The organism is Zhenpiania hominis, from assembly GCF_014333425.1.
Lineage (GTDB): Bacteria > Bacillota > Clostridia > Peptostreptococcales > Anaerovoracaceae > Hominibacterium > Hominibacterium hominis.
The window spans coordinates 57,672-114,777 of sequence record NZ_JACRYT010000007.1 but is presented as its reverse complement, the minus strand read 5'-3'; the positions used below and the strand labels follow the sequence as shown (position 1 = coordinate 114,777).

At 48.0% G+C, this 57,106-nt stretch carries 61 protein-coding genes and 1 riboswitch (2 of these 62 only partly in view); of the genes, 38 read left to right on the top strand and 23 right to left on the bottom strand.

Annotated features, from left to right (window positions below):
* The 3 genes in view from H9L42_RS08625 to H9L42_RS08615 are tightly spaced (at most 55 nt apart) and all read left to right on the top strand, a layout consistent with a single transcriptional unit that may run on beyond the window.
* Nucleotides 1-138: the final stretch of a VanZ family protein gene (locus H9L42_RS08625; RefSeq protein WP_187302990.1), read on the top strand. The gene continues 495 nt to the left of window position 1, outside the view; the window shows 138 of its 633 coding nt (coding positions 496-633); the start codon falls outside the window, past its left edge; the stop codon is at nt 136-138.
* Between the two features lie 6 nt (nt 139-144).
* Complete coding sequence (locus H9L42_RS08620) at nt 145-3,252, top strand: UvrD-helicase domain-containing protein (protein ID WP_187302989.1); 3,108 nt, start codon at nt 145-147, stop codon at nt 3,250-3,252.
* Between the two features lie 55 nt (nt 3,253-3,307).
* Nucleotides 3,308-4,708, top strand: coding sequence for an MFS transporter (locus H9L42_RS08615; protein WP_187302988.1), 1,401 nt, complete (start codon nt 3,308-3,310; stop codon nt 4,706-4,708).
* Here H9L42_RS08615 and H9L42_RS08610 read toward each other — a convergent pair.
* From H9L42_RS08610 to H9L42_RS08550, 13 genes are all read right to left on the bottom strand, one after another.
* The gene (locus tag H9L42_RS08610) at nt 4,705-5,823 is read right to left on the bottom strand and encodes a S8 family peptidase (protein ID WP_187302987.1); all 1,119 of its coding nucleotides are present in this window, start codon (nt 5,821-5,823) and stop codon (nt 4,705-4,707) included. The two genes, H9L42_RS08615 and H9L42_RS08610, sit on opposite strands and share 4 nt — an antisense overlap.
* Before the next feature lie 89 nt (nt 5,824-5,912).
* A complete protein-coding gene (locus tag H9L42_RS08605) occupies nt 5,913-7,103 on the bottom strand; it encodes a BTAD domain-containing putative transcriptional regulator (protein WP_187302986.1) in 1,191 nt (396 codons plus the stop codon).
* 3 nt (nt 7,104-7,106) lie between these two features.
* Entirely contained in the window at nt 7,107-8,171 is a 1,065-nt protein-coding gene (locus tag H9L42_RS08600; RefSeq protein WP_187302985.1) for a type IV pilus twitching motility protein PilT, read from the bottom strand.
* Entirely contained in the window at nt 8,168-8,587 is a 420-nt protein-coding gene (locus H9L42_RS08595; protein ID WP_187302984.1) for a hypothetical protein, read from the bottom strand. The genes H9L42_RS08600 and H9L42_RS08595 overlap by 4 nt, the downstream gene beginning before the upstream one ends.
* On the bottom strand, nt 8,584-8,997 hold the full coding sequence (locus H9L42_RS08590; RefSeq protein ID WP_187302983.1) for a hypothetical protein: 414 nt from the start codon (nt 8,995-8,997) through the stop codon (nt 8,584-8,586). The genes H9L42_RS08595 and H9L42_RS08590 overlap by 4 nt, the downstream gene beginning before the upstream one ends.
* A complete protein-coding gene (locus H9L42_RS08585; RefSeq protein WP_187302982.1) occupies nt 8,994-9,476 on the bottom strand; it encodes a DUF4860 domain-containing protein in 483 nt (160 codons plus the stop codon). Before H9L42_RS08585 ends, H9L42_RS08590 begins: the two co-directional genes overlap by 4 nt.
* A gap of 7 nt (nt 9,477-9,483) precedes the next feature.
* Complete coding sequence (locus tag H9L42_RS08580; protein ID WP_187302981.1) at nt 9,484-9,789, bottom strand: hypothetical protein; 306 nt, start codon at nt 9,787-9,789, stop codon at nt 9,484-9,486.
* 11 nt (nt 9,790-9,800) lie between these two features.
* The gene (locus H9L42_RS08575) at nt 9,801-10,847 is read right to left on the bottom strand and encodes a type II secretion system F family protein (protein WP_187302980.1); all 1,047 of its coding nucleotides are present in this window, start codon (nt 10,845-10,847) and stop codon (nt 9,801-9,803) included.
* 15 nt (nt 10,848-10,862) lie between these two features.
* Nucleotides 10,863-11,771 (bottom strand): transglutaminase-like domain-containing protein, encoded by a 909-nt coding sequence (locus H9L42_RS08570; protein WP_187302979.1) that lies wholly within the window; start codon nt 11,769-11,771, stop codon nt 10,863-10,865.
* Nucleotides 11,772-12,288: 517 nt separating this feature from the next.
* Nucleotides 12,289-14,826 carry an FAD-dependent oxidoreductase gene (locus H9L42_RS08565; protein ID WP_187302978.1) on the bottom strand — a complete coding sequence of 846 codons (2,538 nt, stop codon included), beginning with the start codon at nt 14,824-14,826 and terminating at the stop codon, nt 12,289-12,291.
* Nucleotides 14,827-14,955: 129 nt separating this feature from the next.
* Nucleotides 14,956-15,645 (bottom strand): PepSY domain-containing protein, encoded by a 690-nt coding sequence (locus tag H9L42_RS08560; RefSeq protein ID WP_187302977.1) that lies wholly within the window; start codon nt 15,643-15,645, stop codon nt 14,956-14,958.
* Between the two features lie 17 nt (nt 15,646-15,662).
* A complete protein-coding gene (locus H9L42_RS08555; protein WP_187302976.1) occupies nt 15,663-17,039 on the bottom strand; it encodes a sensor histidine kinase in 1,377 nt (458 codons plus the stop codon).
* Entirely contained in the window at nt 17,036-17,710 is a 675-nt protein-coding gene (locus tag H9L42_RS08550; RefSeq protein ID WP_187302975.1) for a response regulator transcription factor, read from the bottom strand. Before H9L42_RS08550 ends, H9L42_RS08555 begins: the two co-directional genes overlap by 4 nt.
* A 196-nt stretch (nt 17,711-17,906) precedes the next feature.
* Between H9L42_RS08550 and H9L42_RS08545 the strand changes: the two genes are divergently transcribed.
* The 7 genes from H9L42_RS08545 to H9L42_RS08515 all read left to right on the top strand — a co-directional run bounded on the left by H9L42_RS08545 (nt 17,907) and on the right by H9L42_RS08515 (nt 23,776).
* Nucleotides 17,907-19,142, top strand: coding sequence for an MFS transporter (locus H9L42_RS08545; RefSeq protein WP_187302974.1), 1,236 nt, complete (start codon nt 17,907-17,909; stop codon nt 19,140-19,142).
* 173 nt (nt 19,143-19,315) lie between these two features.
* Nucleotides 19,316-19,576: a sporulation protein YabP gene (gene yabP, locus H9L42_RS08540; protein WP_187302973.1), complete on the top strand. Its 261-nt coding sequence runs from the start codon at nt 19,316-19,318 to the stop codon at nt 19,574-19,576.
* On the top strand, nt 19,573-19,944 hold the full coding sequence (gene yabQ / locus H9L42_RS08535; protein ID WP_187302972.1) for a spore cortex biosynthesis protein YabQ: 372 nt from the start codon (nt 19,573-19,575) through the stop codon (nt 19,942-19,944). Before yabP ends, yabQ begins: the two co-directional genes overlap by 4 nt.
* Nucleotides 19,913-20,395, top strand: a complete 483-nt coding sequence (locus H9L42_RS08530) for an FtsB family cell division protein (protein ID WP_187302971.1) — start codon at nt 19,913-19,915, stop codon at nt 20,393-20,395. The genes yabQ and H9L42_RS08530 overlap by 32 nt, the downstream gene beginning before the upstream one ends.
* Nucleotides 20,385-20,918, top strand: a complete 534-nt coding sequence (rnmV, locus tag H9L42_RS08525; protein ID WP_187302970.1) for a ribonuclease M5 — start codon at nt 20,385-20,387, stop codon at nt 20,916-20,918. The genes H9L42_RS08530 and rnmV overlap by 11 nt, the downstream gene beginning before the upstream one ends.
* Complete coding sequence (rsmA, locus tag H9L42_RS08520) at nt 20,919-21,785, top strand: 16S rRNA (adenine(1518)-N(6)/adenine(1519)-N(6))-dimethyltransferase RsmA (protein ID WP_187302969.1); 867 nt, start codon at nt 20,919-20,921, stop codon at nt 21,783-21,785. It begins immediately after the preceding gene.
* Nucleotides 21,786-21,796: 11 nt separating this feature from the next.
* A complete protein-coding gene (locus tag H9L42_RS08515; protein ID WP_187302968.1) occupies nt 21,797-23,776 on the top strand; it encodes an LTA synthase family protein in 1,980 nt (659 codons plus the stop codon).
* Between the two features lie 63 nt (nt 23,777-23,839).
* Here H9L42_RS08515 and H9L42_RS08510 read toward each other — a convergent pair whose 3' ends face one another.
* A complete protein-coding gene (locus H9L42_RS08510; RefSeq protein ID WP_187302967.1) occupies nt 23,840-24,670 on the bottom strand; it encodes a GH25 family lysozyme in 831 nt (276 codons plus the stop codon).
* Nucleotides 24,671-24,764: 94 nt separating this feature from the next.
* On the opposite strand from H9L42_RS08510, the gene H9L42_RS08505 reads away from it, so the two are divergent.
* The 3 genes from H9L42_RS08505 to ybaK are packed head-to-tail and all read left to right on the top strand — an operon-like array spanning nt 24,765 to nt 26,406.
* Nucleotides 24,765-25,298, top strand: coding sequence for a GNAT family N-acetyltransferase (locus tag H9L42_RS08505; RefSeq protein ID WP_187302966.1), 534 nt, complete (start codon nt 24,765-24,767; stop codon nt 25,296-25,298).
* Nucleotides 25,285-25,917, top strand: a complete 633-nt coding sequence (locus tag H9L42_RS08500; protein WP_187302965.1) for a GNAT family N-acetyltransferase — start codon at nt 25,285-25,287, stop codon at nt 25,915-25,917. The genes H9L42_RS08505 and H9L42_RS08500 overlap by 14 nt, the downstream gene beginning before the upstream one ends.
* Before the next feature lie 3 nt (nt 25,918-25,920).
* The gene (gene ybaK / locus H9L42_RS08495; protein ID WP_187302964.1) at nt 25,921-26,406 is read left to right on the top strand and encodes a Cys-tRNA(Pro) deacylase; all 486 of its coding nucleotides are present in this window, start codon (nt 25,921-25,923) and stop codon (nt 26,404-26,406) included.
* A 16-nt stretch (nt 26,407-26,422) separates the two neighbouring features.
* On the opposite strand, the gene H9L42_RS08490 is transcribed toward ybaK, so the two are convergent.
* Nucleotides 26,423-27,544, bottom strand: a complete 1,122-nt coding sequence (locus H9L42_RS08490; RefSeq protein ID WP_187302963.1) for a M20 metallopeptidase family protein — start codon at nt 27,542-27,544, stop codon at nt 26,423-26,425.
* A gap of 552 nt (nt 27,545-28,096) precedes the next feature.
* Nucleotides 28,097-28,272, top strand: a riboswitch (Lysine riboswitch).
* A 194-nt stretch (nt 28,273-28,466) separates the two neighbouring features.
* On the opposite strand from H9L42_RS08490, the gene lysA reads away from it, so the two are divergent.
* The 17 genes from lysA (at nt 28,467) to H9L42_RS08410 (ending at nt 43,198) form a co-directional block, all read left to right on the top strand.
* Nucleotides 28,467-29,750: a diaminopimelate decarboxylase gene (gene lysA, locus H9L42_RS08485; protein ID WP_187302962.1), complete on the top strand. Its 1,284-nt coding sequence runs from the start codon at nt 28,467-28,469 to the stop codon at nt 29,748-29,750.
* A 13-nt stretch (nt 29,751-29,763) separates the two neighbouring features.
* The gene (locus tag H9L42_RS08480) at nt 29,764-30,975 is read left to right on the top strand and encodes an aspartate kinase (protein WP_243235721.1); all 1,212 of its coding nucleotides are present in this window, start codon (nt 29,764-29,766) and stop codon (nt 30,973-30,975) included.
* A 29-nt stretch (nt 30,976-31,004) separates the two neighbouring features.
* On the top strand, nt 31,005-31,823 hold the full coding sequence (dapF, locus tag H9L42_RS08475) for a diaminopimelate epimerase (RefSeq protein WP_187302961.1): 819 nt from the start codon (nt 31,005-31,007) through the stop codon (nt 31,821-31,823).
* A gap of 19 nt (nt 31,824-31,842) precedes the next feature.
* Nucleotides 31,843-32,718, top strand: coding sequence for a 4-hydroxy-tetrahydrodipicolinate synthase (gene dapA / locus H9L42_RS08470; protein ID WP_187302960.1), 876 nt, complete (start codon nt 31,843-31,845; stop codon nt 32,716-32,718).
* Between the two features lie 81 nt (nt 32,719-32,799).
* Complete coding sequence (gene dapB / locus H9L42_RS08465) at nt 32,800-33,519, top strand: 4-hydroxy-tetrahydrodipicolinate reductase (protein ID WP_187302959.1); 720 nt, start codon at nt 32,800-32,802, stop codon at nt 33,517-33,519.
* Between the two features lie 35 nt (nt 33,520-33,554).
* Complete coding sequence (gene dapD / locus H9L42_RS08460) at nt 33,555-34,253, top strand: 2,3,4,5-tetrahydropyridine-2,6-dicarboxylate N-acetyltransferase (protein ID WP_187302958.1); 699 nt, start codon at nt 33,555-33,557, stop codon at nt 34,251-34,253.
* A 5-nt stretch (nt 34,254-34,258) separates the two neighbouring features.
* Nucleotides 34,259-34,354, top strand: coding sequence for a LysR family transcriptional regulator (locus tag H9L42_RS08455; RefSeq protein ID WP_465270657.1), 96 nt, complete (start codon nt 34,259-34,261; stop codon nt 34,352-34,354).
* A 170-nt stretch (nt 34,355-34,524) separates the two neighbouring features.
* Nucleotides 34,525-35,361, top strand: coding sequence for a flavodoxin (locus tag H9L42_RS08450; RefSeq protein ID WP_187302957.1), 837 nt, complete (start codon nt 34,525-34,527; stop codon nt 35,359-35,361).
* A gap of 155 nt (nt 35,362-35,516) precedes the next feature.
* Nucleotides 35,517-36,224, top strand: a complete 708-nt coding sequence (locus H9L42_RS08445; RefSeq protein ID WP_187302956.1) for a flavodoxin — start codon at nt 35,517-35,519, stop codon at nt 36,222-36,224.
* Between the two features lie 17 nt (nt 36,225-36,241).
* Nucleotides 36,242-37,108: an aldo/keto reductase gene (locus H9L42_RS08440; RefSeq protein ID WP_283243230.1), complete on the top strand. Its 867-nt coding sequence runs from the start codon at nt 36,242-36,244 to the stop codon at nt 37,106-37,108.
* Between the two features lie 37 nt (nt 37,109-37,145).
* The gene (locus H9L42_RS08435) at nt 37,146-37,835 is read left to right on the top strand and encodes a flavodoxin (protein ID WP_187302955.1); all 690 of its coding nucleotides are present in this window, start codon (nt 37,146-37,148) and stop codon (nt 37,833-37,835) included.
* Nucleotides 37,836-37,868: 33 nt separating this feature from the next.
* A complete protein-coding gene (locus H9L42_RS08430; protein WP_465270656.1) occupies nt 37,869-38,549 on the top strand; it encodes a DUF4405 domain-containing protein in 681 nt (226 codons plus the stop codon).
* A 140-nt stretch (nt 38,550-38,689) separates the two neighbouring features.
* Entirely contained in the window at nt 38,690-38,977 is a 288-nt protein-coding gene (locus H9L42_RS17275; RefSeq protein WP_346726301.1) for an AlbA family DNA-binding domain-containing protein, read from the top strand.
* 5 nt (nt 38,978-38,982) lie between these two features.
* Nucleotides 38,983-39,618, top strand: coding sequence for an ATP-binding protein (locus H9L42_RS08425; RefSeq protein ID WP_346726300.1), 636 nt, complete (start codon nt 38,983-38,985; stop codon nt 39,616-39,618).
* Complete coding sequence (locus H9L42_RS08420; RefSeq protein WP_187302953.1) at nt 39,615-40,214, top strand: hypothetical protein; 600 nt, start codon at nt 39,615-39,617, stop codon at nt 40,212-40,214. The genes H9L42_RS08425 and H9L42_RS08420 overlap by 4 nt, the downstream gene beginning before the upstream one ends.
* A 175-nt stretch (nt 40,215-40,389) precedes the next feature.
* Entirely contained in the window at nt 40,390-41,601 is a 1,212-nt protein-coding gene (locus H9L42_RS08415) for a multidrug effflux MFS transporter (protein ID WP_243235719.1), read from the top strand.
* A gap of 103 nt (nt 41,602-41,704) precedes the next feature.
* Nucleotides 41,705-43,198, top strand: a complete 1,494-nt coding sequence (locus H9L42_RS08410; RefSeq protein WP_187302952.1) for an ATP-binding protein — start codon at nt 41,705-41,707, stop codon at nt 43,196-43,198.
* A gap of 26 nt (nt 43,199-43,224) precedes the next feature.
* Here the strand turns inward: H9L42_RS08410 and H9L42_RS08405 are convergent, their stop codons facing one another.
* The 6 genes from H9L42_RS08405 to H9L42_RS08380 are packed head-to-tail and all read right to left on the bottom strand — an operon-like array spanning nt 43,225 to nt 48,153.
* Nucleotides 43,225-43,782 (bottom strand): chromate transporter, encoded by a 558-nt coding sequence (locus H9L42_RS08405; RefSeq protein ID WP_187302951.1) that lies wholly within the window; start codon nt 43,780-43,782, stop codon nt 43,225-43,227.
* The gene (locus tag H9L42_RS08400; protein WP_187302950.1) at nt 43,775-44,335 is read right to left on the bottom strand and encodes a chromate transporter; all 561 of its coding nucleotides are present in this window, start codon (nt 44,333-44,335) and stop codon (nt 43,775-43,777) included. Before H9L42_RS08400 ends, H9L42_RS08405 begins: the two co-directional genes overlap by 8 nt.
* An 18-nt stretch (nt 44,336-44,353) precedes the next feature.
* A complete protein-coding gene (locus H9L42_RS08395; RefSeq protein WP_187302949.1) occupies nt 44,354-45,451 on the bottom strand; it encodes a M42 family metallopeptidase in 1,098 nt (365 codons plus the stop codon).
* 27 nt (nt 45,452-45,478) lie between these two features.
* A complete protein-coding gene (locus H9L42_RS08390) occupies nt 45,479-46,162 on the bottom strand; it encodes a hypothetical protein (protein WP_187302948.1) in 684 nt (227 codons plus the stop codon).
* 31 nt (nt 46,163-46,193) lie between these two features.
* The gene (locus H9L42_RS08385; protein WP_187302947.1) at nt 46,194-46,910 is read right to left on the bottom strand and encodes a DUF5058 family protein; all 717 of its coding nucleotides are present in this window, start codon (nt 46,908-46,910) and stop codon (nt 46,194-46,196) included.
* Between the two features lie 43 nt (nt 46,911-46,953).
* Complete coding sequence (locus tag H9L42_RS08380) at nt 46,954-48,153, bottom strand: CaiB/BaiF CoA transferase family protein (protein ID WP_187302946.1); 1,200 nt, start codon at nt 48,151-48,153, stop codon at nt 46,954-46,956.
* 359 nt (nt 48,154-48,512) lie between these two features.
* Here H9L42_RS08380 and H9L42_RS08375 point away from each other — a divergent pair, with 359 nt between their 5' ends.
* From H9L42_RS08375 to H9L42_RS08355, 5 genes are all read left to right on the top strand, one after another.
* Complete coding sequence (locus H9L42_RS08375) at nt 48,513-48,848, top strand: MerR family transcriptional regulator (protein ID WP_187302945.1); 336 nt, start codon at nt 48,513-48,515, stop codon at nt 48,846-48,848.
* A gap of 254 nt (nt 48,849-49,102) precedes the next feature.
* Nucleotides 49,103-49,483, top strand: a complete 381-nt coding sequence (locus tag H9L42_RS08370) for a TnpV protein (protein ID WP_187302944.1) — start codon at nt 49,103-49,105, stop codon at nt 49,481-49,483.
* The gene (locus H9L42_RS08365; RefSeq protein ID WP_187302943.1) at nt 49,480-49,626 is read left to right on the top strand and encodes a hypothetical protein; all 147 of its coding nucleotides are present in this window, start codon (nt 49,480-49,482) and stop codon (nt 49,624-49,626) included. The genes H9L42_RS08370 and H9L42_RS08365 overlap by 4 nt, the downstream gene beginning before the upstream one ends.
* Nucleotides 49,627-50,039: 413 nt before the next feature.
* On the top strand, nt 50,040-50,627 hold the full coding sequence (locus H9L42_RS08360) for a TetR/AcrR family transcriptional regulator (protein WP_187302942.1): 588 nt from the start codon (nt 50,040-50,042) through the stop codon (nt 50,625-50,627).
* Nucleotides 50,624-52,276, top strand: a complete 1,653-nt coding sequence (locus H9L42_RS08355) for a hypothetical protein (RefSeq protein WP_187302941.1) — start codon at nt 50,624-50,626, stop codon at nt 52,274-52,276. Before H9L42_RS08360 ends, H9L42_RS08355 begins: the two co-directional genes overlap by 4 nt.
* A gap of 99 nt (nt 52,277-52,375) precedes the next feature.
* Here H9L42_RS08355 and H9L42_RS08350 read toward each other — a convergent pair whose 3' ends face one another.
* Together H9L42_RS08350 and H9L42_RS08345 are read right to left on the bottom strand one after the other, a co-directional pair.
* Entirely contained in the window at nt 52,376-53,800 is a 1,425-nt protein-coding gene (locus H9L42_RS08350) for a MobA/MobL family protein (RefSeq protein WP_187302940.1), read from the bottom strand.
* A gap of 233 nt (nt 53,801-54,033) precedes the next feature.
* Complete coding sequence (locus tag H9L42_RS08345; RefSeq protein ID WP_002586623.1) at nt 54,034-54,249, bottom strand: helix-turn-helix domain-containing protein; 216 nt, start codon at nt 54,247-54,249, stop codon at nt 54,034-54,036.
* Nucleotides 54,250-54,430: 181 nt separating this feature from the next.
* On the opposite strand from H9L42_RS08345, the gene H9L42_RS08340 reads away from it, so the two are divergent.
* From H9L42_RS08340 to H9L42_RS08330, 3 genes are all read left to right on the top strand, one after another.
* Complete coding sequence (locus H9L42_RS08340; protein WP_118751155.1) at nt 54,431-55,096, top strand: helix-turn-helix domain-containing protein; 666 nt, start codon at nt 54,431-54,433, stop codon at nt 55,094-55,096.
* A gap of 107 nt (nt 55,097-55,203) precedes the next feature.
* The gene (locus H9L42_RS08335; protein WP_187302939.1) at nt 55,204-56,502 is read left to right on the top strand and encodes a tyrosine-type recombinase/integrase; all 1,299 of its coding nucleotides are present in this window, start codon (nt 55,204-55,206) and stop codon (nt 56,500-56,502) included.
* A gap of 138 nt (nt 56,503-56,640) precedes the next feature.
* Nucleotides 56,641-57,106 carry the beginning of a hypothetical protein gene (locus H9L42_RS08330; protein ID WP_187302938.1) on the top strand. The gene runs 494 nt beyond the window's last position, so 466 of the gene's 960 nt are visible here — the first part of the coding sequence; it begins with the start codon at nt 56,641-56,643; its stop codon lies beyond the right edge, outside the window.

The window sequence follows — 57,106 nt, the reverse complement described above, 5'->3', positions numbered from 1 at the left end:
GGAGTGATTGGGCTTCTTTTCTTTCGGAAAATCCGAGGCGCGGGGACTCCCGCGGAAAAAACGGGGACAGAACCAGAGCCGCGTGTGGAAAAACAGCACGGCGGAGGGTATAATAGAAACATCTCAGAAAGCAGGTGAACCCCATTGTATATCGCAGATTTACATATTCATTCCAAATATTCCAGAGCAACGAGCAGAGAGTGCGTACCCGAATATCTTGACCTGTGGGCCAGGAGGAAGGGCATCGATCTCCTGGGCACCGGCGACTTTACTCATCCGGCATGGCGCAGAGAATTGAAAGACAAGCTGGCGCCGGCGGAAGACGGGCTGTATCAGCTGAAAGAAGACTTCAAAATAAGGGATTCCATGACAGCGGATGAAAAGGAACCCCGTTTTGTGGTATCCGGCGAGATCAGCTCCATTTATAAGAAAAACGGGAAGACCCGAAAAGTCCACAATTTGATTCTCCTGCCGGGCCTTGAGGAAGCGGAGCAGCTTTCCCGCAGGTTGGAAGCCATCGGAAATATCCATTCCGACGGAAGGCCGATTCTCGGTCTGGATAGCCGGGATCTTCTGGAAATCACACTGGAAACCTGTCCCAGGGCGATTTTTATTCCCGCCCATATCTGGACCCCTCATTTTTCCCTGTTCGGAGCTTTTTCCGGGTTTGATACCATCGAAGAATGTTTTGAGGATCTGACGGGTCATATCCATGCACTGGAAACCGGTCTTTCCTCCGATCCTCCCATGAACTGGAGGTTGTCCGCCCTGGATTCCTTTCATCTCGTGTCAAATTCCGACGCCCATTCCCCGGCCAAGCTGGGAAGGGAGGCAAACCTTCTGGATATTGAGCTTTCTTATGAGGGGCTGTATCAGGCGTTGCAGGAGGGAGAGGGTCTTGTCGGTACCCTGGAGTTCTTCCCGGAAGAGGGGAAATACCACATGGATGGACACCGCAAATGCGACCTATGTCTCAGCCCTGTTCAGACCAGCCAGTATGGAGGACGATGTCCGGTCTGCGGAAAAAAGATTACCATCGGCGTACTGCACCGGGTGGAACAGCTGGCGGATCGGCAAGAAGGCTATGAAAAGCCGGGAGCCAGACCCTTTGAGAGTCTGGTGCCGCTGCCGGAAGTGATTGCCGCCTCCACGGACAAATCCGCTGCCAGCGTAAAAGTTCAAAGGCAATATGAAGCCATGCTGGCAGAGTTGGGGACGGAATTTTCCATTTTGAGAGATATTCCCCTGGAAGCCATCCGCAGCTGTGCGGGTCCCTGCATTGAAGAGGGAATTCGGAGACTGCGGCAGGGGAAGGTGGAACGGATTCCCGGTTATGATGGAGAATACGGAATCATAAAGATTATCGACAAAGAAGAAATCGCGGAGCTCTGCGGCCAGGTCAGCTTTTTTGAGAGTATCGCCCTTCCGGCGGGGAAGAAAAAGAAAGCACCGGAAAAACGCGGGACGATCCCAAAAGAGAAAGCGAAAGAACCGGCTAAGGAGAGCCGTCAGGCTCCCGATAATCTCAGGCAGCAAGAAGCTGTCACCGCGGAGGAGCGGGTCGTTGCGGTAATCGCGGGACCGGGAACAGGGAAAACTCACACCTTGATTGAAAAAATCGCTTTTCTAATTCAGGAAAAAGGGCTGGCGCCGGCGGAGATTACGGCCCTCACCTTTACGAAAAAAGCGGCGGAAGAACTGAAAGACAGGCTTCAGAAAAAACTGGGAAAACGAAAGGCCTCCGCTGTAAAAACCGGCACGTTTCATTCGATCTGCCTGGAACTTCTGAAACGCTGGAAAGGAGAAATCCGGCTGGCGGACGAGCAGCAGCAGATGGACGCCGCGACGGCGGCGATAAAAGACTGTGGCCTTTCCACCTCGCCTTCCGCGTTTCTGCGCAGGATTTCCGCATGGAAAAGCGGCGTATCGGAACTGGAAGACGAGCCGTTGCGGGAGGCGGCCTGCCAGTACGCAAAACAGCTGCGGGAAGATAACCTTCTGGATTTTGACGACCTTCTGACAGAGACGCTGGTTTATATGGAAGAGCATCCGCAGGAACCCGCCCTGGGAGAGGGAGGATGGCTGCTGGTGGATGAATTTCAGGATGTCAGCCTGCCCCAGTACCGACTCATTCGCCAGTGGGCCGGCCGGGGGAAAGCTCTTTTTGTAATTGGCGATCCGGATCAGTGCATCTACGGTTTCCGCGGCGCGGTGCCGCAGGTTTTCCGCCGACTGAAAGAGGACCATCCGGATCTGCGTGAGATTCGGCTGGAACTGAACTACCGTTCAACGCCTGAAATCCTCGAAAACGCGGTATCGGTTATCAATCGCGCTTCGGGAGCGCCGAGACAATTGAAAGCGCTGCGTGATTCCGGCAAAAAGACGCGCCTTGTTACTGCCGCGAACGATCTGCAGGAGGCGATTTACATTGCCAAAGAAATTAACCAAATGACCGGCGGGATGGACATGATGGACGTCCAGCGGTTCGCGGCGGGAAGGGAAACTCACAGAAGCTTTGGCGACATAGCGGTGCTTTACCGGACCCATCATCAGGCTAGGCTGCTGGAAAGCTGTCTGAGAAAAGAAAGCATCCCCTGTGTTGTTACGGGAAAAGATCCGTTCCTGCAGGAAAAGGCGGTGAAAGAAACGATCCATTTTTTCCGGGCATTGCTTGAAGGGGATCGGGAACAAATGGAAGCTGTCAGCAGCCGCCTGTTCGCGGAAAATCCCCGGCAGACCGGACAATACCTGGCGGAGCGTTTTCTGCCAAGACTTGAGACAGAGCGTCCTTCCGCGCTTTTGCGGGACTGGGCGGAGCAGACAGGGCTGAAGCCCCGCGCTCGGATGGACAGACTGGGGGAAATGGCCGTATTCTATGATCGGATGGATGAGTTCCTTGACAATCTCCTTCTGGGAGAAGAGCAAGATATTCGCCGAAGTACCGCGGGAGAACAGTACCGATCCGGCGCGGTTTCTCTCATGACCTTTCACGGAGCCAAGGGTCTGGAGTTTCCGGTGGTATTCCTGTGCGGCGTAAAAGAAGGGGTGATTCCGTTGGAAAGCGCGGATCCGGAGGAAGAACGGAGGTTGTTTTATGTGGGAATGACCAGGGCAAAGGAAGAACTGATTCTGACGACTGGGAATCCTCCTTCGGAGTTTCTGGAGGACTTACCGTTATTCGGGATTGAGCGGGAGGAAACGCTGAAAAAGAAGGAGAATGAAGGAGTTCAGTTGGATTTCTTCCATTTATAAAATTTTTTCAAAACCCCATTGACTATACGGTAACCCGATGGCGTATCATAGGGCTATGGAAAAGTTAACCTTTCGGAGTAAAATCGGATATGCCTCCGCGGCCTTCGGCGATGCGGCCGCCTATGCCCTGATTAATACGTTTTTAATGTTTTTCCTGACAACTGTGGCAAAAATTCCGCCTGCGGCGGCAGGGGCGATTACCATCGCGGGAGCCCTTTGGAATACGTTGATTAATCCCATTGCCGGATATCTCAGTGATAATGCGGCGACAAAATGGGGACGGCGAAGGCCTTTTATGTTCCTGATGGCTGTTCCTATGGCAGCAGCGCTCTATATGCTCTTTACAGCAGTGGATCTTATTCCGCAGATAAGACCGTTCTATTATGCCGCCATTCTGCTGATTTTCTGGACGGCTTATACCAGTTTTTTTGTTCCTTTTTTGGCCTTGGGCGCGGAATATACTCAGGACTATAACGAGAGAACAGAGCTGCGTTCTTACGCTTCTATTTTTAATATGACGGGGAATCTTGCAGGGATGGTGCTGCCGTCTATTTTCGTTGCTTTTTTATGTGAACGGGGATTTTCTCAATCCGGCGCATGGTCGGTGACTGGCGGGGTAGTGGGAGTCTGCGCGATGCTGTCCATCTGGATCACGGTAAAAGCCGCAAAATCTAAGGACCGTCCGGCTCCGGAAGGGGAGCGGTATGGTCTGCCCCGTTTTAAGCTGCGGCAGATTTTCGGAGAATACGGCCAGGTTCTCAAATTAAAGCCGGTGAAGTATCTTTTATTTACAAGCCTGTTCGCGCTGATCTGCAATTCTTTGTTCGCGGCGGATCTGGTCTATTATTTTACCTATAATCATGGCTTGTCAGCAGGACAGATTTCAGGAATGTTTCTTTACCGGACGATCGTATGCGTACTTTTGATCTTGATTGTAAAGAAGGTCAGCAGGCTGACGGATAAACGGACTACACTGCTGCTGGTTTTTGCGGTGGGTGCCGTATCTGTAACCATTGCCAGGTTTATAGGAGTAGAGGGGAGTCTGCAGCTCCATATTTTTATCTTCTTTGTAGCGATATCCACCTCCCTGTACTGGCAGCTGATGCCGTCGATTATTTATGATGTATGTGAATATGATGAGCTGGAAAGCGGGAAGAAGCGGCAGGGTACGATCGTATCTCTTCAGGGACTGGTGGAAGCTCTGGCAACCGGAATTGGCGTACAGCTTTTGGGAGTTATTCTGCAGATTGGCGGTTTTGACGGCAGCGCGGAGGTGCAGATGGAAAGGGCTCTGCAGTGGGTGGAAAACTCCGTGACCATTGTGCCGGCGTGTTTTCTTGTTCTCGCTTTCTGCGCCCTCTACCGTTATCCTATTACGAAAAAGCGGTTTGAGGAAATTCAAAGACAGCTGGAAGAAAAAAAGAAGAAGGAAGCCGCGGCAGCTCAGGAGGATTAACTAGAGGCTTTGTTCGGCAACGCTTCCGCGGACAGGACGCCGCAACCCTGATCGTTTTCTCCGATCCCTTGCAGAGGCTGTGCGAGACTCATCAGCGCCGACTTGATTTCCAGCGGATGGGCGCCGGGACAGCGCGCGCAGTAATCCAGAGCCAGCCCGGCCACATAAGGACTGGACATAGAAGTCCCTGTCTGAGCGATATAAGACTTGGGATTTTGGGCAGCAAGAGATAGAATATCAACGCCTGGGGCCACAACATCCGGTTTTACCTGACCGGCAGGTGCCGGACCTCTGCTGGAAAAGGTGGGAATACTTCCTTTTTGATCACAGGAGCCGACCGTCAGTACAAGAGGACTGGTACCGGGAGAAGTGATACTTTTCCTTTCCGGACCGCTGTTGCCGGCGGCGGCTACGACGCAAAGCCCGGCGCAGACCAGGGCGTTGGCTCCGATTACGAGGGGATCGATTTGCGCGCGTTCGGACGACGCGACACCCAGAGAAAGATTGACTACACGGATATGATAACGGCGATGATTTTCATAGATCCATTGCATGGCTGCCAAAATATCAGAGGCGTTTCCATTGCCCTCCCCATCGAGAGCCTTGAGTGATACCAGGGCAGCACCCGGAGCGGTGCCGCAATATTTTCCTCCGGATGAATATCCATTCCCAACTGCGATTCCGGCTACATGAGTACCATGCCCGTCATCATCATAAGGCTGTTTCTGGCCATTTACAAAGTCTTCAAAATGAAGAATGCGGTTAAAGGGGCGGATCAGATCATAATGGGGCGCGACGCCCGTATCAATGACCGCGAGGCAGACCCCTTCTCCCCGGCGGCAGGGGACGCAAGCGGGAGAATGGAATGGACGCTGACAGGAAGCGGTCTCTACAGGGAGCTTGGACACCTCAATATCTTCCGACATCATAGCGATCCTCTGATTTGTACGGATTGCGCCTACTTTTTCTTCCGGAATTTCTACACAAAGGGCGTTGAGAAAGGGAAGTTCGTATTTAATAGAACCAAAATTTTCCAGAACGCATTGGCGGACACTGTCAATGCTTTGTCTGGGATATAAAATAAACGGACGAGAGCCGTGCTTTTTTTGTTTCATGTAAAAACCTCCAAACCAGGTACTCGATCTATCTTATGAAAGCGCAGATCGAAAGGTACCAGGTTGGAGGTTCTGATTTCCGGTTTCTTTTAAACAGAGCCCGGAACAATCGGCTTAATGTTGTAACGAATTACAAAGTCCGGAATGGAATTCTGACTATAAAAAGCTTTTTTAACCCGTTCCAGCGCAATCGTACCCGCTTTATGATTGACGGCAGGTAAGAGAATGGCGAATTGGGAAGGGCCATATCTGGAAATGGTATCACCTTTTCTTAAGTTATGTTTTAACGCGTCCAGCAGCAGATTCATCACCTTGTCCAGAAGGAGAAGATCGGTGTGTTCTTTTTCTTCTGTCGGAAGTACAGTAATCAGTCCCAGGAAAATGGTGATATTCAGTCGCTCCAGATTCCGCGTGTTGAGCTTATAAATGTCTTTAAAGATGGAGTAGTCACATACAAAGGCGGTAGACTCGCCGCTTTCGCTTTGCAGATCCTGGCAGATCAAATCCAGGCTGCTGTTAGAATCGTACTCCGCTTTAATCAGATTCTTGTAGAAGGAAAGAATTTCGGTAGACGGAGTTACTCCAAGCTGGGTGTAGTGCAGATTTACCGTATAATTGTAGTGGGACATAGCTTCATTTTTCATACCCAGTTTTAACAGCGCCGTCATAAGATGGAGGTTCAGTTTGGAATCAAGCATATCAATTTCAAGACCGCGCCGCGCGAGAGGCATAATATCGCTGTATCGGTCATCTTTCTTCAGAAGATCAATGTAGTGATACAACACTTTCAAATACAAATTATGATAATACATGCTTTTAGGCACGATCCAGGTTTCCGTATCGTACCCTGTAAGGAGATCTCCCTGGTACATACGGAGAATTTCTTCGAATATCGGAGTGGTCGTTTCATCAATTTCACGAAAATCCAGAGCCTGCTGACAAAGCGGTTCAAAGCGGAAGATATCAATTTCCGCGTCCAGAGCGTCGTTCCATTGATAGGCTCCATTCTTGGTAATAATTGAATTTTCAAGGCCGAAAGCTTTTAAATTCTGGCGGAGTCGGCTGACCAGGGTTTTCAGCGAACTTTCCGGATTAGAGCTTTCCTCACCCGGCCAGATGCTTTCGAAAATATTATAATTGGAAATCGAAGTATCTTTGTTAAGCAAAAGATACTGCAGGAGCGCAAGCTTTTTCTTTGAATTTCCAAGCTTGGGAACAATATCTGTCCCATTGGACAGAATTATAAAGCGACCCAGCATATAAATTTCAATGGTTGCCATAACTTAAACCTCCTGTATTTTTCTGGAAAATCCATCCGGAGAAAAACTGTGGGATATAGCCGTGTGCCTGTCGATAACTCCGGTTTTATACAGATCAATCAGGCTGGAATCCATGCTGATCATACCGTCCTTTCCTCCGGAATGAATGGCGGACTCAATCTGATGGGTTTTGGAATCACGGATCATGGTACGTACGGCCGGCGTTACTTTCATCAGTTCAAAAGCTGGGCGCATGGTTTTATCCTTCGCAACGAGCAGCTGCTGTGAAATCACGGCTTTCAAAACCATGGAAAGCTGCAGACGGATCTGTGTCTGTTTTTGAGCGGGAAAACTGTCGACAATACGGTCGATTGTGTTGGCTGCGCCCAAAGTATGGAGCGTAGAAATAACCAGATGGCCGGTTTCCGCTGCCGTCATGGCCACATCGATCGTTTCCGGATCCCGTAGTTCGCCTAAAAGAATTACATCCGGAGTCTGCCGCAGTGAGGCGCGCAGCGCCGTCAAATAACTGCCTGTATCCAGAGAAATTTCCCGCTGGCTGACAATACATTTTTTGTGTGGATGAAGAAACTCAATCGGCTCTTCCAGCGTAATGATATGTCCGCTTCTCGTAGAATTAATCCGATCTATGAGGCAAGACAGAGTAACGGATTTTCCACTGCCGGAAGGCCCGGTAATCAGCACCAGCCCCTTTGTTTCATCCGCTGTATCCATAACCGGATCCGGAATATGCATTTCCAAAGGATCTGGGAGCTGAAAAGAGATTACTCGTATGACAGCGGCAAGGGAACCTCTTTGCTTGTAGACACTGGCTCTGAATCTGGCAGCCTTGGCGATGGCGAAAGAAAAATCATCATCGCCGGATTTGAGCATTGGTTCCATATCTCGCTCTTGAGCGATCTGATAAATACCGGAAATAAGCTCTTCCGTTTCTTTGGGCATCAGAATTTCTTCCGAGTAATTAACGATCTGGCTATTGATTTTAAAAGCCAGAGGCCGCCCCGCTATAATGAAGAGATCCGAGACCTTTTTCTGAGCGGCTTCTTTTAGTATATCCGTAATGTTCATTTCCCTTCAAAATCTCCTTTAACTGTGGGAATGACCTCCCATTCCAGAATTTCTACCTGAGAGGAAAAGGGCCAGACAGCCTTTACCCGCAGTTCCCTCTTATTGCTAATCGGGACGCAAATCGTGATTTGATCCCCATTTTCAGATATGGTTACATTATAACCTTTTTTTGTGAGAATGTCTTGAATATTTTTTCTATTTTCTATAGCAAAAATTTTGGCAAGAGCTTCATTTGCATCCGCATCCGCCTCATAATACTGTTTTACTGCCAGAGCGCTCTTTTGGCTGAGCTTGTATTCACTGTCTGCCGAAACAAATGTGAGCACCGAAAAGCAGACGAGAGTCAATATAATCAGAATGACAGAGAGGGCGATAGCGCTGATTCCCATAAAGGATTTAAAACTTTTCTGTTTCATTTTTTGACCTCCAGGAACTCCTTAATTTCCATCTGGAAAATAGATTCCATATCATCTGTCTTGTAAAAGCGGATTTTCGCGGTAAGCAGGTGATCGGAAATCGTATAATCGATATGAGCGCAGTAGATCGGTTCTCCGCCTTTCTGCCAATTTTCGTCGTAATAAAGGTAAAAATCCTTATCTGCTCCAAGAAGTGTTTTGGCCTGCTGCATATCAGGAGCGCAGGCTTTGATAGTATCCGCAATGGAGACGACTTTTACGGAAGCGCTGCTGAGGGCGTTTGCCTGCTGATTTTTTTCTCTGGCAAAGAGAAACAGGCTGGTGCAGACCAAAATCGCAACCAGGAAAAAGGATAGCAACAGAGTAATTGCAAAGAGGTACAGGCTGTGTCTGGAACGAATCTGTTTCATGGTCTCACCTCCAGCTGCGATGTGCGAAGGAGCAGATCCACCTGGGAGACCGTCCCCTCAGGAGAGACTGCCGTAACACGCAGAAGATTCGATTTTCGCGGCTCGAACTTTAGTGAACGCAGTGACAGAACCGGTTGTCCAAAGCTTTCTGTTACGGTTGTTCCCTGCTTTACGGTAGCTTCTTTCAACTGTCCGTCCGCAAGAAACATCCAGGTTTCATAGTCCCCATTTTTCAGAACCAATGCCTGGCTTCCGTCTTTCATCGAGGTAAGCTGGACAGAATCCGGCTTGCCGTTCTGCCGGATTTTCTGAGTAAAGTAAAGAGAGGCTGTACGGATCTGAAAAGAGTCTTGATTGCTGGAAACCGTGTTCGCGTAGAAATTTGCGCCTAAAACAATGAATGTGATGGAACAGATGAAAAAAATTCCTGCTAGTGTAACAATAAAAATGAGATCGATTTTGTGCTTTTTATGTTCCATAAGACACCTACTTTTCCTTTTCAAAGACCGAAATTTCGGGCATCATATTAGAGCCGATAAAGCGGTAATGGTAAACATACTGTTTGCGGTTTAACTCCAAAGTGTAATTATCTTCCAGATATTGCAGTGTTTCTGGATAGAATCCTTCCAGCGCATAGCACTGGACCGCATAGTTGCGGATCGTATTTTCTACCAGACTCTGCCTGTCCTGATCGATCTTTCGTGACAGACTGGCTGCGGAAAAAACGGCTGCGGTAATAAGGAGCAGGAGCGCCGCGCAAATAAGAATTTTTTTGTAACGCCGGGTAAACATTCGATTGCCTCCTAGAATGATGTCATCATGCGGATCAGCGGCAGCATAACGGACAGCAGAACCGCTCCGATGAGAATACACATGATAATAACAACTGCCGGTTCCACTAGGGAAATACGCCTTTCCAAACGCAGATCGATATCCTCACTCAACCGCCGGGCCGTCAGATCCATCATTTCGTCTACTCGGCCCGTCTTCGTACCTGCGGCGATCATAGAGGTATATGCAGGCGGAAGAAATCCACTTTCTGCAAGGGCGCGGGCAAAGGTCATCCCTTCTGCCATCCGGCGCTGCAGGTCTTTCAGCTTTTCTTTTGTCCGGGGGGATTCTGTAAGCTCAAGCAGCAGCTCTGCGGCCTGATCCGGATTCATTCCGCTTGATAACAGCAGGGACATAGAATAGGTGAAACCGCCGGATTCGGATTGGGCGGCAATGGATCTGGTAAAGATCGAAGTTTCGTAAAGCCTTGTGAAAAAAACCCTGCCCTTTTCCGTACGTCTGCTTGCCAGATAAAGGAGGAGGGCCAGCGCCAGAATAATCAGAAGGGCAATACATACTGCGGAAACGATGCCTCCAGATTCGGAAATGGCGGCAAAGAGCGCGGGCAGTTCAGCGCCTACCTGCTCAAAGACCTGCGCGAAAACCGGAAGTACTTGGATCATCAGGACTGCCAGAATCAGCAAGGTAGCCATAATCATAACAAGGGGATAGAATACTGCGCTGCGGATGCTGTTTTTCATCTGTTCACGACGCTGATAATAGAGAAACAGCGCTTCCAGAACTTCTTCCAGCTTTCCGGATTCTTCTCCGATACGCAAAATTCGGAGCATGTAGGAAGGGAATTTTTCGGTATGCTTCAGAGCCTCCGTGAGTGTAACACCTTCTTCCAGAGAACGGCTGATTTGGTGATACAGGGGTTTCAGGCGGCGGTTTTCTGTATTTTCTTCCATAATGAGGAATGCGTCGTAAAGGGGTATGCCTTCCTTAAAAAACATCGCAAGCTCTTTGCAGAGTATGGAGAGTTGGATCGCGTCCAGTTTCGTTGGTTCCTGTTTCATTTGAGGCTCCTTTAATCAATAATAATAGAGTGCATTGTATAGGCTGTCATCTGTAATTTCATCTGTCAGACCGCTTGAGGCTGCCGTGGTGGGATCCATCAGTGTCCAGCTTTCCCCGTCAAAACGGATAATACCGTCCACCCATCCTTTGTCTTCCACATATACACTGATCCAAGCGTGATATACGTCTCCGGCATAGCCTATAACCAGTCTGGTTGGAATTCCCTGGATCCGCAACATGGCGCTCATGACAGAGGCGTAGTCAAAGCAGATGCCGGTTTTTTCTTTGAGTACCTGCTCAATGTCAGGGATGTATTCCAGGGGAATGTTTTCCGCAAGCTCGTAATCGTAATCAATGGTGGATGTCACATAATCAAATACCTTTTCCACTTTTTCCAGTTCATCCCCGCTGCCTTCTGTTATTTGATTGCTGAGACGGATTACTGGTGAATTTCTGGTATAGGAAACATATTCATTGGGGTATAAAAAGGGAAGGTTCTCATCCTCAAGTTTGACTTCAATGGTCTCTGAGCAGGCTTGGGAGTACTGGTTTGTGGAAATGTTTTCAAAAATTCCAATCGTGTAGGTTCCGTTGCCCATAGATAGGGGGAAAATGGAAAAGCTTTTTTTCTTTTGTATATTATAGGTGTAAGTTTCTGCGTCTTTTGTCAGCTGAAGTTTTACTTTTCGATTGTTTCCCAGATACCGGATTCCTATATAACCTTGACTGGTATTGGAAATGTCAATTTCAGCAGCCTCATTTTTTATGGTGTTTTTTTCCGGCGTTTCAGAAAAAAGAGGGTAGTCCAAATCACGGTAAGAGGAAATCCCTTTTTCGCCGCTGTTCTGGCACGCGCAAAAAGCAGTCATCAAAAAGATGACTGCGGCAGCAGATAGAAGTTTTGTTAATCCGGTGTGCTTCATTTCCAATACCGCCCTGCAGGTTACATTGTATTTTTCGCCTTTATTATAGCAGAAGCGTCTGCCTTTGGCAATTTGCTTGGTGTTAGATGACCAGCAGAGTACGCGCAGGAATAAAAATCGGATAGATATGCGGTGGAAAATGCCGGCGATGGATGTGGACACCCGAAAATGGGTACAATTGAGCTTGAATTACTCGCTTTGTACACATTTCAATGTTCCATGAAAGCGGCTGTTTGATGGAAGTTGGAGTAATTATAAATGTTGTTGTATATATAATATGAATTTGACGGATTTCAACAAATTTCGACAAGGTGGAGGAAGCGGAAACGGGTACGGGGAAAAGGGAAATGTGTGCAACTATCTCATTAAGATCGTTTTGTACGCATTTTCATTGTTTCCCCGGAGAACCCATGACCCCAGCAACGCCCTCGCCGGATCAGCATGGCGTATCCCGCAAAAAAGCAGACCATGCCGGGTCAAACCCAGACGACGGTCTGCTTTGATATCGTGATAGGGCTTACAGAACGCTCATCAGTTCTTCAAGCGTCTGTTTCTTTTCATAACCGGTTAAAAGCTTCGCGGACTGGCTTACGTCTCCAATCAGGATGCCTCCAGCAAAGCGGTTGTTAACAAAGTAAAGCTTTTTGTAGATTCCTTTTGCAGGATCAGACAATTCAACCGCTTTATAATTAACATCTGCTTTCTTTCCATTGTCGCCGATTGCGAACAGCTCCAGTCCCATACCATTGTAGGAGTTGGAAGGTGTAACCGGATGATAGCTTTTATCATCGCCTGCGGCGTTAGCTCCAGCAACTTTTCCCATCTCGAGTCCTTGGCTCCAGATGCCGACGCTGGTACCGTTGCACATAGCTACGTCACCGCATGCGTAGACATCTTTGGCGCTGGTTTCCATTTTCTCATTGACATTGATCCAGCGATCTCCATCAATTCCCGCCGCGGTTGCGACTGCCGCGTTCGGACGCACGCCTGCGGAGATAATAACCAGCTGGCCGGGAACTTTTGTGCCGTCTGCCAGATCTACCCCGCTTTCCGCGATCTGGTCAATTTTCGCGTTGGTAATAACCTTGATTCCGGAGTTTTCCGCAGCTTCTCTGAGGATCTGTGAAGCGTGGGCATCCAGCTGATTTTTCATCAGGCCGTCGGAAACCTCGATAATTGTCACATTCTTTTTCCCTCTGCGGAATTCCCATGCGGCTTCCAGCCCAAGAACGCCGCCGCCGATAACTGCGATATCTGTTGCAGAATCCAGCTTCTCGCGGATAGCGTTGGCATCCGCCAGCTTGCGGATTACATACACATTCTTACTGTCCGCTCCGTTAATCGGAGGAATATTACATTCCGCCCCTGTAGCCAGAATCAGCTTGTCATAAGGCCGTTCCTCGCCGTTTGAGAGCTTCACTTTTTTCGCGGCTGTATCAATGGATTCCACTTTTGTATCCAGGGTCAGAGTGATTTTATTGTCCTGATACCAATCCAGCTGCTTTGTGAAGAAGTTCAGCGCGTCAAATTCGGACAGGATTCCCTTTGTCAGCATCGGACGGTTGTAGCAGAAGACGCTTTCGTCGGAAATCAACTCTACGGAGCATACCATATTTCTCTTTCTGATTTCCTCACACGCGGAAAGTCCGGCGATGCCGCTTCCAACAACAAGAATGCGATCCGTGGAAACCGAGGAGAAGGATACTTCCTCATAAGGCACCTCCACAAATTGTTCCGGTCCTACGCCGCAGACAGGGCAGCTCTCCGGAGGAGTCGGACCTTCGATGATTTCCCCGCATACGAGACATTTCCAACGTCTCTTGCCGCCGGGAGCCGGTTCCGGTTCCACAATATCCCCTTCCAGAACAGAGCGTCCAAAATTGTACCCAAACTCATAGGCTTCCGCCAACTGAGCCTTGGAAGGCTTGAATCGAACGCGCAGTCCCTGGCCATATACCTTCATTTTCAGCTGGGCAAGTCTTTCGATCATATGAGGAACGCCTTCGCCGCTCCAGCCGTAGGATCCGAAAGCGGAAGCGATTTTTCCACCGTGAGTCACCGGATAAATGGAAGTGGTCAGATCCCAGATAGGCTTCAGCGCTTCTCCCAGAATTGTCGGCGTGCCAAAGAGAATTCCGTCTGCCCAGTAAAGATCTCCCAGAACCTGTGCCTGATCCGAAGTTACCATATCGTACCGTTTTACTTCGATATCGCCGGAAGCGAGAATTCCTTCGGTAATCTTATTCGCAAGAACCTCCGTATAGCCATAAGCCGCAACATAAGGGATGACAACCGTTTTCTTCGTGTTTGGATTCACTTCCGTAGACCAGCCCTTATAGATATTGACGATTTTCCAAGGATCCTCATCCAGGACAGGTCCGTGCCCCGGACAGATCATATCGATTTCCAAATTGCGGATTTTTTCAATCGCCTGCAGCACATAAGGCTTAAACGGCCCCATAATGTTATCAAAATAATAACGGAGCGCGCTCATATAACCATCCTGATCGGTGATCTTGGAACTGAGAATCGGCTCAAAACTGTAATGTGAGCCAAACGAGTCGCAGGTAAAGAGAACCTTATCCTCTTCCACATACGTATACATGGCGTCCGGCCAGTGAAGATTCGGAGCTCCTATGAATCTCAGCGTTTTATCCCCCAGAGAAAGTGTATCCCCCTCTTTGACAATGACGGAGGCGAACTCCACATTGCAGATTTCTTTCATAAAGCTAATGGCGGTAGCGGTACCCACAAGCTTGATCGCGGGATTGATTTCCACCAGCTTTGCCGCGGATCCGGCATGATCCGGTTCCGTATGATCAACAATGATGTAGTCAATATCTTTAATATCAATAAGTGATGTTAATTTATCCAGGTATTCGTCCATACACTTTGCCTTCGCTGTTTCGAAAAGCGCGGTTTTTTCAGAACCCTGCAGGAGATAAGAATTATAAGTCGTGCCAAATTCCGTGTTCATAATGATGTCAAAGACCCGGAGCTGCGGATCCAGGACACCTGTCCAAAAAAGACCTTCCTTTAATTTCAATGTTTTCATAAAATAACCTCCCAACTTAGTATTTCCCATGTAACTATCCTATACCCTTAATCGGAAAAAGGAAACAAAAAGTTGAGAGGTTTATGGAAATTTTACAAAATTTTAATAATTGGGATAACGGAAGAGCGATTAATCATCATAATCGTCATCAATTCGCTCTGAATCGCGTTCCAGAATTTTTCCGGTATAAGCGTTAATGCTGTAATCATATTCACGGTTGCCGGAAATGAATTCGATTTCATAAATTTTAACGCCATCATCGGAATCCAGCTCCTCTTTGGTGAAAGTAGCGCTGGAAACCCCCGCGTCCTTTTTGGCAATGGATTTGGCTTTCGCGACACCAATATACTCAGAGGACGAAGAGGATGGCTGAGTCGCCTGTGTCGGATGAGTCTGCGCAGGAGACGTGGCCTGAGTGGAAGAATCCTGTGCCGGCTGCGATGCTGATGTCTGGGATGAGGAAGACGGAAGGATCGCAGATGACTGAGAAGTAATCGCTTCGCTGCTTTTTTCTTCGATTTCCCCGCTTACCGCGTTGATTTCAAAGTCATAGGCATTCGCCGATGTATAAAAATCAATATCATAGATCGCGGGGCGATCCGTTTCATCCAGCTGTACCTTTGTAAAGGTCGCTTTGGAGGAAGATACGCCTACGCTTTCCAACGCGATGGACTTCGCCTGCTCCGCGTCAATATAGGAGCCACGATCGTCTGCTGTAACGGAACGGACCATCATGCCGGCCGCGAATCCGATCGCGGCGAGAACAATGGCCGCGGCGACAATAAAGATTGTCTTATTTTTTAATACTTTCTCTTTCATAGCTAATTCTCTCCTTATTACACATTTGCGTCTTTGGGAATTGAAAATGTAAATCGACTGCCTGTGCCTGGAACGCTGTCCGCGGTAATGTCTCCATTATGCGCGGAAATAATCCATTTTACCATGGAAAGCCCCAGTCCGGAACTGCTTCCGTCACTTCGGGAAGGGTTCACCTGATAAAAGCGATCCCAGATTTTCGGAAGGGCTTCCGGGGAAATGCCAATGCCGTCGTCAATCACCTGGCCGATAATCCGGCTTTCGGAAGCGCGGAGCACTACCCGGATGGAGCCGCCATCTTTGCCATATTTGATGCTGTTAGAAATCAGATTGATCCAGAGCCGCATAAAGAGGGTCTCATCTACATCGGCGTAAAGATCCGGTGTGATTTCCTGATGAATTGTGATCCCGCGCTTTTCTGCCAGGGCTTCCTGTTCCAGAGCCACCATGCAGGTGATGTCGCTGACATTGATCCGTTCAAAATCCAGTTTTGCCGTTCCTCTATCCGCCCGGGCCAGGGTCAGAAGCTGATTGATCAGAGTGGACATTTTTCTTGACTGATCCAAAATGACACTCAGAGAGGAATGGATCTCCTCCGGAGACGTATCCCTTTTCAGGGAATACTCACACTGAGCCATGATTACCGCGATCGGCGTGCGCAGTTCATGGGACGCGTCGTTTGAAAACTGCTTTTCCGCCTCAAAGGAGTTTTCCAGGCGATCCAGCATGCGGTCGAAGGTTGCCGCCAGATGATAGATCTCATCTTTGGTCTGTCCTCCTGTTTCAAGATGAATCCGCTGAGACAGATCGCTGCTTTCCTGGATATGGACGGCGGTTTCCGTAATCTGCGAAACCGGGCGAAAGGCTCGTTTGGTGATATAGTAGCCTCCTACCGCGGCGACGAGGATCAGCAGCGGCAGGGAGATAAAGAAAAACTTTAGCATGAGGGCGACTGCCGGATCGGAATCAGCCAGATCGGCGGAGGTAATTCCCCGGATCCACACATCCGCGAAGGTGTCATCGCTGATCAGATGATCGTATACATAATACTCCCTCTCGTTGTTCTCCACGATCCGCACCTGATCGGAAATAAAGGGTATTTCCTCAGTGATCCCGGCAGGCAGAGAACCGGTGACGATAAAGTTGTTCTCGCGGTAAACGAGGACGTAGATCCCGTCCCGATAGCTCAGCAGATCGTCGTCAATTTCCAGAGATCCGTTTTCAATCTTTACATCCTGGATGCTGTCATCCACCGCGGCGGTCAGATCTCCCTTGATATTCTCCTGGATCAGCCGGTCACTGGTATAAAACAGCGAGATAAAAATCAGAGATACCAGGAGAACCAGGAAGAAGGCATACCAGATTGTCACCCGGGTTTTGATGGAAAGCTTTTTCATTTTTCTTCCTTCAGCACATATCCCACGCCGCGAACCGTATGAATCAGTTTTGGCTCAAACTTTTCATCGATCTTTTTGCGAAGATAACGGATATAGACATCAATCATATTGGAGGAGCCTTCATAGTCGTAGCTCCAGATATGACGCTCCAGATTATCACGGGAAAGAACCACGTTTTTGTTCATGATCATGTACTCCAGAATCGCGAACTCTTTGGAAGAGAGCGAGATCGGGGTATCACCGCGTTTTACTTCCCGGCTCTGGGCATCCAGCGTCAGATCGGCCAGCGTATAGGTGTTGGTCTTGTTGCCGGACTTTTTCCGGATTAAAACCCGCACCCGCGCGAGGAGCTCCTCAAAGGCAAAGGGTTTTGTCAGATAATCATCGGCTCCAAGATCCAGCCCCTCTACCCGATCCGCGACGCTGTCTCTGGCTGTGAGGAACAAAACCGGCGTATCAATGCGATCCGCCCGCATTTTTTTCAGAACCTCCAGGCCATCCAGTTTGGGCATCATGATATCCAGAATTACGCCGTCGTAATCGGTCATACGAATATGATCGAGGGCGTCCTCACCGTCAAAACAGGCATCTACGGAATAACCATTATCGCGCAGTTGCTGGGCAAGGATTTTGTTCAGATTTTTTTCATCTTCGGCAATTAATAGTCGCATAATATACATTTTCTCCTTTTATACTGAGACTATAGCAAGTGCAAATTAAAGAGAAATTAAAAAACAAGAAAAACGAGTATCTAATTAGAAAGAGCAGATCTTTTGAATTTCTCCTTGACTGTACAGTATCCATACAGATTATACTAGGAAACGATGAATCAAACAATATAGAAAAAACAGGCACTAGAGGTGAATCATGAAAAAAGTAAAGGACGTTATTATGGATCAGCCGAAGCTGGGGATAAACGTGTTCGCCGGTTCTATCATGGTATTGACTGCAGTGGTATGGATGGCGCTGGACATCTATCTGCCGGCCCTGCCAATCTTAAAGGAAGAATTTAAGGTGTCGGCAACCTATCTCAACCTGACATTAACGGCGGGAATTATCGCGACGGCAATAGGTACGCTTATCGGAGGCCCGATGAGTGATAAATACGGAAGAAAGCCGGTGTTTGCGTCAGGCGTGGGCTTGAGCCTTTTGTTTACTTTTCTCTGTACGTTTGCGGGAAGTGTTGACTTTTTAATTGTGGTGAGAGGGCTCGCGAGTCTGGGAAACGGAATTATTCTGACTGTGACCACGGCGATGATCAAAGATACATTTTCAGGCAGAACCTTCAAGAATGTGATGACGGTACTGCAGTCAGCCGCCATTATCGGTCCCATTTTAGCTCCGTCTGTCGGATCTGTCATCATTACCTGGCTCAGCTGGAGGTGGCTCTTTGTGTTTATCGCGGTTGTTTCTGTTGTGCCGGCGGCGCTGATCTTATTTGCCAGGGAAACCTGGCCGGAGGGGAAACGGATCTCGGACAGCGCGCTGAAAGCAGTCAGTGATACCTTACATACAGCCGGAGATAAGCCGTTTGCCCTGTTTGCGGGCGTGATGGCAGTGCTGACGATTCCCATGTGGGCATATATTTCGGTTTGTTCCTATATTTATATTACGGATTTTGGAATATCCAATATGCAGTATGGCATCTTTTATGCGCTGGGAGCCGGGGTTTCCTGCATATCGCCCTTTTTATACATGGTAATCACCAGACACTCGTCCACGGGACGGGCCTGTGAAGTCTGCCTGGGGCTGATATTACTGTCAGGCGTGATGCTGATTGCGGTGGGAGGCAGAGCCCCGGTCTTGTTTTTGCTGTCCACCCTTCCTTTCATTATTGCGGAAGGAATGATCCGGGCATTGGGAATGGTTGTTTTGCTGGAACAGTACTCTCATGTGGCGGGGGCTGCCAGCGCGATGATTAATTTTGTGCTGAACCTTATCGGTACTGTGGGAGCATCCCTTGCAACACTAGACTGGGGCAGTTATATAACAGCTCTGGCCGTAATCTGTCTCGGCTGTATGGCAGCAGCGTTATTGCTGTGGATTATTATTGTAAGGCAGAAAATTATGGAAGAGCGGCTGTTTGGGCCTTCAAGGAGATAGATTTCGAGGTTTCAAGAAAGATAGGTGGGAGATTTATGGAGATTCTGTGATTTAAGAAAAAGATTTTCAGGCTGTAAGGAATTTGTAATAATCCGGCCTTATACTAAATGAAAGTAGGATATTGTTCTAGGAACACTTTCCGGTAATATACTTTTAATAAGGAGGGTGTGCCTATGGAAAACCATATGATCACAATTGATAACAGGGAGAAGATTACGGTAACCGATGTGGCAGATATTGACAATTTTGATGAAGAGGAAATCTGCGCGAATCTGAAATCCGGCGGACTGGTTATTAAAGGAAAGAATCTCCATATTCAGATGCTGGACCTGGCAGAAGGGAAGTCGGTGATTACCGGAGAGATCACCTCTCTGGCCTACACGCAGAAAAAAGACAAAGCTGAAAAGGGACTCCTGAAAAAAATACTCAAATGAGTATCATAGTTACCGATTTGATAAAAGAGCAGGCCGCTACGTGCCTGGTGATGGCTAGCGCGGGGATTGTTTTCTCGACCTTTTATCAGCTCTGCTCTTTTTTTTCCAAGAGGGCGACCGTCAAAAAATGGATCCGGGCAGGGCTGGAGCTTTTTTTCTGGGTGATAGCGGCAGTTATGACGTCCCAATTTTTATATTACTGCGCTTATGGAAGCCTGAGCTTCCATGCGGCGGCGGCATTCGCGGCAGGGGCTTTGTTGTGGAAACGCTTGTTTTGTGATATAATGGCTTCATCCCAGAGCAAGGGACAAAGGACAAGAGGTTTGAAGAAGAAGCATGGCAAAGAAAAGAAGAAGCAGTCAGTTTAAGGACAGCAGCCAGGTAATCGATATTGAGGAGGCCCGCAGAAAACGGCAGGAAAAGCGCCGCCGCCAAAACAAGAGACAAAGCGGGGGCAGCGCAGAGGAAAAGCGGCCGGTGAGGGCTAGCGTAAAACAGAACAGACGAAGAAGAACCTTTATTTATACCGCTATAATTGTCGTTATTATAGCGGTAGTTGGTGTGTCTGTCTATAATATTGTTTCATTAAAGCAGGAACAGAAGCAGACAAGAGCGCAACAGCAACAGCTGGAAGAAAAAAAGGCCAGCTTACAAAAAAAATTGAAAGAGCTGGATGATTCGGAATATGTTGAAGATCAGGCAAGAGCGCAGCTGAGACTGGTAATGCCTGGGGAAAAAATTTATGTATTCCCTTCGCTGGAAAATTCAAAGGATAATACAGAGGAAGATAATTCTCAGAAAGAACAGAATGAAAATTAAGGAAATTATTATTGTGGAAGGGCGGGATGATACTGCTGCGGTAAAACGAGCGGTGGATGCCCAGACAATTGAGACCCATGGATTCGGAATAAAGAAACAGACGTGGGAGCTGATTGAAAAGGCTTACCAGGAACGGGGCATTATTATCTTTACCGATCCGGACTATGCGGGAAAAGAAATCCGAAGACGCCTGACAAAGGCATTTCCCGGAGCGGGACAGGCTTATCTTTCCAAAGGCGACGCGGAAAAAGACGGCGATATCGGAATTGAAAACGCCGCTCCGGACAGTATCCGACAGGCGCTGGAAAAAGCCCATTATACATTGGAAGACAAGCAGGATGCCTTTACGATGTCCGATCTAATCCAATATGGACTCACCGCGGATCCCAAAGCTGCGGAAAGACGGGATCAGCTGGGAAAACGATTAGGAATCGGCTATGGCAATAGCAAAGCCTTTTTAAACAAGCTAAACCGCTTTGGAATTACAAGGGACGAGTTTTTTAAACATCTCAGGGAGATATAAATGAAGCTGTACGCACCATCGACAATTAAGGAAATAAAGAATCAGTATAATTTCCGGCTTTCGAAAAGTCTGGGACAAAATTTTCTCACGGATAAACATATCATTGACCGAATTATAGAAGGATCGCGGATCGGTCCTGAAGATCTGGTTATTGAAATTGGACCGGGAATCGGAGTCCTCACTGCGGAGGCCGCGGAGAATGCGAAGCGTGTAGTAGCGGTTGAAATCGACAATGGGCTGATCCCGATTTTGGAGGATACTCTGAAAGAATATGATAATATAACAATTCTCAATCAGGATGTACTCAAAACAGATTTTTCTACCATAGTATCGGCATATAAAACAGAAGGAAAGACAAAAATTATTGGAAATCTCCCTTACTATATTACAACGCCGATTCTCATGAAGCTGCTGGAAGAACGGGTGCCGGCAGACAGTATTACGGTCATGATGCAGAAAGAAGTAGCGGATCGGATTAAAGCGGACCCGGGCAATAAGAATTATGGAGCGCTTTCGGTTGCTGTGCAGTATTATTGCCGCGTTTCGCAAATCGCGGAGGTTCCAAAGGAGGTGTTTTTTCCACCTCCAAAAGTGGATTCCGCAGTGCTGCGGATGGACATTCGGGAGGAACGACCGGTTGTGTTACAAGATGAAACCTTATTTTTTACATGCATAAGGGCAGGCTTTGGACAGAGACGCAAAACACTGCTTAACTCTCTTACGGGGGCTGCGGGCCTTTCAAAGGACGCAGTAAGAGAGGTTTTGCAGACAGCGGGAATTGATTCAGGAAGGAGAGTAGAGACCCTTAATCTGGATGAATTCGCGACGCTCGCAAATTCTATGGCAGACTATAAATCAAGTCATTAGGAGTAAGGATTATGGATAAGTTTAGACAGTTTTGCAGGAAATATTTGAAAAGTACGCTGCTGATTTCGGCGGTGCTGGCGCTGATCATGAATGTCTTTATTGAGACAATGGCGCGGCATTCGCTGTTTGAAACGTTTCGTTTTTTCGCGGAAAGTCCGTTGGTCTTTCTTTTTAATGTATTTATTATTTTTTCCACCTATTCGATTGTATTGCTTTTTCGGCGTCGGATTTTCTGGTATGTTGTGGTTTCTACGCTCTGGGTGGCACTGGGAGTTATTAATGGTGTAATTCTTTTAAACCGTATGACTCCGTTTACGACAAAGGATATGGCAAATCTAAACGATGGGCTTTCTATCGTGACAAACTATCTTTCCACAGGAGTTCTGATTCTGGCTATTATTGGAACCCTGGTAGTTATCGCGGGGATGGTACTGCTGTTTTTGTTTGCGCCGAAGCTGCAGCAAAAGATTCATTATAAAAGGAGCATCGCTACAGTACTGCTTATTGTGATTGCCTTTTTTGGAGTATGGCAGGCCGCGATCCGAACTAACACGGTTGCCACTTTCTTTGGGAATCTGGCTTACGCGTATCGGGATTACGGCGTACCTTATTGCTTTATCAGCACATGGCTGAATACTGGAATCAAAAAACCGGCTGGTTACTCTGAAGCAGAGGTTCAGAATATTTTCAGCAAGGGAGAGTTGGGCGATGATAAAACCTATCAGACAGAACAAAAGGATGAGGATGAAAAACATCCGAACATTCTGTTCCTGCAGCTGGAATCCTTTATCGATCCGACTTTGGTAGAGGGTTTTTCCTACTCAAAAGATCCAATCCCAAATTACAGAAAGCTGATGAAAGAATATTCTTCCGGATATCTGACGGTGCCATCGGTAGGCGCGGGTACCGCTAATACGGAGTTTGAATCCATGACCGGCATCAGTGTTAAATTTTTCGGACCAGGGGAATATCCGTACAAATCTGTATTACTGGAACGGACCTGTGAGAGCATTCCGTATGATCTGAAGAACCTCGGCTATTCCACCCACGCGATCCATAATCACAGGGGTGCCTTTTATGGCAGGAATAAAGTGTTCCGCAACTTGGGATATGATACCTTTACTTCTCTTGAATATATGAATAACGTAATAAAGACTCCTAGAAACTGGGCAAAGGACGGAATTCTGACCGATGAGATTCTGGACGCACTGAATTCTACGCAAGGAAGGGATTATATCTATACGATTTCCGTTCAGGGACATGGAAAATACCCTTCTGAGCAGGTAATTGAGAACCCGGAGATTGAAGTGACAAAAGCTCCTTCCGAGGAAGAAAAGTGGCAGTATGAATACTACGTAAATCAGGTTTATGAGATGGATCAGTTTGTTAAAGATCTGACCGACAGGCTCTCCGATTTTGATGAGGATGTAGTGTTGGTTATGTACGGCGATCATTTGCCCGCCCTGGATATGACGGAAGAAGACATGAAAGACGGGGATCTTTTTACAACTCAGTATATCATTTGGGATAATTTCGGAATGGAGAAGCAGGATAAAAACCTGGCCTCCTATGAAATCGGGGCAGAGGTTCTGGATCGGTTGGGAATCCATGAAGGGCTCCTGACGATGTATCATCAGAATTACGCCAACAGCAGCACTTACCTGCAGGATCTGGAAACCTTAGCCTATGACATGCTCTACGGCGAAAACTATATTTACGGTGGGGAAAGCCCATTCAAAGAGACAGATATGAAGATGGGCGTTAAGGATATCAAGATAACCGATATCGTTCAGATTGGCGATGATTACTATATCAAGGGTGAGAATTTCACGGAGTACAGCAAGATCTCCCTTGACGGAGAGGTACTTGATACCATTTATCTTGGTCCGACTATTTTGGGACTGCAGGAGGAAGTAAATCCGGAAGATGTCAGCAGGATGAAGATCAGCCAGGTGGAAAAGAATAAGGAAGTGCTGAGTACTACGGAATAAAAGGAAAAAGGACGGCCATAGTTGTTTCGGCTGTCCTTTTTGTTCCGATCTCGTCGGCAGATGCTATTGTCTGATGATCAGCTTTTCCCCGGGATAAATCAAATCCGGATTTTCAATGTGGTTGAGGCGTTCTAATCGTTTGACGGTCGTTCCGTATCGGCGGGCGATATGGGACAAAGTATCTCCTTGCTTCACACGGTAAACAACCGGGCGCTCCTGTGCTTTTTCGCGGGTACCTAAATAAATTCCCTGCTTAAATCGATTTCGATCTACAAGACCCCGCACTCCGCTGACCGCTCCTTTGTCGCTGTATTGAAAACCGGTCCAGCTTTTCCAGCTTCCGACAGAAGACGGACGGCTTACTCCGTACTCCGCAATCCAGAGGGGATATTTGGAAAGCCCGCTTCCCCATAAAACACGGACATCGTATTCGTTGGAATAAAAGGCAGGCCGGTAACCGGTCAGTTTTTCCAGATCCCGCATATAGGCGCGGGCGATGGCATTCGCTTCTCTTTTTGTCAGACCGGAGACCTGTTCAAAGTCCATTGCGGGACGACACTCGATTTCTTTTTCATTAATGAGACTTGCGAAGAAATGGGCCTGCTGGCGCGCCTGGCTGACTGTCCGGGCGGTTACAAAGTGATAGAAGCCGATGTCCAGATCATATCGTTTTGCCTGGCGGTAGTTCCTCTCAAAATACGGATCGATGGAACCGGCTCCCTGACCGGCTTTTATATAGATGATTCTGATTCCCGCGTTCTTTACTTTGGCGTAATCGATTGTACCCTGCCAGTTGCTGACGTCAATGCCCCTTGCTTCTGAAGCGGCGAATGCCGGCTGCGCGAGAGAAAAGCAGAGTATCAGGCAGAGTCCGAACCAGATAAATCTTTTCATTGATACATACCCCTTTCACTGATAATTTATGCGATTCTTTGATAATTGGCTACAATAATGGTATAGTAATAGCAGCAACCAGAGGGAGGAAGTTATGAAAACACTGGAAACGCAACGGCTGCTCCTTTCCGCGTGGAGAAAAAAAGACGCGGCGGATCTTTACGAATACGCGAAGAATCCAAATGTGGGACCACACGCGGGATGGAAGCCTCACGGAGATGTGAAAGAGTCCAGGCAGATTATCAAAACCCTGTTTATTCCAAACGGCGTATGGGCAATCCGGGACAGAGAAAGCGGCAGAGCGATTGGGACGATCAGCCTTGAAGAAGACAAATACCGGCCGGGAATCCGCAGCCGGGAATTGGGATATTCGCTTTCCGAAGAATACTGGGGAAGAGGGCTCATGACGGAAGCGGCAAAGGAAGTAATACGTTATGGGTTTGAGGAGATGGGACTTGAGATGATCAGTATCTGCACCGGACCGGAGAACAAGCGATCTCAGAATGTGATCCGCAAGTGCGGCTTTACCTACGAAGGGACGCTGCGCAGAGCTTATAAGATTTATGACGGTACAATCAGAGATGTTTTGTGCCATTCTTTGATGAGGGAAGAATATGATGGAAATTAAGGGTTTGTACAAATTAAAGAAAACGGATCAGGAAAAGCTGATCCAGACCTATATGGATGCTTTTCAGGATTATCCAAAGATGATGAAGGCCTTTCCGGATAAGGCCGTAAAGACTGCGGCGCTGGAGGCGACATTGCGGTACTATGTAGCCTATGATATGGAATATGGCGGAGCATTCGCTTTGGACCATGAAATCCGAGAAGGGGTATGTCTCGTCCATTCGGAGGAAATGCATTATACCGAAGAACGGCATAAAAAGGCTGGCAGCTATAGCCCTGAGTATCAATCCGCTATGGCGCGCATGACGAAAGAGCAGCAGCGGCGGCGGATCGATCTTTTTGAAGAGCTGGACGAATTGGAGAAGGGGATTGATCTGCCGTCTCCCCATCTGTATGCGGACTTCCTCGGAGTCAGAAGCGACTTTCAGAAACAGGGCCGGGGGAGAAAGCTGATGTCACATGTGTGTGAGTACGCAAAGGAACAAGGGCTGCCGATCATGCTCTTTACGAATACGGAAGAGGATGTGAACTTTTATAAAAGCCTGGGATTTGAAATTGTGGATATTGTCCAGTCGGCCCGGTTTGGATTTGTGAATACATATCTGGTAAAGGAGGCATAAGGCATGGCTCAGAATCGAAAACATAAAACCAATGCGGCGCGAATCATGGAGGCAAAAGGAATTCCCTATGAAATTCACGAATATGACGTGTCCGGCGGGTTTGTGGATGGACTATCCGCGGCAAGATCTGCCGGAATACCCGAAGAGAAGGTTTTTAAGACTCTTGTTCTTCAGGGCGCCAGCCGGGAATATTTTGTGTGCGCCATTCCGGTGGGTAAGGAGTTGGATTTGAAAAAAGCGGCCAGACATTTTGGCGAGAAGAAAATCGAAATGATCCCGATGCGGGATCTCACGAAGGTGACCGGGTACATAAAAGGCGGATGCTCCCCAATCGGGATGAAAAAGAAATTCCGAACCGCGGTCGATCAGAGCGCGGAGCACCTGGAAACCATTGTGGTAAGCGCCGGAAAAGTCGGAATTCAGATGGAAGTTCCGACTTCCGGTCTTTTGCGGGCGGCGGAAGCATCGCTGGCGGATCTGACCGACTAGAGTGCCGATCCGCGCCCTATGCTTTTAACAGAGTCTTGTATAATTCCAGTCCCTGGAGCAGCACAGTTTCGTCAAAGTCAAAATTATTGCTGTGAAGAGCGATTCCCGTACCGGTTCCAAGAAAGAAGAATACCGATGGAACCCGCAGCCCGTAGAAGGAATAGTCCTCGGAAATCATGGCCGGCGTTTCCATTTCCTGATAGTTCAGAGCCTGGCGCAGGGAAGGCAGGATCTGTTGATACAGTTCAGGGTTATTGACAACAGGGGGGTATCCTTCGCTGTGCAGGGCTTCGATCCGGCACTGATATTTTTTTGAGAGATCGACAGCCGTGTCTTCTAAAATCCCCACCAGCTTCGCGAAGTCTGTATCTGAAAACGCGCGCATGGTTCCCAGCAGATCGCTGTAGCCGGAAATAACGTTGCGGGCTGTACCGCTTTCCATTTTGCAGATCTGAATAATGGTCCGTTCTTCCGGCGACGGATTCGGCGGCGTAAGAAGCCTGTGCTTTTCATAAACCTGCTCGATATACCGGCATCCGATGTAGAGCGCGTCGATCCCCTTTTCCGGCGCCGTCGCGTGAGAAGAACGTCCGAATACTTCAATGGTGATTTCAGAAGAGCGGGGCATCATCGGGCCCGGCTTGCTGCTGATGCTCCCGGCTTCGGCAAACGGCCACATGTGAATTCCAAAAATGCGGTTGACGTTGTATTTCTCCAGAACTCCGGTCTCGCAGATTTCCTTCGCTCCGCCGGTTGTTTCTTCAGCAGGCTGAAAGACGCACAAGACATTGCAGGGCAGGTCTTTTTGTGTGTCCACATACTGAGCCAGGGCAAGAACCATGGCCATGTGAGCGTCGTGGCCACAGGCATGCATATTTCCTTCATGGCAGGAAATATAATCGTGAGTATTCGCTTCTGTTACCGGAAGCGCGTCCATGTCCGCCCGGTAAGCGGTGGTCGTTTCCCGACCCCGGTCAAAATAAGCGCAAAGCCCAGACTCCATCACTTCCGTAATCTCGCAGTCCAGCGTGTCAAGAACCGAGCGCAAATAAGCCTTTGTTTTCGGAAGCTCCCGGTTGACTTCCGGTATTTTATGTAATTCTCTCCGGTGAAGAGTCAGCTGCTGTAAATAATCCATGTTGCAATCCTTTCGTTTTTAACCATCATACTATTTCCAGACAGGCTTGTCAAAAAAGCGAAAGCGTGATTTGTATCCTGAGCGGCTGAAAAACGGCCAGTGGATACAAAATTTGTGGACTTCGGCGTCCGATTTTTTGAAAATCCGCTCGATTTGTAGATTTTGGAGCAGATAGTTCCTTATAAATGGGAAAGTTTTGTATCCAGAAAGCTCTTTGAAAGGCAGTGGGATACAAACCGGGCGCTGCGGGCGCAAGTTACTGTGAAACAAACCAACGATATTTAAATTTGTTGATAAAAAATACCGGCTTGTAGGGAACGAAAACGGCCAAAATGCCTTTTTCCCCAAGCTTTTTTGATCTCGATCCCTGTGAGCCTTGAAAAAATAGTAACAAATGCGTGAAAATGAAAAATGTTACGGCGCGGGGACAGGTGTATACGCGGGAAGTAAAAATCAGTAAAATTTATCGCATACCCACACGCTATAACAAAAAAATTGTATGAAATAACAAAAAAGGCTTGCAATAAGGAAAAAGATTTAGTACACTTAACTCAAGTTGATAGAGGCGCGAAGCAAAAGAAGGATCAGAGAGTCGGCAGGCAGAGACCTGATCTGGAGGTACCCTTCGCCGAACCGAAGCCGCCAGGCATGGGACTTCGGTGGGCATGCAGTTAATAGCTGTATGACTGTCTGCTTTGGAATACCAGAGCAGGTGAGCTATCCTTATATGACATGAAAGACATTCAGAGGGCAAGGCAAAGACGCGGATCCGGAGCCGTAGCAGCCACCCGAAATTCTGTTTATTCGAAGTCAGCGAGGATTGCCCGCTGACTTTTTTCATTTTAGTCAGAGGGCCCTGCGGAAAGCACATCAACGAAACCCAAATATACTTACACGATAAAGGAAAAAGAGAGAAACACACATGGCAAACTTAGAAATCGGAGGCATCGACTGTCGGAGATTGGCAGAGGTCTCAGGAACACCGCTTTTAGTCTATGACGAGGCAAAAATTGAAGGACAGTTTGCGGCAGCCACAAGTAATTTCAAATCGGAGAAATTCGAGACAGAGGTGGTTTACGCGGCGAAAGCGTTTTCCTGTAAGGCGATTTTCGAAAAAGCGAAAGAAGCCGGCGCGGGGCTGGACGTCGTAAGCGGCGGAGAACTGTACTGCGCGCAGCAGGCGGGCGTGGATATGAAATCTGTATATTTCCACGGAAATAACAAATCGGAAGAAGAACTGCGCATGGCGCTGGAAGCGGGCTGCGGCACCATTGTACTGGATAACCGGATGGAAAGCCAGCGGCTTGTCAATCTGGCGGCAGAGCTAAAACGTCCCATCGACGTTCTTCTGAGAGTCAACCCGGGAATCGAAGCCCATACTCACGAGTACATTCGCACTTCCGGATCGGATTCCAAATTCGGAATTTCCATCAAAAAAGCAGAGGAAATCGCAGAATTGATTCAACCGGTTCTGAACAGCGAATATGTAACTTTCAAAGGATTTCACAGCCATATCGGCTCCCAGATTACCGAGACGGAGGGCTTTGAAAAGGCACTGGAAATTATGATTGACTTCATCAGAGAGATGAAAGAGCAGTACCGTATTACAGCGGGCTGCCTCAGCATAGGGGGTGGATTCGGCATTAAGTATACTGCCGTTGATAAACCGATTCCCCTGGGGGAAATGGCAGAAATACTGGCGCGCACCTGTGAAACACTGATTGCGGAAAAGGGCGTTGCGCTGAAAAAGCTTCTGATCGAGCCGGGAAGATCCATTGTGGGAGAAGCCGGGTACGCCCTGTACCGGGTAGGATTTTCCAAAGATACGGATAGTAAACATTTTCTCTTTGTAGACGGAGGAATGAGCGACAACATCCGTCCGGCGCTGTATCAGGCAGAATACAGTTGTGACATTGCCACGCGCATGGGAGAGCCGAAAGATAAAACCTTCTGTGTAGCAGGAAAAAATTGCGAATCCGGAGATATTTTGATTAAAGAAGCGAAACTTCCTTCCTCGGTCTGCGAGGGTGATCTCCTAGTCATCTACGCGGCAGGCGCTTATGGATATTCCATGGCCAGCAACTACAACCGGGCGGGAAGACCGGAGGTCGTGTTCGTCAAAGACGGAAAAGCGCGCAGAGTACTGCGGCGGGAAACCTATGAAGACCAGCTTAGACTGGAAGCGGATGAACAACTGACAATTTAGGAAAGGATAAGGAATGATGAATGTAGTACAGAAATATAATGGCAGATGTGTCGATTCGATTGACAAAATCAAAGCCATCGCCCGGCATGTGGCAGAGACAAGACAGGAAGGAGACGGACTGGTAATTGTCGCCAGTGCCATGGGCAGGACGACGGACCGTCTGATTAAAATGGCTCAGGAGGTAAGCAGCGATATTCCGAAGAGAGAACTGGACGCCCTGCTGGCTACCGGAGAACAGCAGTCGGTCGCGCTTCTGGCGATTGCGCTAAACGATTTGGGCGTGCCGGCAGTTTCCTTGACCGGACTTCAGTCGGGATTCATTACAAACGATTACCATACCCACGCGCGTATTAAAACCCTTAATACAGAGAATGTAGAGGAGATTATTAAGCAGGGAAAAGTCGCGGTGGTAGCAGGCTTCCAGGGAGCCAGCGAAGACGGCGATGTGACGACCCTGGGACGGGGCGGAGCGGATATTACGGCAGTAGCGATTGCGGCGCAGCTGGGATGGCCGTGCGAAGTGTATTCCACAACCGATGGTCTGTATACCGTTGATCCGGATATCTATCCGCAGGCGAAGAAAATTTCCTCTATCACTTATGAAGAAATGATGGAGCTTGCCAATCTGGGATCGGATAAACTGGAAACGCGCAGTGTGGAGCTGGCAAAGAAATACGGTGTTGAGTTATTTTTAGGTAAAGCATTGGAAAGGGATAAAAGTAAAGGAACATATATTATGAATAACGATAATTTATTAGTAGAAGAAATGCCCGTTACAGGTATGAGCATCCAGGAGGATGTTACAATTTTTACCATGAGAAACATTAAAAACGACGGCAGAACCGTTGCGGAATGTTTTAAGATTTTAGGTGAACTGGATATAAATGTGGATATGATCTCCCAGCAGAGCATGGGAAAAGATACTTGCTCCGTATCTTTCAGCTGTACCCGGGATCAGGGAAGAGAACTGAAAAAACGCATTGACGCGGCAGAAATCTTCAAAGGCGTGACAGTGGATTGTGAAGAGGATCTGGCGATGATTTCTCTGGTAGGCGTAGGCATGGCGACTCACTCCGGCGTAGCCAGCGAAGTGTTTAACGTGCTGGCGGCAAACGATATTAAATACTATCAGATTACCACTTCTGAAATTTCCATTTCTGTAACGGTAGATATGGAATGGAAGAGCAAGGCGGCCATCGCTTTAGCGGAAGCTTTTGAACTGTAAATAACGAGGAAGAGACAGGAGACTTTCAAATGATCCGATTTGCGAAGTACCACGGATGTGGAAATAACTTTATTATTGCGGATGAGGCGGATGTGGCAGGACAGGATTACAGCCGGCTTGCTGTCAGCGTATGCAGTATGGCTACCGGCATCGGAGCGGACGGATTTATTGTCGTCCGGAAAGAGCCTGCGCTGGAAATGGTCTTTTACAATATGGACGGCAGCCGGGCGCCCATGTGCGGCAATGGCATCCGGTGCTTCGCGGCCTTCTGCTACGATAACGGAATACAGACGGCAGAATCTTATCCCGTGCAGACTCTGGCAGGCGAAATGATTGTAAACCGGATCAGTACGGACCCATTTCTTGTAAAAATACAGATGGGAAAGCCCAGCTTCCGGTGTCAGGACTTCGGTGTTCTGAACGGAGCGGAAAATTTTCTGAATCAACGGCTGGAAACGACAGAAGGCGCTTTCACGGTCAGCAGTTGTTTTATGGGAACCGTGCATACTGTTGTATGGGTGGAGGAATTTCCATCAGAGACAGCAGCCAGTCAGCTTTCCAATCATCCTGTTTTTTCCGAGAAAACCAATGTGAACTTTGTAAAGAAAATCGATTCCGCGACCCTTGAAATTAAAACCTATGAACGGGGTGTAGGCTTTACATACGCCTGCGGAACCGGAGCCTGCGCCAGCGTGGTGATGGGGATTCGGGAAGGCAAGACAGACCGGAAGGTTACCGTACAGCTGCCTTATGGTGAGCTTATCATCGAACAGCTGGCGGACGGCGAAGTGACTATGACCGGCCCCGCGGTAAAAGTCGCGGAAGGTACTTATATTCAGGACAGATAGTACGAGGAGGAAAAAGAAAATGATAACAGGCTCTATGGTAGCTCTGATTACACCATTTCACGAAGACGGAAGCGTGAATTATGATAAGCTGGGTGAACTGATCGAATGGCATATCCAGCAGCAGACAGACGCGATATTGGTCCTGGGGACCACGGCAGAGACTCCTGCCCTGACAGTGACAGAGGAAGATGAGATCGCGAGAATTTCCATTGAAGCTGCGGGCGGAAGAGTTCCGATCATCGTGGGAAGCGGTTCCAACAATACGATGATCGCTATGGAACAGAGTATTAAATATGAAAAAATGGGAGCGGACGCTCTGCTGGTTATTACGCCATACTATAATAAGACCAACAAATCCGGTATGGTAAATCATTTTTACACCGTTGCGGACGCGGTAAACATTCCGATTTACGTGTACAATGTTCCGGGAAGAACCGGTGTTTCCCTTACCTACGAGGCTCTGGCGGAAATCAGTAAACATAAGAATATTGTGGGAATTAAAGAAGCCAGCGGGGATATTTCTTTTATTACCAAGATTTCAAGACTGATTAATGATGACTTTAACATGTATTCCGGAAACGATGATATTTCCATTCCATTGATGTCCATGGGCGGCGCGGGAATTATTTCGGTTCTGGCGAATATACTGCCAAAGGAGACTCATGATATGGCGATGGCCTATCTGAACGGTGATGTAAAGAAGGCGGCGGAAATGCAGAAATATTATTTGGACTTCATCAACGCCCTCTTTATCGAAACCAACCCGATTCCGATCAAGGAAGCCATGAATCTGGTGGGCATGGATGTCGGCGGATATCGGATGCCGCTGTGCCCGATGGAAGAAGATACAAAAGCAAAACTGATCCAGACAATGAAGGATATTAATCTGTTATAACAAACAAAAGGAGGCCTGTCGTCTGTAAACGCTTCGATACGCGTGTATAGAGGGCAGGCTGAAAAATGAGAGGAGACGTATATGAAGGCAGCCATTTTAGGCGCAGGCGCTATGGGAAAGGTTCTGGCTCAGACCATCGAAGAGCAGGAGGGAATTTCCCTGGTGGCAATGATTGAACCGAGAAACGGTGAAAAACTTCACGATATCAAAGAAACAGTGGATGTAGTTATTGATTTCAGCAATCCGGAAAATCTGGAAATGCTGATGGACTTCTGCATTGCCCGCAAGTGTCCGGCAGTAATAGCCACAACCGGATTTTCTCTGGAGCAGCAGCAGATGATCACTGATACGGCCCAGCAGGTGCCGGTTGTTTTCGCGGCGAATTTTTCTCTGGGAATCACGGTGATGAAGCGGATCCTGTCTGAGATCGCGCCGATTCTGGAAGACAGCTTTGACATGGAGGTTATTGAAAAGCACCACAATAAAAAGCTGGATGCTCCCAGCGGAACGGCGAAGATGTTGGTTTCCGCGATTAACAGCAGGGGCGATTATGAGGAAGTGCATGGAAGAGAAGGGAATCGCAGACGCGGAAAAGAAATCGGAATTCATGCCATTCGCGGCGGTACGATTGCCGGAGAGCATGATGTGATATTCGCAGGTGAAGATGAAATTCTGGAAATTAAACATACCGCCGGATCGAAAAAGATTTTTGCCGCGGGCGCGGTAAAAGCGGCTCGTTTTGCGCAGACCGCGGAGCCGGGGCTGTATGATATGGAGGACGTGCTGTTTGGCGGCAAATAACAGGCCGGAAAAGAAAGGGAAGAGAGTTACAAAAGATGGAAGCAAGAGAATTAATTGAATTTATAGGAAACGCAGAAAAAAAGACTCCGGTAAAAGTCTATGTAAAGGAAAGAGAACCGGTGGATTTTGCCGGTGCGGGATGCCAGGTGTTCGGAACCGGGGATAAAATCGTGTTCGGGGACTGGAAGGTTGTAGGAGAAGTGCTGAAAGACAATATGGATAAAATTCAGGACTTTGTTGTGGAAAATGGCTGCAGAAACTCGGCAATTCCCCTTTTGGATATGAAGAACATCAACGCCCGTATCGAGCCGGGCGCTATCATCCGGGATATGGTGGAAATCGGAGACAACGCCGTGATTATGATGGGAGCGGTCATCAACATCGGCGCGGTTATCGGCGATGGAACGATGATCGATATGGGCGCTGTTCTGGGAGGCCGGGCAACGGTGGGAAAAAACTGTCATATCGGCGCGGGAACCGTCCTGGCAGGTGTCATCGAACCGCCTAACGCGACTCCGGTAGTCATTGAAGATAATGTTGTAATCGGCGCTAACGCCGTTGTTCTGGAAGGCTGCCGTGTGGGAAAAGGCGCGGTAGTCGCCGCGGGAGCAGTGGTCATTGAGGATGTGCCCGCAGGCGCGGTAGTCGCGGGAGTACCGGCGAGAGTGATCAAGTCGGCGGAAGATACGGCGGCGGAAAAGATCGAGATCGTAGACGCTCTGCGTCAGCTGTAAATACGATGGATATCCGGATACTCCGCTACTTTCTGGCGGTTGCCAGAGAAGAGAATATCACAAAAGCGGCAGAGCTGCTGCATGTGACGCAGCCGGGTTAGCGGATTCATGCTTTCTGGTAATGAATGTTCATGAGACATAAGCATTAGACATAAAATAAAGGCCCAATTATAATGTAGGCATAACAGGAAGAAATTTACCTGAATGTGCCTGCATTTTTTATTTGACAGAAAGGATTGATGGTACGTAAAGAACTGAAGGAGGGGATCTGATGAAAAAAGGACTTGCCGTTTTGCTGATACTGATGTTGCTGTTTCCTTTTGCGGGATGCCAGAGCGGAGGCAGCGGACAGGAGAAGGAAGAGCGCAGCACAGAGGCGCAGGCCGCGCAAAATGACGCGGTAGAGGGAGAAAACATTCTAATTGCGTATTTTTCCTTGTGGGAAAATGCGGAATATCCGGAAAATGTGGATACCACATCATCGGCCAGTGTTGTGGCAGATGGAGAAACTCGCTATGGCACGACGGAACTGATGGCAGGAATGATCCAGGAACAGAGTGGCGGAGACCTCCATTCAATCCGAACAACGGAGCCTTACCCGGCAGATTACGATCAGGTGGTGGATCAGAACCACAGGGAACAGGACAGGGAAGCGCTGCCGGAACTCGCGGACAGTGACTTAGATATAGAACGTTACGATACGGTGTTTCTCGGATATCCAATTTGGGCCACATCTGCGCCACGGGCAATCTTCTCCTTCCTAGCTGAGGAAGACCTGTCCGGGAAAACGGTGATCCCATTTTGTACCCATGACGGATACGGCGCCGGGAGCAGCTATGATGAGATTTCTCAAGCCGCGCCGGACGCCCGGATCCTGGATGGGTTAGCGGTTGAAGCGGACGATGTGCTGGGCGCGTCCGATACTGTGGAAAGCTGGCTGCGGGAACTGGGGATTGCGCAGGAGGAAGTTTCCGGACAGACCGGCAGCCGTGACCTTATTGTTACAGCAGGAGGTTCCCAGATGGAAGGCGTGCTTTATGATACGGCGTTGGAGAATTTTGAACAGCTGCCGAAGGATATGGAATTTACATTTGCGCTGGCAGAATAGGGTGCGTAATCCTTTGTTTGGTCGAAGGTGGTGTATAAAATTATGCATATTCATTAATTCGTGTGTCCAAAAAGTAAATTTGCATAGTTAGGAACAAAACGAGGGAGCCGCTTATTACAGATACTGTTTATGGAGGAAAAGGAGGGATTTCCGTTATGAAAAAAGGAATGGTATTTTTACTGATATGTTTCATGCTTGTATTCGCTGCTGCGTGTGGGGAAACAGAAACGTCTCAAAACGCGCAGACAGGAACTTCCGGAGAAGCGGCGCAGGCATCAGCAGAGACAGAAGCTTCGCAAGGGGAAAATTCCAACGCCCTGATCGCTTACTTCACTTACGCTGAGAACGCGGAGCTTCCCGATGGTGTAGACGCCTCGGCCAGCGCCAGCATCCAGGTGGCAGACGGAGAACGGACCGGAAATACCGGAATGGTGGCGCGTATGATTCAGGACGCGATCGGCGCGGACCTGTTTTCCATCCGGACAGAAGAGTCTTATCCGGACAATTACGAGGATACGGTAGACCAGGGTCAGGAGGAACAGGCGGAAAACGCCAGACCCCGCTTAACCGGTCAGATTGAAAATCTGGATCAATATGATACGGTTTTCCTGGGATTTCCCAACTGGTGGGGAGACATGCCGATGGCGGTTTACAGTTTCCTGGAGGAGTATGATCTCTCAGGAAAAACCATCGTGCCTTTTGTGACATCCGGCGGTAGCGGATTTTCCGGGACTGTCAGTGAAATCGAAACCCTGGAGCCGGACGCGGAGGTTCAGGAAGGGCTTTCCATTGGCGCCAGCAGCGTGCAGGACGCGCGGAACGACGTGGAAAGCTGGCTGCAGGAATTGGGATATATGGAATAGAGAGGAGGTCTGGTTCATTGATAAAGACGGTCAAACTGAACAATGGCGTGGATATGCCCATGGAAGGATTCGGAGTTTTCCAAATACCGGAGGAAAGCTGTGAGCAAGCGGTGAGAACCGCGCTGCGATCCGGCTATCGGCTGATTGATACAGCCAGTTCCTATCAGAATGAAAAAGCAGTCGGAAAGGCTCTGCATGCCTGCGGTATTCCGCGGGAAGAACTGTTCATCACGACAAAAGCGTATATCCAGCAGATGGGATATGAGAAAACAAAAGCCGCTTTTGCGGAATCTCTGAACAACCTGGGCCTTGATTATCTGGATCTTTATCTGATTCATATGCCATTCGGTGATTATTACGGATCCTGGCGGGCGCTGGAAGAATTGTATCGTGATGGAAAGATCCGGGCTATCGGGGTGTGTAATTTTTTGCCGGATCGGCTGCTGGATCTGTGCTGTAATGTCAGCATTCTGCCGCAGATCAATCAAATTGAGAGGCATCCCCATTACCAGCGAGAAGAGGATCTTCACCTGATGAGGGAGCTTGGAATACAGCCCCAGGCATGGGCTCCTTTCGCGGAGGGGCTGAAAGGAATGTTTGCGGAGCCGGCATTGAAAAGAATCGCGGAAAAGCATAAAAAAACTCCGGCGCAGGTGATCCTTCGCTGGAACGTGCAGCAGGGAGTGATCGTGATCCCCAAATCCGTCCATAAGGATCGTATGGAAGAAAACCTGGATATCTGGAACTTTTCACTGGGCAATGAAGATATGGATCAGATCGCGGCGCTTGATAAGGGAGTCCCTTCGATGCTGGACACACGAAAGATCAGCGAGATCCGGAGGGTGTACGATTATCTGAACAATCCGGTGCTGACCAGCCTGTGACCGCGGAATCATTTAAAGTAAAGGAGAATCGCTGATTATGAAAAAAGCAATGTTATTGTTACTGATATGCTCTATACTTATCTTTTCTGTGGCGTGTGGAGGAAGCGCGGATACGGAATCCGGACAGGCAGAGGCTTCACAGGAAAGCGTGCAGACATCGGAAAGCGCTAAGCCTTCCCGCGCGGAAGCTTCCAGAGTGCTGGTTGCATATTTTACCTGGGCGGATAACACGGAAAACCCGGAGGGCGTAGATGAAATGGCTTCTCCCAGCGTACACGCTCCCGGACATGTGGCGCAGCTGGCTTCCTGGATTCAGGAACGGACCGGAGGGGACTCCTTCTCCATCCGCGTAACAGAGCCTTATTCCAGCGACTGGGACGAATGTCTTGACCGCGCTAACCAGGAAAAGGCGGAGGGAACCAGGCCGAAACTGGTGGAAACCGTAGAGAATATGGATGACTACGATGTGATATTTCTAGGTTACCCTAACTGGTGGTACAGCTGCCCCATGGCGCTGATTTCTTCCCTGGAAGAACAGGATTTTTCCGGCAAACAGGTTTATCTGTTCTGCTCCCATGGAACCGGAGGACTTGCCAACAGTGTGGAAGATATTACAGAGGTGATTCCAGATGCGGATCTGTCCGATAATGTATTCGATGTTTACGAGGAAGACGCATCCTCATCCAGAGATGAGGTCGAAAGCTGGCTGCAGGAACTGGGGTATTAATTTATAAATTACCTTTGAAAGGGGGAAATGATTTTGACGGGGAAAACAAAAGTCAAGCTGGTTGTGGATCTGGTAATGACAGTACTGCTGCTTTGCCAGATGGCGTACATGATGATTGGGGAGGCTGCCCATGAATGGATTGGAACCAGTATGTTTGTTCTGTTTATCCTTCACCATGTACTGAACGGAAAATGGCATAGAAATCTGATAAAGGGAAGATATAGCGGTCTGCGCATTGCGCAGACCGTTGTCGGCGTTCTGATGCTGGCGGCTATGATCGGACTGATGCTGAGCGGAATTATGATGTCCAGATATGTTTTTTCATTCCTTTCCATTGAAGGGAGCATTTCCTTTGCGAGGACGCTGCATATGCTGGCTTCTTACTGGGGATTTCTTCTGATGAGCATTCATCTTGGACTGCACTGGAGTATGATTCTGGGCATGGCAAGGAAAATGCGCGGAGAAAAAAAGACTTCCCGAGCGGGGATTTTCCTTCTGCGTCTGGCGGCGGCAGCTATCAGTGCATATGGAATCTTTGCCTTCGTGAAACATGATTTGGCGTCGTATCTATTTTTGAAAACGGAGTTTGTGTTTTTTGATATGAGCCAGCCGCTGCTGCTGTTCCTTTCGGAATATGCGGCTATGATGGGACTCTTTGTATGTCTGGCTTACTATGGGGAAAAGCTGCTGCGGAGACTTGGGCAGAGAAAATAATTATGTTACATAAAATTAAAAAAATGTAAAAATAAGGGTAGAAAATCGCTTGCTTGTGCGATATAATAAAACGAAAAAGGGATAAATTTCCATATATGGATAGGTATGCAAGGCACAGTGGATGATTAGAGGGGGCGGACATGGCAGAAAATCAGAATATAGAATGGAAAGCGTCCTGGCATGATGAGTACTTGAAATGGATTTGTGGCTTTGCCAACGCACAGGGAGGAAGGATTTATATTGGAATTAATGATAAGGGATTTGTGAGCGGCATCTCAGATAGTCGAAAAATGCTTGAAGATATTCCGAACAAAATTCGGGACATTCTGGGAATCATTGCTGATGTGAATTTACTGACACAAGATGGGAAGGAATATATTGAGATTTGCATCAGTCCCAGCAGTTATCCAGTAAACTATAAAGTTTGAAGTATATGAAAGCAATCATATCCTATGATAATGTTACGAGGATTGAAACCTATCCCCTTCCAAAAGCAGCTGTCAGGGAAGCTGTTTATAATGCGATTATTCATTGTAACTATGCCGCGCTGGTTCCGATACAGATTCGGATTCATGAAGATGCGGTCTATATCAGTAATGACTGTGTATTTCCAGTTGGGTGGACTGTGGAGACTTTGATGGAGCGCCATCGCTCACAGCCATATAATCCGAATGTTGCCAATGGATTTTTTCGGGCAGGATATGTGGAGACATGGGGCCGGGGAATCGAGAAGATATGTGAAGCGTGTAAAGAACATGGTGTACGATTGCCGGAATACACTCTTCACATGGAAGACATTATGATAAAGTTTACGCCTTTGATGGACTCTCGAAAGGAGAAAAAACAGACTGTCACTTTGGATGGCACTTTGGATGGCACTTTGAGTGGCACTTTGGAAGAAAATATATTGTCAGCAATAAGAAAAAATTCTAAAGTGACACAATCTCAGATTGCATTGGAAATTGATTGTTCCGAAAGGAAGGTAAAACGGCTTATGAAATCTATGCAGGAGAAAGGTATGATTGAACGTGTTGGCGGACGCCGATCAGGAGAATGGGTTGAAAAATGAAAAAAGAATTGGACTTTTTCCGAGTTGGAAGAGCTTACGGCGGAAACCAGGACTGGTTTGCCGATCCTATGATGAGGCTTGGCGGATGCGCGGCCGTTACTGCATGTGACAGCAGCATTTATTTTGATCGTTACAGGGGAACGCGTCTGTATCCGTTTCATCAGGGCCGGATTTCGAAAAAAGAATATACCCGCTTTGGTATGCGGATGAAGCCTTACTTAAAACCGAGATGGTCAGGCATTGATTCGCTGGATATTTACATAGATGGTTACGGAGCGTTTCTGGAAGATGCCGGCTGCGATTCCATTGGAATGAAGCCGTTTTCCGGAGAGGAAAGCGCTGAGCTGGCAGGCAAAGAAGTCGTAAAACAGATCGATCGGGGATTTCCGGTACCCTGTCTGACTTTAAATCACACGAATCCGTCGTTTAAATTTTATGAGTGGCACTGGTTCCTGCTGACGGGATATGAAACTGCGGAAAAAGACTGTAAGGTGAAGGCGGTTACATACGGAAGCTGGAACTGGATCAGCCTGAATGGTCTGTGGGATACCGGGTATTCGCGCAGGGGCGGTCTGATCCTGTATGGAGAAAAATAAGGAACAAGTAAAAGGATAAAAAATGTCCGAAATCGGACTTGACAAACAAAATCCAACTCGTATAATAAGTAGTAGCGCGGAGGGTGAATCATTCGTGAAATGGTAAGCTGGATAAGGCGCAGGCTGAAATGCCTGTTTCCTTGTCCGGCTTTTTTGATTTTAGGGAGGTGTTATTTTGAATGCGAGATGTGAGCAAAAGTATTTGAAAGTCAAGGGGACGATTTTGCTGATTGCGTTTATGAACATGATTGTGCCGCTGTCCCTGGACATGTATTTGCCGGCAGTGCCACAGATGGCGAAAATCTTCAGTACCAACGAATCTACCGTTAATCTGACCCTGGTAGGCTTTTTCTTTTTTATGGCAGTGGGGATTTTGCTGTTTGGTCCGCTGAGTGACAAATACGGACGGAAGCCGCTGCTGCTGGGCGGAACCCTGGTTTACGCAGCGTTCAGCGCTGCCTGCGCGCTGGCTCCGAGTATAGGTGTTCTGATTGGAGCCCGGATTGTACAGTCACTGGGAGCCGGCTGTATGATGGCTGTGTCCACCGCCATGATCAAGGATTGTTTTGAGGAAAAACAAAGGAATACGATTCTCGCGGTCGTTCAGGCAATGTCCGTAATCGCGCCGATGGTAGCGCCGGTTCTCGGCGCGTGGGTAGTTACCCTGTCCGGCTGGAGAACAACATTCTGGATTCTGGCAGTTCTGGGGGCGCTGTGCTTCCTGGCGGTTCTTGCCCTTCAGGAAACCCTGCCGGGAGAGGAACGATTTACAGGCCGCATTATCGGAACATTGGGGCGGCTGCTGGAGGTCGGAAAAAATAAGGGATTTACTACATTTCTGCTGTCAGCGGCAATGCTGTCCGCTCCATATATGGCATACGTATCGGTTTGTTCTTATATCTATATTAACTACTTTTCGCTGTCAGAAACAACTTACAGCTATTACTTCGCGGTAAATTCAGCGGCAGCGATTCTCGGACCGATCTGTTACATTAAAGTGAGCAAAAAAATCAATCCGAATGTAATGATGAGCGCATGTGTAATAATCGCTCTCATCTGCGGAGGACTGCTGCTGGGATTCGGCTGGATGGCGCCGATCGCGTTTTTGCTTTGCTTCCTTCCATTTACCATTGTGGAAAGCGCGGTACGTCCTTTCAGCACAGCAATCCTTTTAAACCAGCAGGAGCAGGATACGGGCTCAGCTTCTTCTCTGATTAATTTTACGCATACGGTACTGGGCAGTGTCGGCATGCTCCTTGGAACTCTGAACTGGGGAAGCTACATCAGCGGACTGGGAATTCTTCTCATTGGATTTTCGGTGATTTCCCTGGGAATGTGGGTGCTGATTCATAAAAGCAGCATGGCGGTAAAAGGACTGAACGGATAATGTGGTAAAAGTAAACACGATAAGAGTGCCTGAGTTTTTGTATCTTTCCTCGGAAAACTGTGATACTATAAAATAAAAAGGTGTATAGAAGGGGGAATACAAATTGTCAGATTTGTTTGATATAGCAAAGTTTGATTCCTATAGAGAAGACAACCGACGTGAAGTCAAAAAGGCGAAAGGTGGATTGCCGAATTCACTGTGGGAAACGTATTCTTCTTTCGCTAATTGTTATGGTGGAGTGATTATTCTCGGAGTCAGGGAAAATCAGGACGGTGCCTGGCATACTACAGGACTGAGTGCGAAAGATAAGGAAAAATTGTTAAAGCAGCTGTGGGATACTGTTAATAACCGTAAAAAAGTAAATATCAATCTTTTAAAAGAGGATGATATTGAAACATACATGGTAAATGGAGATCTGGTTCTCGTTATTTATGTGCCTGCAGCGAAAAGAGAGGAAAAGCCGGTATATATTAACGATGATTTATTTGGAGGCACTTACAGGAGAAATCATGAAGGGGATTATCGCTGCACGCGTCTGCAGGTAAAGACAATGCTCCGTGATCAGGGCGAGAATACGATGGATATGGAAGTACTGGACGATACCCTATTGGAAGAACTGAATTATGAAACCATTCAGGGGTACAGGAATCGTCATAGAACGCTGAAATCCGGGCATCCGTTTGAAAGACTGAACGATGCGGAATATTTACGAAGCATAGGCGCTGCAGCAGTCTCACGTGAGGATAAACAGCTACATCCCACAGCCGCTGGTATGCTGATGTTCGGAGAAGAGTACAACATTGTTCGCCATTTCCCTGAGTATTTTCTGGATTACCGTGAAATGCTGGATCCGTTAATACGTTGGACAGATCGACTGCAATCGAGTTCCGGGGAATGGTCGGGAAACCTTTGTGATTTTTATTTTCGTGTATATAATAAAATTATCAAAAATGTGAAAATACCTTTTGCCATGGACGGAGGCAATAGAATTGATGATACACCAGTTCATAAAGCGCTTCGCGAAGCCTTGGCAAATTGTCTGATTAATGCTGATTATTATGGAACACGGGGTATTGTGATCAAAAATGAACCGGATAAGCTTATACTTGAAAATCCAGGCTACATCAGAACCGGAAAGGCGCAAATGTTGAAGGGAGGGGAATCAGACCCCAGAAATAAATCGCTTATGAAGATGTTTAATCTGATTAATATTGGAGAACGATCCGGAAGCGGTGTGCCGCTTATCCTTAACACCTGGGAAGATGAAGGCTGGGAAAAACCTGTCATTGAAGAACGATTTGATCCGGATCGGACAATCTTAGAGCTTGAATTTGTGAAGAAAACAAGCGAAGAAAACAAGCGAAGAAAACAAGCGAAGAAAACAAGCGAAGAAAACAAGCGAAGAAAAACAGGCGCTCATATCGAAAAGATACAAGAATATCTTGGAGAAAACGGAGCATCAAAGACAAAGGATATTGCTGCCTATATAGGGCTGAGCCCTGCGCGGACAAGAGCGATTCTGGCAGAGATGGGGAATATTGAAATTATAGGGACAAATACGAACAGGGAATACAGGCTTAAAAAGCCTGAGTCGTAGACGAACCAGGGGGCTTGACCCGTTCACTACGGGATCATGCCGATCAAAATAGACAGGGCAGCCATGAGCAGTGTTAAAAGAATCGGCCCCAGCTTCGTTTTATAATAAAGACAGATGGTTAGAAAGCAAAGGCCCGTCTGCACAGGATCGATCTGTGACAGAAAATTTCCGGACCAGCCGGAACCGGTATAGATGCTGCCCTCTGCCAGAAATAGGCCGGATATGGCGATCAGCGCCAATCCGGCGATTTTCATTTTATGCAGGACCATATCCATCGCGAGGGCGCTTTCGTTCTTCTTTAAAATAGTTACCGCGACATAGGTAAAGACTGCGCAGGGGAGACAGACGGCCAGACTGATGAGAAAGGCACCAGGCCAGCCATACGCCTCAAACCCCGCGTAAGTCGCCGTATTGATGGATACCGGACCGGGTGTGATTTGGGAAATCGCGACCAGGTTGGAAAAGTCCTCCCTGGTCATGATCCCGAATTTTTCCACGGCCTGATAAATGATAGGCAGCATGGCGTACCCGCCGCCGACACTGAAGCTGCCGATTTTTAAAAAAGCGATAAATAACTCAAACATGTTTCCTTCTCCTCATTACGATAAAATAGTGGACGGCACCAAGCAGGGCGTAAAAGACGAGCAGCAAAATTGCGTTTGTATGAAAGAACATGGTTGCAGCAAAAGCTGCGGCGAAGAGAAATTTATCCAATTTTGTGCTCAGAATCGCTTTCCCCATTCGGATTACTGTACATATAACCAGTGCAACAGAGGCTGATTTAATTCCTTTCAGGCCATCTTCCAGGACATGTTCCAAAGGAAGAGCATCAAGGAGGGCAACAAAGGCCAGTATGCCGAGAACCGCCGGAATAATGGACGCGATCACCGCAGATATGGCGCCTGCAGTGCCTTTCCTTTTATAGCCGACATATACGGCGGCATTGACGGCAACGACGCCGGGGAGACTCTGCGCAAGGGCAAAGCACTCCACCAGTTCGTCCTCTTTCAGCCAGCTTCTTTTTTCCACCACCTCCTTCATCAGAATGGGAGCCATCGTAACGCCTCCGCCGAAGGTGACAGTGCCGATTTTAAAAAAGAGCCAAAACAGTTGTAAAAGCAATTTAACGCTTTTCATACAAAGTCCTTTCCTGAGCTAGAAAAATGTAATGTCAAGACCTCCCTGCATTTCGATAAACCGCTTTAAAAGCTGGGCGGTTTTTACCGCGTCGTTGATATTCAGCAGTTCGACTGGCGTATGGGAGTACCGTCTGGGGATTGCCAGCGTCGCGGCCGGAATCCCGCTTCCTGCCGTATGCATGATGCTTTCTTCCGTAATATAAAGGTTTTCGCTGATAACCAGCTCCTGCAGCGTCATACCGAGGGTGTCAGCCGCGTCGTATAAACCCCTTCTGAGAGCCGGATGCATGCAGGAATAACGTCGGAAGTCCGGATCTCCCTGAGCGAGAATCAGGACCGGTCCGCGGTCCATATAGACGGGGAGTTCACGGGCTGTATTCACATCGGGAACATCTCCGCATGGAACCGTGTCAAGGACGATCGCGTAGTCCGGATCGATCTGAGTGGCCGGACTGACCATTCCTGCAATCGTTGTTTCTTCCAGAACGGAGAATACCGCAACGATTTCGCCTTCCAGAGCATCTTTGTCGATGGTTTCCAGCAGCTGCAGCAAAATCGCGCAGCCGGTCCGGTTGTCGAGGGATTTTGTGCAGACCAGATCCGGATTGGACATTTCCAGAAAGTCGCTCTGCAGTACAATCTTATCTCCGAGGCGGATTCCGTAAGACTGTGCCTCTTCTTTGGAAAATGCGCCGACATCGATATAGGCCTGCTTTGTGCTCTCAACTTTGCCGGCCTCTTCCGGAGTCATGATATGGGCGGCCCGCAGCCCGATTACACCGGGAACGCGGCCTTTTTCCGTCTGAATCCAGACTTTTCTGGCCGGAATGACTTTATTGGAAAAATCGCCAACCTTTTCAAACAGGATGAATCCGTCCTCTGTGATGTTTTTTACAATAAAACCGATTTCATCCATGTGGGCGGTTACAATAGCGCGCTTGCCGGGACGGGAACCCTTTAGAAATCCGGTTACCGTTCCCATGCCGGAAACTTCCACTTTGTCACATACCGCTTCCAGGCGCTGTTTTATATAGCGGCCGACTTCGGCTTCGGAGCCGTCAACACTGATCAGTTGCGTTAAAGTCTGAATGTCTTTTTTGAGTTGTTCTTTCATTTGCGGTTCCTTTCTTTTTCCTGAGTTTTATGAATCTGAATCCTGCTTTCCGAAGAATCCTTTTTTATAGAGCAGGCGCGACAGCAGTACCGGAATGATAACTGCAGTTATCATCATAAGGCCGTAAATGTGCGCCAGCAGCAGGTAGATAACGGTTGTAATAAGGATGATAAAGCTGAGTCTCGGTTCGAATCTGCAGAACTGAACATAGACGGCGGCGAATACAGCCGGGACCGTATAAGACTGCACTGCAGAAAGCAATTTCTCTGGAAACAGTCCAATAATGGATGTACCAAAGACCGCTGTGATGAACACGACCGTGAGGGTTGTAAACAGAGAACCTGCAATACCGATCGTGGATACAACGGACCCCCGGTCTGAACCATACGGAACTCCTACCGATTCCTGAGCCACAGAAGCAGCGGGTACACGAACATCCGAGATGCTTCCGGCAGTCATGGACATATACGTTCCGGTCAGTCCCAGAATCGGATAATAAGAGAGCGGTTCAATAAAGTAATAGGCTCCAAAGGCCGCGGCGATGGTTGCCCAGGAGGACAGGGCGATGGACCAGTCCGGAAAGACGCCGTACCGGAGTTTCAAATAGATAACCGGAAGAAACATGCTTACCATAACGACCGGGATCATAATGGTGCCGATCCTTGTAACCTTTTTTCGCCAGAGTTCATTAAAAGAAAGATTATTATTCATGGTTTTCCTCACTTTCTGTTTCCTTCAGGTGCTAAAAAATCATCGCGGACGCAATCCCCGCTACCATCGCAAGACCGAGGCAGTATTCTTTCAGCCATTTCCAGCGGTTGGAGAGCTGCTGCAGAGCCCACATGGCGGCAGCGGAAACAGCCATTACCAGCACAACTTTGTAATCCACGCTCTGAATACCGGTAACAACGTACTCACTGCAGAAGGCGCCGAAAATTCCAAGTGTGGCAGCACTGGAGAAGATTTCCATCCAGCGGCTGTCGCCTCCGCCGATCCGATTGCGGACTTTTTCCATTCTGCTTCCAAAAATCCAGGTGACAACCAGCCAGCCGCAGGCGTTGATGGACATAGTCCACCAGGCGTTGGAAAGTTCCATCATCGATAATGGTTCCGAAATATCTCCGCCCAAAGCGTTTACGCCGACGGTCGCGGCAGTAAGTTCTGTGGTAGCTCCGCCGATTACCGACAGACGCAGCCAGGAAATCGGTCCGCCCAGCACGGAAATGAGGCCGATCATAACAATGAAGACACCGAAGGCCGGTCCGATTGCAGATACAACGCCGGCGCGGAGCGCGCGGTTGCACTGCTTTTTCGTCAGGTTAATTTCTTTCAGGCCGGCTGCTTTTCTCGCCAGCCGGAGAAATAAGATGGTTTCAACTAGTACAGCAATTACAGCGATTGACGCCAGCGCCCAGACCGCAGGGCTGTTGGCAACTTCTAAAGCATTTAAATTTTCCATAACAGCATTCCTTTCTGTACTTTTTAAAGGTAGATAATTGCGATCAGATAACCCCTTTCTTTTTCAGTTCTTCCAGCTCATCCTCTCCAATCCCGGCCATTTCCTTATAAACACTGCGATTGTCCTCCCCCAGCACAGGAGCGGCTTTGTAGACGGCTCCCGGCGTGAGGCTCATTTTGATAGGGAGTCCGGCGATCAGGTTTTTGCCCGCTTTTGGATGTTCCACTTCGACGATCATATTTCTTGCCTGAATCTGCGGGTTTTCAAGAACCTTATCGATCGTATTGATCAGACTGCAGGGTACGCCTGCGTCATCGAGAATCTTTACCCACTCGTCTGCCTTTTTCCCAACCAGGCGTTCGCACAGGAGGGCGAACATTTCATCATGATGATATCCCCGTTCCGGATTTGTGGAAAACCGTTCGTCTGTAATCAGCTCTTCGCAGTCCAGAGCGGTGCAGAGTTTGCTCCACAGCACATCGTTTCCTGCAGCAATCATAATATCTTCGCTTGCCGTTGGGAATGTTTCAAATGGGAAGATCGAAGTATGCGTATTTCCTGTAGGCTTTGGAACCTTCCCCGTAACGGTATAACGAGCAATGGCATTTTCCAGGATCGCCACCTGAGAATCCAGCATAGCAACATCAATATACTGGCCCTTTCCGGTGTTCTGCCGGTGGATATAGGCGGCGAGAATACCGGTCGAGCAGAACATGCCCGCGATAATATCGCCGATGGACGAACCGATTTTCACTGGTTTTCCGCCCTTTTCGCCCGTAATTCCCATAATTCCGCCCATAGCCTGGACAATTCCGTCATAGGCGGCGCGCCTGCTGTAAGGCCCGGTTTGTCCGAATCCGGAAATAGATGCGTAGATGATTCCGGGGTTGACCTGACAGATGGTGTCGTAATCCAATCCCAGTTTTTCCATGGTACCGGGGCGGTAATTTTCAAGAATGACATCCACCTGCGCAGCCAGTTTTTTAAAAATTTCTTTTCCTTTTTCGGATTTCAAATTCAGTGTAATGCTCTTTTTGTTGCGGTTGACGCTCATAAAGTAAGCGCTCTCGTCTTTTTGAAATGGACCGAAATGTCTGGAATCATCTCCGATTTCAGGCATTTCCAGTTTGATGACTTCCGCGCCCAGATCGGCCAGCATCATGGATGTGTAAGGTCCGGAGAGCACCCGGGTCAGATCCAGGATACGGATTCCAGTCAGAGGTCCCTGCCTGTCCTGTGTCAAGAGAATCACTCCTTTCTTTCCTGTAGAATGATGAATGGTGTCAAAGCGAAAAACGTTTTTTGCTATAGCTGCATTATAAATAATGGAGCATGGTGAAACGCAAGAGGAAGATTTTGAGTTTTTAGAATATTTAGTTAATAGAAAAAACAAAACGAGCAAATTCAAGCGAAAATTGTCAAAAATATAGAGCAGACTATAGATTTTGGATAAAATTCGGATTTTCTGTTAAAAATATGGACAATAGTATAGAAGGCGGGGAAAAAGGACGCGCGAAATAGTCTGAATTTTATTGTACAAACAGACAACTTATTGTATGATTTTAGAAATGAAACTTTGGGTTCGGATGGGAGGGATAAGTGATGAAAATCGGAAAATTTTGTGAAAGATTTGGGGTATCACCGACAACTGTACGCTTCTATATCCGGATCGGGCTTTTAGCGCCGAACAAGAAAAACTCCCAATATAACTTTACTGCTTCCGATATTGCGGAAATGGAAGGGATCTGCAAGTTGAAAGAACTATCTTTTAATCTGGATGAGATTAAACAGTATTTACAGATTATCCGGATGTATGATATCCGGGATGACGGAATCCGGGAACATCTGCTGCCGCTCTACGAGAAAAAACAGGAATCCCTGGAAAAGGATATTGCGTCGATCCGGGCTTCCATTCAAGTTCTTCAAAGCGAAATTTGAATATCAGTAAATTATGACCTCTCAACAGAGGTTACAGTGTTTTAATAAAATCCTCCAAAAGCCCTGAAAATAAAGGATTTATCGCAATGTATTCTCCTTATCTCTTTATACGGTTACACACAAGTTTACTCTTTCTCTCCTTGCTCATAAGGGCAAATACAAGGGCAAGAAAATCTCATAACAAGATATAACAGAGTGTGGCAATCGGGAAACTGTGATGTATGTGCGAATATATAATTTTGGAGGATTACAAAATGAAACAGTACATCTACAACAAGCAAAACGGTCTTTGGTATGAGCTATGGGGCGATTATTATATTCCCTGCTTGGATTTACCAGCCGAAAAAGAAGAACGGTCTATCGGCGTATGGGGGCGGCGGCATTTGCGGTATATCCGAGAGCATAAAAAGGCGCTTTATACCAGCCTTTTGACAAGCGGCAAGCTGCAATCCTATCTTGCCGATGTTGAAGAACAGGCGCAGGAACTGTTTGACCGGCTTATGAAGCAGCGGGCAGAGCGTGAGGGCATTACCGAAACGCTGAAAGCCGACAATCAGATGGAATGGGTGCAGAGAATGAACGCCCTGCGGTCGGCGGTCATAGAAACCGTCAACGCTGAGGTGATCTTCGTATGAGAAAGAAGAAATACCACCTTTATTTGACGGCAGAAGAAATACGGTATCTTTTCAACGCTCTGCTTGCTTACCGCAATAAGATGCTGGCGCAGGGCAGATATACAGACCTTATAGACGAGGTAATGATAAAGCTGCAAAAATGAGCCTGTAACGCTTTCAGACGCAAAATTGAGTGGCAAGGTACAAACACCTTGCCACTCAAAGTTTATGCTCTAGAAATGGCTTAAAATCAGGCTTTTTTGACCTCTAAATGTTTACACAACAGGATTGACGATTTGATTTGGTGTCAACAGCATATTCGTTCTTCTCTCGAAAAAAGGTTGAAAATTAGCCGGTTTTGTGGTAAGTTATATGTGTAAAGTTATATCCAGAGATGAGCTTGACAAAAAGGATGGCAGGAAGTACACTGATAACAATCAAACCATAATTCTGCTCATTCTCTCTGTCAAGCTACAAACGGGTAGGGTATGCCTTTTTGCGTTGTCCAGTGGACGATGCAAAATTTTTTGACAGCGTATTAACTGTCCGGTCAATCAAAAACGGAGGGAGGAATTTCATGGCAGACGAAAAAGGAAGTCCAGAAAGACGCGCCGCCCTTTTGGAAACCTGCTTTGAGGTGTTCTGCAAAAACGGGCTGGAAAACACCGGCCTGAAAATGCTGGCAGAAGCCTGCGGGGTTACGAACGGGGCGCTGCTCTATTACTTCGGCAGCAAGGACAACCTCATCATCGAATCCACCGCCCACTGCATGGCAAAGGTGGAGGACGACTTCATGGCGCGGGCGCCACGGAGCTTTGAGGACATTGAACGTTTCTTAAAGGAAATGCCGTACATCACGGCGAAGCTGCACGGCGGGAAATACCGCTTTATGTATCAGGTGTACGCCAGCCCCAAATACCGGGAGCACGGCAAGGTGTTTTTCCAGGGCGTAAATGTCCGCTACCACCAGTACGCCATGCTGCTTTCCGGCAAGCTGGGAATGCCGGTGGATTTTATTCAGGGAATGATCTACATTTTTGTCCGGGCCTGCGTCCACTATGCGCTGTTTGAGGACGAGGAATATCTGAAATTGCAGCTGGATGCGATCCGTGTTTCGCTGAAGCTGTTTGTAAAAGAAAATAGACCAAAGGAGGAAAATCTATGAAATGCAAATCATTTAATCGAGCCTTAGCGGTGTTGCTATCGCTGATGCTTATCGTCTGCTTCTTTCCGACCACGGTGTTTGCGGCAAATTCCACTGGCATCAAAGTAAATGGTGTGGACATTGTCAACGCCCCTAATTATACCGTAGAATGCGGGGACGGTACAGCAGTATATGATCCATCCGACAATGTACTGACATTGGAGAATGCGACAATAACGCGCACGGATACTACAATCCCGATTTCGTTTTATGGCGGGGATTTGACAATCCTTTTAAAAGGCAGCAATACCATCACGACTCCTGACGGCGGAATCGTTGGATATCGCGGAAATGTCATATTTAAGAGTGAAGGAAACGGAAGCCTTACCATAAATTCTTCCGGTCTTTTTGGGGTCTATTGTGACGACAATGCAGAGACTTCAGGACATATTACGGTTGACGGGGCAACCCTGAACATCAATACAACAAGCGACGATGCTCAGGGCCTTCATGCGCTAAGGTCGGTGACTATCAAAAATAATGCCAATGTCACTCTTACGGGGGCGGGAACGAATTATTTTTGCATTTACGCGGAAGAAGACCTGTCGATTGCCGACAGTACCCTGAATGCCACTCTCAATTCGGCAGATGGCGGAAACACGGTCGTCAGTTATGGGAACATTTCTATTGAGCGATCTACTGTGAATGTGACTACAAGGGCCAATAACATCGCACTTGCCGCAATAAACGGACTTTCTATTTCGGACAACAGCCAGGTAACCGTAAAGAGCAATGGAAATGCGAGCGCAGTTTATACGCCTCAGAATCTGACCGTAAGCGATTCCATCCTCAAAGCGGAAAGTTCGCAAATAGCCATACGAAACGGCGGCGCAATGCACATTGTAAACAGCACGGTCGAAGCAACCTGCAAGGGAAACCCTGTTACAGATAGCCTGCATTCGGAAGATACGATTTCCATCGAAGGGAATTCCGATGTCCTGGTCAAAGGCAAAATTTCTGCAGTAAACGGAGTGTCCATCGTTCCTTCTTCCGAAACATTCATAGATGTCAAAGTGGGAATGAAAGAAAACGGTGAAGAGGGAACAAGTCTTTTTGAAGGCTCCCCTTATAAAGAACCGACAACATTGAGCGGCTTGAGTGCATATACCTATGTGCATATCCTAAAACACACTCACACCTATGATCAAGATGACGTTTCTGACGCTTACAAGGCAAGCGCAGCCACCTGTACGGCCCCGGCGGAGTATTATTACTCCTGCGTATGCGGGAAGGCTGGGACATCAACCTTTACTTCTGGGACTGCCACCGGCCATACTGCAGGGACAGCTTGGGAATCGGATGAAAACGTCCATTGGAATGAATGCGTAAACTGCGGGGACAAAATGAACGAAGCCGCCCATACTTTTGAATGGGTAACGGATAAGGAAGCTACCGCCACAGAAGCAGGCTCCAAGCACGAGGAATGCACCGTATGCGGCTATGTAGGAACGACAGAAACGATTGCGGCAACCGGAACGACGGACGACACGGATGTACCGCAAACCGGCGATAACAGCAATCTTGCCCTTTGGATTGCGGTTATGTTTGCAGCGGGCGCTGCCCTGACTGGCACAGCCGTTTATAGCCGCAAGAGAAAATACAGTAAATAAATTCATATAACTATGCGCCCCTGTGGAATGAAGCCACGGGGCGCATCCTTTATGTATGCACCGCAGGAAAAGCCTGCGGTGTTGTTTTTGATGTGAAAGCTATCGTTCCATGTCGTGGGTTTTGCGCTTTGGTTTTTGCATCTTGCCCTCCGCCTGAAGCTGGCGCAGGCGCTTCAGCACGCTCTCCCGCCGGGGCGGCTTTGCCTGCTCTTTTTGGGCGGGTTTCTGTTTTTCCCTGACCTGCCGCTCCCATGCGGCAAGGTCACGATTGTACTGCTCCACGACAGCCTCCGCCTTGCGGTAGGTTGCCATGAACGCCTGCACATCGGGATAACCGTCCTCTTTCAGAACATCGGGCAGTTTATCCAGCTTTTCAGCGATTTCCTTTTCTGTCCGCTGTATCTGCTCTGTGAGCGCCTTGCGCTCCTTACCCTTGAAAATCCCTTTTGTATCGGCAAGTTGCTGTTTCAGTTTCGGAAGTACCGTATCCTGCAAATGCCGGATTTCTTTCGCCTTATCCTGCGCCTTTATCATCAGCTTTTGCATGGTGCGGAACTCTGCCATATCTATTTCAAGGACAGGCTTAGGCGGCATAGCGTGTTCACGGATTAGGTTTTGCAGGAAGTCTTTTGCCTTGTTTACGATACTGCGGAACAGACCCGGAAGCCAGCCCTTGCTTTTGATAGACTGGCTCGCCTTTTCGTGTATCTCTGTCCGCTTGACCTCTAAAATCTTCGCTTCGGAGATACCCGATAATAACGCCATATCCGCTGTCCTGTTCCATTCCTGTCTTGCGGCATTGTCGGCTTTGATTTCGTCCGCTTTGGGATTGTTCTTGCCGATTTTCTTGGTCGGCAGATAGACGCTGTTTTTATCAAACACCTTTAAGTGCTGCTCAGGATCAGAGATATGGCGGTTGATAAGTTCCGTATACACTTCTTTTATCTCTCGGAGAAAAGGCTCTCCCTTAAAGCGTGTATCTTTGGTAGTAAACAGATGGCTTTCGTATACCTCGCCTTTTTTGATGACGGTACAGCCTTTCCGTATCTGCCCGTCCTCCCCCGTAATTTCCTTTTTGGTGCGGACACGCTTTCCAGTTTCGTCAAAGAACACGCTGCGGGAAGCAATCTTCACATCAGGTTCGGGGAGCAGCCGCCTCTCGCTGAAAATCAGATGGATATGATAGTTTGTCTTGCGCTTGTTATGGTGGAGGGCGGACACGCACTCCACACCGTACCGCCTGCGGAACTCCTCTGTAAAGTCCGTGAGTACCTGCTGCGGCTCGTATTGCGTATAGACCTCGGGCAAGGCGATAATCAGTTCCCTTGCTTCGATACATTTGCCCTCTGTGCCGCTGCGCTGAAACTCCTGCTGGCTTTCTCTTGCAAGGTTACTCCAAAATTGACTATCAGCGGTGCGGTAGGTGGCATAGAGATTTTCCTGCCTTGCATGGCTTGTAATATATGATATTCGCCCTTTGACATTGGGCAGCTTTGACATCTGGATAAAACTGTGTCTCGGCATACATCATCTCCGTTTTCTGTTGTCAAGGTGCGTCCTTTTTTGCAACCGTTTACGGTTGCGGCTGTCGCTGCGGCAGCGGTGACAGCCCCGTATCAGACGCCGCAGGCGGTTGATACGGAAGCCCCCTGCAAGGGCGAAATACCCAGAGTACAAATCGAAGATTTGTGCGAGGGGTGTATTTCGCTCTCAAACGCCGAGGGCTTAGGGTTACTTTCCGAAAAGAGAATGGATGGTCATTCCACTCTGCGGACATCGTCGGGCTTCAGAAGATTTCTTCCCTGATTGACCGTCAGAAACCGTTCCAGCGTGTCCCTGCGGATAATGGTCTTGCGCCCCACTTTGAGGACGGGCAGCTTTCCCCATTCCACCAGCTTCCGCATGGTATTCCTGCCGATACCCGTACATTCTGCGGCTTCCTCTATGGTAAGTCCCATTTTGACTGCGCTCATTCTATCAACCTCCTTTTTGAATACTCATTTTGCAACTACTGTTTTATCATTATACTTATTCTGCCGTCTCTTGTCAACCAATTTTGCAACCATACATAGTTTATTTACAACTTTTATTGAGATAAAGGTTGCAAAATAAGTATCATCGTGTTATACTGATACTAGTCAGGAGGTGAACACCTTGAAAAAAGAAACCACATTCACCGCAAAACAGGTCGGTGGGCGGATTAAGGAACGCCGCACAGAGTTAAACATTACCATGCCGGAACTCGGCAGGCGTGTGGGCGTGAACAAATCCACCATTCAGCGGTACGAAGCGGACGGAGTTGATCCGAAGCGCACAATGGTTATTAACGGTCTTGCGGAAGCGTTGCTCACAACTCCCGAATGGCTGACAGGTCTTTCCGATGATAAGGAATATGACACCTATACTCTCTGCCAGCGGGATATTGATGAACACATCAAGAAGTATCTGGACACAGTTTCCCATACGGTAAAGGGCGAGCCGCACCAGCAGCTTCTCACGACATTTCTCGGCAAGATGGTTGACCTGTATACGGTTATGACCTACTACTTTGCTGACGCTATGGAGGAAGTTGACCGTGTGGCGGAGGACAAAGGGCTGAAAGAGTCTCTTGGGCGGTACGCCATAGAGTCCGGGGCAATCATGGAACAGGTATACCGCAAGAAGATGGAAGTACCGATTGAGGATATGAAACGGTTTTTAGACGGGATTTTACATATCCACGATGAGGGGCGCACAAGAATGTCGATGGGCGCACTTTTCGGGATAGTGGAGGAAGCCGAAGAAAGGCTTTCCGAAAAAGAAAATTCCGTGGCACCTTGACAAGTAAAGACGCCAGTTGACTTCCACTGGCAGAAGTGACACAATTACTTTACGCACACCATATGTCACAGTCCCGATTGCCACGGATAGAAAGGAGTTTTTTATCTATGGCAAAAGGTTCTGTAAGAAAGAAAGGCAAAAAGTGGTACGGACGCTTTTACATTGAAGATGAAAGCGGCAGAAAAGTGCAGAAAGAGTTTGCAGGCACAGAGAGCAAGGCAGAAACAGAAGCCATGCTCCGCAAAGCGATAGCGGACTACGAGGAAAAGCAGTTTGTCGGGAAAGCGGAAAACATCACGGTAGGCGATATGCTGGATATGTGGGTAGAGGAAGAACTGAAACCCGGCAACTTAAGCAACGGGACGGTCATGTCCTATCAGGGAACGGTCAACCGTATCAAGCAATATCCCATTGGCAAACGCAAGCTGAAAACCGTGACCGCCGACCATTTGCAGGCATTTATTGATTTTCTGAGCTACGGTGGGACAAACCCGGACGGGACAACTTCAAAGCCCATGAGCAAAGGGTATATGCTCCTGTTCTCGGCGGTGCTGCAAAATTCCTTCCGCTTTGCGGTATTCCCGAAAAAACTGATTACTTTTAACCCTATGCAGTATGTGAAGCTAAGGGGCAGGAAGCAGGAAACGGATATTTTCTCGGACAGCAAGGAAGATACCGCCAGTATTCCTACTATCACCCATGAACAGTTCCAAAAGCTGGAGGAATTTCTCAAGGCAAAAGATAATCCCGCTTTGCTGCCTGTGCAGATAGCGTACTACACGGGGCTTCGTATCGGGGAAGTATGCGGCTTGACTTGGCAGGATATTAACCTTGAGGAACAATATCTCACGGTACGCCGCAGTATGCGCTATAACGGAACAAGGCACACAACCGAAGTGGGAACGACAAAGCGGAGCAAAGTCCGCACCGTTGATTTCTGTGATACGCTGGCGGCAATCCTGCGGGCGGCAAGAACAGAACAACGCAAAAACCGTTTCCGCTACGGGGAGCTTTATCACCTGAACTACTACAAAGAAGTAAAGGAAAAAGGGCGCACCTATTATGAGGTTTACAGCCTGCAAAGGACAGAGGAAGTCCCGGAGGACTACAAGGAAATCTCCTTTGTCTGCCTGAGAGCAGACGGGGCGTATGAAGCGCCGAGTACGGTAGGGATTATGTGCAGGGCGGCAAAGAAGAAAGTGAAAGGGCTTGAGGATTTCCATTTCCACACGCTCCGTCACACCTACACAAGCAATCTGTTGTCCGGCGGCGCAAAGCCGAAAGATGTGCAGGAACTTCTCGGACACTCTGATGTCAGTACCACAATGAACATCTACGCTCACTCTACAAGGGAAGCGAAGCGTACTTCCGCAAGGCTGCTGGATAAGGTGGTCGGCGGGGAATAAAAAATTGCCCTTGTTTCGGCTTGTAAGGGCAAAAACGAGGGCAAACAGATAAGGTTTGAACGGAAAACAGGTGTGAAGCCTTGAAAAATCAATGGTTTTTGAGGATTAGATAGTTAAATAATAATTGAAAAGCTTCATATGGAAAAAGCGGCGGCGTCCTTTTTTAGCGGAATTCCGCTGGACTTTTCGCCATATCTGGCCTGCCCGAATTGCGGCAGTCTGTTTGATTTATCCGAGCTGCAGGTCAGAGAAAATAAAATTTACAGCGGAAAGCTGCGATGCCAATGCGGCTATTCAGCCCTGATTGAAGACGGAATCCTGATGGCCGCTCCGGAGTCTGACTATTATCAGAGCGAGGAGTTCCAGGTGATGCATTATCAGCAGATTCAGGATGAAGGAGCAGATTTTGTCTTTTTTGAGTATATGAACGATATTTCCGCAGAAGCGACCTCCATGATTTACAAATCCTACTTGTGGATTGACGGCGTATTGGCGCCCTACAGTTTTCGTAATAAAGTGATTTTTGTGCCTGATCTTTCCAGCCATTTCCTCTACAAACACATAAAACGGCCCTATTTCAAAGATGCGTTTATCATCGTTTCCG

Bases quoted from the DNA above. Each gene is read 5' to 3' on its own strand.
- dapB (WP_187302959.1), top strand. From the start codon at position 32,800: ATGAAGGCAGCCATTTTAGGCGCAGGCGCTATGGGAAAGGTTCTGGCT.
- yabQ (WP_187302972.1), top strand. From the start codon at position 19,573: ATGAGTATCATAGTTACCGATTTGATAAAAGAGCAGGCCGCTACGTGC.
- H9L42_RS08530 (WP_187302971.1), top strand. From the start codon at position 19,913: ATGGCAAAGAAAAGAAGAAGCAGTCAGTTTAAGGACAGCAGCCAGGTA.
- dapF (WP_187302961.1), top strand. From the start codon at position 31,005: ATGATCCGATTTGCGAAGTACCACGGATGTGGAAATAACTTTATTATT.
- H9L42_RS08545 (WP_187302974.1), top strand. From the start codon at position 17,907: ATGAAAAAAGTAAAGGACGTTATTATGGATCAGCCGAAGCTGGGGATA.
- H9L42_RS08570 (WP_187302979.1), bottom strand. From the start codon at position 11,771: ATGAAGCACACCGGATTAACAAAACTTCTATCTGCTGCCGCAGTCATC.
- H9L42_RS17275 (WP_346726301.1), top strand. From the start codon at position 38,690: ATGGCAGAAAATCAGAATATAGAATGGAAAGCGTCCTGGCATGATGAG.
- dapD (WP_187302958.1), top strand. From the start codon at position 33,555: ATGGAAGCAAGAGAATTAATTGAATTTATAGGAAACGCAGAAAAAAAG.
- H9L42_RS08385 (WP_187302947.1), bottom strand. From the start codon at position 46,910: ATGGAAAATTTAAATGCTTTAGAAGTTGCCAACAGCCCTGCGGTCTGG.
- H9L42_RS08580 (WP_187302981.1), bottom strand. From the start codon at position 9,789: ATGTTTACCCGGCGTTACAAAAAAATTCTTATTTGCGCGGCGCTCCTG.
- H9L42_RS08365 (WP_187302943.1), top strand. From the start codon at position 49,480: ATGAGAAAGAAGAAATACCACCTTTATTTGACGGCAGAAGAAATACGG.
- H9L42_RS08565 (WP_187302978.1), bottom strand. From the start codon at position 14,826: ATGAAAACATTGAAATTAAAGGAAGGTCTTTTTTGGACAGGTGTCCTG.
- H9L42_RS08515 (WP_187302968.1), top strand. From the start codon at position 21,797: ATGGATAAGTTTAGACAGTTTTGCAGGAAATATTTGAAAAGTACGCTG.
- H9L42_RS08600 (WP_187302985.1), bottom strand. From the start codon at position 8,171: ATGAACATTACGGATATACTAAAAGAAGCCGCTCAGAAAAAGGTCTCG.
- H9L42_RS08585 (WP_187302982.1), bottom strand. From the start codon at position 9,476: ATGGAACATAAAAAGCACAAAATCGATCTCATTTTTATTGTTACACTA.
- H9L42_RS08505 (WP_187302966.1), top strand. From the start codon at position 24,765: ATGAAAACACTGGAAACGCAACGGCTGCTCCTTTCCGCGTGGAGAAAA.
- H9L42_RS08390 (WP_187302948.1), bottom strand. From the start codon at position 46,162: ATGAATAATAATCTTTCTTTTAATGAACTCTGGCGAAAAAAGGTTACA.
- H9L42_RS08350 (WP_187302940.1), bottom strand. From the start codon at position 53,800: ATGCCGAGACACAGTTTTATCCAGATGTCAAAGCTGCCCAATGTCAAA.
- H9L42_RS08605 (WP_187302986.1), bottom strand. From the start codon at position 7,103: ATGGCAACCATTGAAATTTATATGCTGGGTCGCTTTATAATTCTGTCC.
- dapA (WP_187302960.1), top strand. From the start codon at position 31,843: ATGATAACAGGCTCTATGGTAGCTCTGATTACACCATTTCACGAAGAC.
- H9L42_RS08500 (WP_187302965.1), top strand. From the start codon at position 25,285: ATGATGGAAATTAAGGGTTTGTACAAATTAAAGAAAACGGATCAGGAA.
- H9L42_RS08400 (WP_187302950.1), bottom strand. From the start codon at position 44,335: ATGAAAAGCGTTAAATTGCTTTTACAACTGTTTTGGCTCTTTTTTAAA.
- H9L42_RS08610 (WP_187302987.1), bottom strand. From the start codon at position 5,823: ATGAAACAAAAAAAGCACGGCTCTCGTCCGTTTATTTTATATCCCAGA.
- H9L42_RS08355 (WP_187302941.1), top strand. From the start codon at position 50,624: ATGAAATGCAAATCATTTAATCGAGCCTTAGCGGTGTTGCTATCGCTG.
- H9L42_RS08375 (WP_187302945.1), top strand. From the start codon at position 48,513: ATGAAAATCGGAAAATTTTGTGAAAGATTTGGGGTATCACCGACAACT.
- H9L42_RS08425 (WP_346726300.1), top strand. From the start codon at position 38,983: ATGAAAGCAATCATATCCTATGATAATGTTACGAGGATTGAAACCTAT.
- H9L42_RS08555 (WP_187302976.1), bottom strand. From the start codon at position 17,039: ATGAAAAAGCTTTCCATCAAAACCCGGGTGACAATCTGGTATGCCTTC.
- H9L42_RS08455 (WP_465270657.1), top strand. From the start codon at position 34,259: ATGGATATCCGGATACTCCGCTACTTTCTGGCGGTTGCCAGAGAAGAG.
- yabP (WP_187302973.1), top strand. From the start codon at position 19,316: ATGGAAAACCATATGATCACAATTGATAACAGGGAGAAGATTACGGTA.
- H9L42_RS08335 (WP_187302939.1), top strand. From the start codon at position 55,204: ATGGCAAAAGGTTCTGTAAGAAAGAAAGGCAAAAAGTGGTACGGACGC.
- lysA (WP_187302962.1), top strand. From the start codon at position 28,467: ATGGCAAACTTAGAAATCGGAGGCATCGACTGTCGGAGATTGGCAGAG.
- H9L42_RS08420 (WP_187302953.1), top strand. From the start codon at position 39,615: ATGAAAAAAGAATTGGACTTTTTCCGAGTTGGAAGAGCTTACGGCGGA.
- H9L42_RS08405 (WP_187302951.1), bottom strand. From the start codon at position 43,782: ATGTTTGAGTTATTTATCGCTTTTTTAAAAATCGGCAGCTTCAGTGTC.
- H9L42_RS08370 (WP_187302944.1), top strand. From the start codon at position 49,103: ATGAAACAGTACATCTACAACAAGCAAAACGGTCTTTGGTATGAGCTA.
- rnmV (WP_187302970.1), top strand. From the start codon at position 20,385: ATGAAAATTAAGGAAATTATTATTGTGGAAGGGCGGGATGATACTGCT.
- H9L42_RS08395 (WP_187302949.1), bottom strand. From the start codon at position 45,451: ATGAAAGAACAACTCAAAAAAGACATTCAGACTTTAACGCAACTGATC.
- H9L42_RS08560 (WP_187302977.1), bottom strand. From the start codon at position 15,645: ATGAAAGAGAAAGTATTAAAAAATAAGACAATCTTTATTGTCGCCGCG.
- H9L42_RS08590 (WP_187302983.1), bottom strand. From the start codon at position 8,997: ATGAAACAGATTCGTTCCAGACACAGCCTGTACCTCTTTGCAATTACT.
- H9L42_RS08480 (WP_243235721.1), top strand. From the start codon at position 29,764: ATGATGAATGTAGTACAGAAATATAATGGCAGATGTGTCGATTCGATT.
- H9L42_RS08510 (WP_187302967.1), bottom strand. From the start codon at position 24,670: ATGAAAAGATTTATCTGGTTCGGACTCTGCCTGATACTCTGCTTTTCT.
- rsmA (WP_187302969.1), top strand. From the start codon at position 20,919: ATGAAGCTGTACGCACCATCGACAATTAAGGAAATAAAGAATCAGTAT.
- H9L42_RS08360 (WP_187302942.1), top strand. From the start codon at position 50,040: ATGGCAGACGAAAAAGGAAGTCCAGAAAGACGCGCCGCCCTTTTGGAA.
- H9L42_RS08615 (WP_187302988.1), top strand. From the start codon at position 3,308: ATGGAAAAGTTAACCTTTCGGAGTAAAATCGGATATGCCTCCGCGGCC.
- H9L42_RS08450 (WP_187302957.1), top strand. From the start codon at position 34,525: ATGAAAAAAGGACTTGCCGTTTTGCTGATACTGATGTTGCTGTTTCCT.
- H9L42_RS08490 (WP_187302963.1), bottom strand. From the start codon at position 27,544: ATGGATTATTTACAGCAGCTGACTCTTCACCGGAGAGAATTACATAAA.
- H9L42_RS08345 (WP_002586623.1), bottom strand. From the start codon at position 54,249: ATGAGCGCAGTCAAAATGGGACTTACCATAGAGGAAGCCGCAGAATGT.
- H9L42_RS08550 (WP_187302975.1), bottom strand. From the start codon at position 17,710: ATGCGACTATTAATTGCCGAAGATGAAAAAAATCTGAACAAAATCCTT.
- H9L42_RS08435 (WP_187302955.1), top strand. From the start codon at position 37,146: ATGAAAAAAGCAATGTTATTGTTACTGATATGCTCTATACTTATCTTT.
- H9L42_RS08445 (WP_187302956.1), top strand. From the start codon at position 35,517: ATGAAAAAAGGAATGGTATTTTTACTGATATGTTTCATGCTTGTATTC.
- H9L42_RS08595 (WP_187302984.1), bottom strand. From the start codon at position 8,587: ATGAAACAGAAAAGTTTTAAATCCTTTATGGGAATCAGCGCTATCGCC.
- ybaK (WP_187302964.1), top strand. From the start codon at position 25,921: ATGGCTCAGAATCGAAAACATAAAACCAATGCGGCGCGAATCATGGAG.
- H9L42_RS08575 (WP_187302980.1), bottom strand. From the start codon at position 10,847: ATGAAACAGGAACCAACGAAACTGGACGCGATCCAACTCTCCATACTC.